Below are 57671 nucleotides of genomic sequence, written 5' to 3' on the forward strand. Positions count from 1 at the left end.
GATCAATCGGCCGATGACCTAGTGAAATTGTTGGCGTATCCTGATATGCGTATTCGTCAAAAGGCCCAATTTGAATTGGTGAATCGAGGCCGTAAAGGTTTTACTTCCTTCAAAGAAACATTGGAAACATCCAGCGATCAATTTGCAAAGATTCACAGTATTTGGGGCATAGGCCAGCTCGCAAGTAAAGATTTGAATCGTGCCGAAGCATTGATTGGTTATCTGAAGGATACTGATTCTGAAATCATCGCTCAATCGGCTAAGATTATAGGCGATGTAAAATTTGTCGATGCAGCCGCTGAGCTCATTCCCTTGTTGAAAAACAACAATCCACGTGTGAAATTTTTTGCCGCACAAGCCTTGGGAAGAATTCAATATAAAGAAGCCGTACAACCCTTATTGGACATGATTGCCGCCAATAGTGATACCGATGTCTATTTGAGACATGCTGCGGTATTGGCCCTTTCAAGAATTGGTGAGGAGGCCCCCATAGTAGCTTTAGAGGGTAACCCGAATCGCAGCCTTCGCATTGCGGCCGTTTTGGTACTTAGAAGAATGCAGAGCCCCGAAGTGGGCCGGTTCTTAAAGGATGAGGATGAATATATCGTTACCGAGGCTGCTCGTGCTATCAATGATGATTGGTCGATTGAGGCAGCTTTACCGGCACTCGCCTCGTTATTGAACGAAGAACGTTTTTCTTCTGAGCCGCTATTGCGAAGAAGCATCAATGCCGCCCTTCGCGTGGGTGGTGAAGAGGAATTGAACAACCTGATCGCCTTTGCCAAACGGCAAGATGTTCCTTCAAATTTAAAAGGGGAAGCTTTGGCCGCTATCGGCACATGGGCGTCACCATCGGTCTTAGATCGTGTTGATGGTCGATATCGTGGGGAAATAAAAAGAGACGCGGCACCGATAAAACAAAAGATTGAAGGATTGATTCCCGAATTTTTACTAGAGTCTGATGAAAACATATTGGTTGCAGTTTCCAAGACGCTAAGTGCCTTGGGTGTTGACTCACAAAATGATAAATTGCGCAAGATCATGGAAACGCATAAATCACCCAGTGTTCGTTCTGCCATGTTGGATGCATTGGGGAAATTGAATTACGAGAACATCGAATCGGCTATGCAGGCGGGAATGAAAGATTCCGATTTTGAAGTGCGTACTACGGCTCTTGGTCTACTTCCTGAATTGGAGCTGGATGCGAAAGACCTTCCGGCCATTGTGAATCCGGTTTTTGTAAAAGGCTCGATTCGTGAGCAGCAAAAAATGATGGGCGTTCTTGGTGAAATGCCTTTGGACAAGACAGAATCGGTACTCGGTCAAATGATAGTGAAGGCCAAATCGAAAAAACTTCCGTCGGCGGTAATTTTAGACCTGATCGAGGCCGTCGAGGCATCAGGGTCGGAAAAGTTGGCCGCGGAACTGGCCCCCTTAAAAGCTACGGGAAATACTTTCGAGGCATTTAAAGAAACCTTGGAAGGCGGTAATTTGCGACAAGGCTGGCGGTTCTTCAATAATAATTCGACAGGTCAGTGCGTACGCTGCCATTCCGTCGGAGGTTCCGGGGGCATAGTCGGTCCAGAATTGGACAATATCGGAAATGTTCTGAGCAGGGAACAACTACTGGAGGCGTTGATAGATCCAAGTAAAAGATTGGCGCCTGGCTACGGTACCGTTACGGTGACTTTTAAAGACGGGCAGGTTGCTACCGGCGTACTTATGGAGGAAACATATCGTGAATTGATTCTGCGCACCACCGATGCCGAACCCATGGAAATTGCAAAGGAGCGAATCAAGAATGTAGAAAATTCAATGTCAAGCATGCCACCGATGGGGAGTGCAATGTCAAAGCGTGAGATTAGGGATGTCATCGAATTTCTGGCCAATCTTAAGAGAAAAGATAGTTGATGAGTATAAAAAAAGTCGTTATTCAAGCGTTGGTGGCTGTTACCTTATTCATAATTATCGCCTTGATTATAGAGGGGGATTTCAGCCAAAAAATGATTCTGGAAAAAACCCGGAACGGGGTCGTTTTCGGTTTGCTATATGCAGTATATATTGTTGTGAGGGATAAATTCATCAAAAGGTAAGAAATAATGAAATACCGAAGATTCGGAAGAACAAATTGGAAGGTCAGTGAGGTAGGTTATGGAATGTGGGGTATGGCCGGGTGGACGGAATCTGATGATGCCCAGTCAGCAAAGTCGTTAGATCTGGCGGTTGAAAACGGGGTGAATTTTTTCGATACCGCTTGGGGATATGGTGAGGGTCATAGCGAAGAATTATTGGGGCAACTGGTGCGAAGACATCCTGATAAAAAATTATATACGGCTAGTAAGATTCCTCCTAAAAATTTTCAATGGCCTGCAAAACCTGATTATACCTTCGAGGATTCGTACCCTACTTCACATGTGATGGAATACACCGAAAAGACCTTGAAAAATTTAGGCTTGGAACAAATCGATTTGATGCAGTTCCATACTTGGGACGATGGTTGGAGCGATCGTGAGGAATGGCAGCGTGCCATCGAAGATTTAAAGCGGTCGGGAAAGGTTGCCGCAATGGGCATCAGCGTCAATCGCTGGGAGCCCGAAAACGGAATCAAAGCCTTGAAGACCGGAAAATTGGATGCCGTTCAGGTCATATATAATATTTTCGACCAGAATCCCGAAGATGAACTTTTTCCTTTGTGTGATGAAATGGATATTGGGGTAATTGCACGGGTACCTTTTGATGAAGGCACCCTGACCGGTACAATAACTAAGGAAACCACTTTTCCGGAAGGGGATTGGCGAGGCACCTATTTTGTCCCCGAGAACCTGAATTCAAGTGTCGAGCATGCCGATGCCTTGCGACCCTTGATTCCCGAGGGGATGACCATGGCCGAAATGGCACTGCGATTTATAACCATGAACAAATCTGTCGCTACAATGATTCCCGGTATGCGAAAAGCGCGGAATGTGTTGGTCAATACCGCCATCAGTGATGGCAAAGGGCTTTCCCCAGCATTACATCAAGAACTGAAAAATCATCGTTGGGATCGGAAGCCTACGTCTTGGTCGCAGTAAGTCATATAATAATGAACATTTTTCTTAATGTTCTAGTTTTTTACCTCGATTGATCCATTATGTTTTTAAAAATAATGGCTGTCATTTTATACATCTATACCTTCACTGCCTAAATTTCAAATTGTGTTAACGAGTCATCCGGAAATTAGGACAGGTTCATTTAGTGTATTACAGCGATGTTTTTTGTGTTTTGTCTAAAAAAGGCATAATGGCGCCAAAAAAGTACTGAAAATGATAAAAGTCATTTTGAATCTTTCGAGATGAAGGTAATTTTGGGGGCTGAAGCTTAGATATAAGCTATATAATCTTTTTAAATCGAACTGATGAGAAAAAGTAAACCCCACCTTATACGGCTTTTCATTTTTGGTATAGCTGTAGCTCTTCTATCCTTTATCCCATTTTTTGCCGGTCCCGGCTTAACATCTCCTGAGCCGATTGGCAAGTTCGTGAATGGGATATTTCCAAGTCAAACCCCGACTCAGAAGCCTTATAGAATTGCGTTTCCGAACCTCAGTTTCGATTCACCACTAACATTTACTCCGATACCTAACACCAATGTATTGGTCGTAGGGCAACGCAATGGGATTGTCTATTCATTTCAAAATGATGACGCGGTAAACGGTAAGAACCTATTGGCTGATCTTTCTGAAGATGTTGGCATCGTATGGGACGGCGGTTTTTTAGGGCTGGCCTTACATCCTGATTTTGGTCAGCAGGGTAAAAACTATATGTATGTATGGTATACCTCTAAAGATGCACAGGGAAGGCATTACCCCGATTCGTTTCTGAGTGGCTTCGGGTGTAATCTTGAAGATTATTGGGGCAGTTTTCTCTATTTGAAAAGAATAGAAGTAGACCCAACCACCTATGTCATGGTGCCGGGTTCGGAATTTACCATGATAAAGATGAGAATGTATGGATCTACACATAGGGGCGGCGGAATGGTCTTTGGCGATGACGGATTTTTGTATGTGGCTACCGCCGACCAATGTGCGTACAGTAAGCCCCAAGATATTGTAGGTAATCTAGATGGGGGCGTGCTACGAATCGATGTAGATATGGATGTAACAAGGAGCCATGCGCCTATACGAAGAATGCCGGAAGATACACGTTTTGCCGATGAGATTTCCGGGGAAGGGTATTTCATCCCGAATGACAACCCATTTTTGAGTGCAACAGGGGATAATTTTGAGGAGTATTACACGCTAGGTCATAGAAATCCCCATAGAATGACCAAAGACCGGTCGACTGGCACGATGTATATCGGTGAAATCGGCGAGAATACCCATGAAGAAATCAATGTGGTCTCAAGAGGGAAGAATTACGGATGGCCTATATTCGAAGGTAACATAGCAGGCGGTTCTAGTCAGTGCACTGAAATGTACAATAATATGGCCCATGAACATCCCTTGGTCGCTTTCCCTCGTACCGATGCTAATGCGATTATTGGTGGTTTTGTGTATAGGGGTAATGAAATGCCAGATTTTTATGGTAAATATATATGTGCTGATTATGGTGTAGGCGAAGAAATATGGGCGGTCGATACTACCACGGGCGAGTATGAATTTTTGACCCAATTTTCTCCGACCGATATAATATCATTTGGAGAGGATCATAATGGGGAATTGTATTTATTGAGTGAGGGTGATGGAGTCTTCTTATATAGACTTACCCAAAATTCAGGTAGTTTTGGCGAGGTTCCCCAGCTTTTGTCCCAAACTGGGATTTTTCAAAATTTAGAGACCTTGACACCCAATGATGGGGTAATACCTTATGACATGACCGAGGCCTTTTGGTCGGATGGCGCATTGAAAAATCGTTGGATGGCGGTACCTAATGATGGCACGCATGATACCCCGGAGGAACAAATTGAGTTTTCCGAGAACGGTGATTGGAAGTTTCCGGTCGGGTCAGTACTAGTAAAACATTTGGAACTACCCATAGATGAGAACGATCCTTCAGTTGTAAAACGATTGGAAACCAGATTCGTCATCAAGGGGGATGATGGGTCTTACTATTATCTGGTATACAAGTGGAATGAAGAGGGTACCGATGCAGTTCTTTTAGAAGGTAGCCTGGATGAACAGGTAACGGTAACCCAGGCTGACGGAAGTACCCGGGTTCAAACATGGCACTACCCGAATAGCCCGGAGTGTTTTGCCTGTCATGACACTGGCGGTACTCTGGGTCCCAGAACCCGGTATCTTAATAAAGATTTCACCTATGATAAAACAGGTATCAACGCAAACCAATTGGTCACCTTGAGCTATTTGGGTATTTTGGATGAAAGTATCGATGATACCAAAGCTACTCAATATCAAACCCATAAGGCAATGGACGATTTGAATGCGACCCTCGATGAGAGGGCCCGTTCCTATTTGGACCTTAACTGCGCATATTGTCATCGACCAGGTAGATCCGGTGAAAGGGCACAGTTCGACCTAAGGTTGTTCAACACTCTGGAACAAACAGGTCTTTTGACAGCTGGCACCAATACTCCTATAGGTATACCAGGAGAGAAAATAATAGTACCTGGTGATGCATCCCAATCTATTTTATACCATAGGACAAATTCAGTGAATACTACGATAATGATGCCTCCTTGGCTAAAAATTTAGTGGATGAAAAGGCCGTTATTCTAATTAGGGAATGGATCAATCAATTGGATACCAATGTACCATCAACTAGTATTCAGCCCGGAATTTATCAAGTGACCAACGTAGGAAGCGGAAAAGTAATGGATGTTTACAATTCTTCAATAGAACCTTTGGCCGATATCGTACAGTCTGATTTAAGTGCTGCTACAAGCCAACAATTTATGTTCGAGTCCACAGATATCAGTTTCTTTACAATCAAGGCCGAAAGCGGTAATTATTTGGATGTAGAGGGCGATGGGCAAAGTTCGGGCACAAATGTCTTGCAGTATCCTTACCATGGTAATGCGAATCAACAATGGGCTATCGAATATTTGGGCAATGATGAGTATGCCATTAAAAGTAAGTCCAATGGTTTGTATTTAGGGGTGGAGAATAACTCAGTACAGAACGGTGCCAGCATAAAGACCTATTTGAACGATGGCTCGGATTTTATGAAGTGGAGATTTGCGAGTTTGGGTAGTATTGCGGTTTCAGGTGTTGCCCTTTCGGCCGGTGAGCTAATATTGAACGTAGGTGAAAGTGCAGATTTGGTAGCGTTGATAAGTCCAACTAATGCGAGTAATACCGCGGTAACTTGGAGCACCACTGACGAGAATATAGCCACGGTCGATGCGAATGGCCATGTAATTGCCGTATCTGAAGGTACGGCCACAATAACGGTTATTACCGATGATGGCGGTTTCGCGGCAACGCGCGAGGTAAATGTGCAAAATGCAATAGTGCATGTAAGTGGTGTTAGCCTTTCTCATGCCACGGCAACACTCTCAGAGGGCGAGACCACAAATTTATCTGTTACGATAGCCCCTTCAAATGCTGAAGACGATTCCGTGGTATGGTCTTCCAGTGATGAAAGTGTGGCCACGGTTGATAACAACGGACATGTTATAGCCGTATCTGAAGGTACAGCTTCGATAACAGTGACAACAAATGATGGTGGCTTCAGTGCTACAGCGACGATTATAGTAGATAATAGTAGGGTTCATGTAAGCGGGGTAAGTATTTCTCTTGCTACAGCTACGTTGTATGAGGGGGAAACCATAACCTTGAACGCCACGATATCTCCTGTCAATGCCAACAATACTCAAGTAGTTTGGTCCACTAGCGACCAAAGCATAGCTACAGTGGATACTGACGGAAATGTAACTGCCGTTTCTGAAGGCACGGTCTCAATCACTGTCACGACGATTGACGGTAGTTTTACCGATACTACATTGGTAACCGTTGAAAAATTGGAGAATGCCGACCTAACTTCGATTATCTATCCAAACCCAACACAGGGCCAACTAAATATTGAATTGACTGCATATCAATCAAATGAAGTAAGGGTCATGCTTTTTAACAGTCTGCGCCAGAAATTGGCAGAACGGGTCTTTAATGAAGAACATGGAGAGTTTGAGGTGATAGATGTTGCATCATTGTCCAATGGGGTTTATTATATCACCTTTGAATCGGGTGGTAATAGAGAGGCTAAGGCCTTTATCGTTAATAAATAATTGACAGCTCTCCCTTGTCATAAAAGGAATGTTCTTTAAGAAATATAAGAGAACATCTAGCACCAAATAAATGAAGGCAATTGCATTACTTTGCGAATAATTGCCCCATATCCTTGAACGCCTTGAATTCCAGAGCATTTCCGGCCGGGTCTAAAAAAAACATTGTGGCCTGTTCGCCTACCTGACCTTCGAAACGGATATAGGGCTCGATGATGAACTTAATGCCTTTTGATTTAAGCTCTTCTGAAAACGATTGGAATGTTTCCCAAGGTAAGACCACACCGTAATGGGGTACCGGAACATCGTGCCCGTCAACAGGGTTGTGATGCAGACCTTCGCTTTCTACCTTTGGTTTATAATGTATGACCAATTGATGACCAAAGAGATTGAAATCGACCCAATGGTCGCTACTTCGACCTTCTTCACAATTCAACACTTCGCGATAGAATGTTCTGCATTCGGCCAAATTGTGAACGGGAATGGCAATATGGAAAGGCGTTACGTTTTGCATGATATTCTTATTAATTTTAATTGTCACCCTGAGCCCAGTCGAAGGGCTTTTAGCCTTACAGGCATTTCGACATTAGTATATCTTGGGCGAAGTCGAAAGGCTCAACATGACAGTCTTTAAAAATACTTCTTTACTATGACTCTAAAAAATCAACAATTTCATCGTTCACCTCGTCTTGGTGCATAGAGTGCCCGAAACCTTCGGTGCTGATAAGTGTACTTCCCTTCCAATTGGCCTGTACTTTAACCGAAGCGTGATAGGGTGTAATTTTGTCCAATCTGTCGTGAAAGAGTAGTCCTTTTTTGGTATTTGTCTTTGCGTACTCCGAGGTTGAAAATTCACGGATACGGAATCCGAAACGTTCCAGAACGTAATCGTCCAAGGCACGCATGACGCGACCGTTGAATTTCAAGATGTTCTGAAAATGTTCCATGATTTCGTGAAACTCGGAGGGGGAGGCGACCGTCACGATTTTTTGAATATCGCGATTTTGATTACGATGCTCATTATAATGCATGGTCATTCCTGCGACCGAATGGCCCACTAAAAAATCGGGTCGGTATTCCTTTATGAGATGTTGTAAGATTTCCGCATATAACGGAACGTAAAGATATTTTCCTGATGAATACCCATGACCAGGCGCATCGAAGGCAAGGATGTTAAAATTTTTTCCTTGAATTTTTCTATTAAATTCCGCCAACGGAAGGTATTGCTTTCCCATCCATGAACCAAGAGTACGGTTTTTCCCTTTCCCGGCCAAGAATACGTTTGGATGTGATGTTCTCCGATATGAAGCATTTCATGTTTGACCGCATCCAAATATTCTTTTTGTTGCGGCAAAACTTTTCCTTTTCGAATCGTACAGAAAAGATAGAAGGCCCTTTCAGCGGTTTTTTTCGGTGCGAATAGCGAAAGCACATTGTAGTAATGACCATAACCGAGAGGAATCAATTTTGCGATTGCTTTTTTCATCAGGTTACTTTTTGTAACTTACTCTTTAATTAATACCAAAATTAAGAATTTATTTATAATTCGAGCAGGGTTTCAAAAGTCGCACAAGGTATGGAAATAGAAACTATTACTGAGCATCAAAGGCTTAACGCCAAGAAAAAATTAAATAAAATGTTTGGTCATGTCAACCTTAAAGATATGACATTGGCATGCCCCATTCGAGACGTTATGGCTATGGCTTCCGACAAATGGAGCATCTTGATTATCATGCATCTGGGTTATTATCCGATTTTACGTTTTAATGAACTTAAAAAAAAGGTGTACGGAATATCCAATAAGGTATTGAGCGAAAGATTAAAGCAACTGGAAGGTGATGGGTATTTAATACGGACCATGTACCCCGAAGTACCCATACGAGTAGAATATGGACTTTCCGATTTCGGGCATTCTTATCTACAAAAGCTGATCGAACTCACTGAATGGGCTCAAACGTACAAGGATTGTGTGCTGGCCAATCGCGCCCAGTATAAAACCAAAAAACGGAGTTAAGTCTTTCCAAAGTAAATATTGCCACACTTATTCTTTCAAAGGCTTTTTTTGATCATGCCCCCTTTGATATCTTTCACAACGTTCATTACGATAAAGGCCTTTTTATCTATTTTGTCTATTTCCGTACTCAATTTGGCAATTTCTAATCTTGTTATTACGGTATAAATGATATCATTGGAAATTCCTTCTACCCCATTTTTGGCATAACCTCCACGCCCTTGATAAATGGTACAGGCCCGACCTAGTTTTGTGGTCAGCATTACCCGTATTTCCTCACTCTTGTTTGAGATGATGGTAATACCCATATATTCTTCGACACCATCTACGACATAATCCACTGTTTTTGCCGCTACCAAGTAGGTAAGAATAGCATAGAGCGCCGTTTCTATGGATAGTAAATAAGCACCTGCCGAGAAAATTACGATATTTATCAATAGCAGCACATCGCCAACCGTCATGTGCCATTTTCGACTAAGGTAGATGGCTAGCACTTCCGTTCCGTCTATAACACCGCCGCCCCGCATTGCCATACCGATGCCTAAACCGAGAAAAAAACCGCCGAATACCGCAATTAATAGCTTGTCATCGGTAATGGTCGGATAGTGCACAAAGTGAACTACAAGAGCAAGAATAATAATGGCGATAATACTTTTGATGGCGAACTTCTTGCCAATGGTTCTTGCACCAAGTAATATAAAGGGAGTGTTTACCAGAATAAGTAATATGCCTAACGGAATACTTGAAGTAACCCTTATCAATAATGATACTCCCGTTGCGCCTCCATCTATGAAATTATTGGGAAGTAAAAAGCCCTTCAATCCGAAGCCCGCAGCAAAGATTCCGATGGTAATGAAAAGAATTTCTTTTATTGCATGAGCGAACTCAACCTGTCCAGTCCTGATTTCTTTAACAAGCTGTTTTTTACTGATTTTTTCACTTCCCTTCTCGGTCTTTAGTTTTTCTTTGGCGCGCTGTACAAGTAAATATTGTAGTAGTGGGTTCATAACTTTTACTTGTTATCGATATGGAAATAAGAAACGAAAAGGTAAGCATAAATGATGGAATGTAGTTTTTGGGCTATTCCCCCCAACCAACCATTAAGTACTTGATTTTGGCCTTATCTGGAATCTGGACCGCCTCAATGTTTCGACTTGAGCCATATTGTAGGCTCGATGGCAGTTCTTTCTTATCGATGGTAAAGTACATATCGCTATCCTTGAGTAAAATTACCACATTGTTCATTGAGGTAATTATTTTGCGGATGGCATAATTGTCTTTGATATCCTTAAAAGTGCTGTTCAAGCCGACCCCTTTTTCAGTGACGAAGCGGATATCCTCTATTTTCACGTTTTCAATGGTGGGAATACTGTCTGAACTAGGTGTTAGGGTCAACAAATGTTTTCCTCCCTTTTCATAGACCCTCACTTTTTTCGCATTGTTCGATAGATTGATGACCGTTGTGTCCTTTACAATGGAATCTTCGGCATAGATAATTTCTAGATCGCGTGCCAAACTTATTTTATCCAATTTTCCGATACTAGTATTGGTAATTAAAAAGGTAGTGTCCACCTCTTCCTTACAACCAAAGAACAGTAGTATCGTAAAACTTAAAATCAGAATTTTTCTCATAGCTTTTAGCGCATCACTTTTTTCAGAACACCCAAGACCCCTCTAATAAAAGTGGCACTGGTCAACACTTTTATCACGGGATTTTGTCGTGTACTTCTACGACTGGACGTTCTTCGCGTTGTTGATTTCGATTTTTCTTTTTCGGCTTCTTTTTCGGCTTTCTCGATTTTTTCGTTGAGCATTTCATAGGCACTTTCCCTATCGATGACCTCACCGTATTTTTTGACCAGTTTTGAGTTGTCGATGACTTCTTTTAGTTCGCTGTCGGTCAGCACGTCCATACGACTCATGGGCGCCCTCAGTAAGGTAGCCGCAAGGGGAGTCGGTCTTCCTTTTTCATCCAAGGCGGAAACTAGTGCCTCTCCGATACCCAATGAAGTGAGCACTTCTTTAGTATCATAGTATTCAGAAATCGGATAGTTTTCGGCCGTTAATTTAATGGCTTTTCTGTCTCGTGCGGTAAAAGCGCGTAAGGCATGCTGCACTTTTAGTCCTAATTGAGATAAAACGGCATTTGGCACATCGGTAGGGTTTTGAGTTACAAAATACAGTCCGATACCTTTGGAACGGATCAACTTCACAATACTCTCGATTTGCTCTAATAAAGCCTTTGACGCCTGGTTGAATATAAGGTGTGCCTCGTCTATGAAAAGAATTAGCTCGGGTTTATCACTATCCCCCTGCTCAGGAAAAGTGGAATAAATCTCTGCCAGAAGACTCAACATGAACGTAGAGAATAATTTTGGCCTATCTTGTATATCGGTCAATCGGATAATATTGATGTAGCCCCGACCATTCTCATCGATTCGCGTGAGGTCATCTACTTCGAAGGATTTTTCGCCAAAAAACAGGTCGGCACCCTGTTGTTCCAATTCAATGATTTTTCGGAGGATGGTTCCCGTAGAACTTGTTGAAATTCTACCATAATCTTTGGTGAACTCTTCTTTTCCAGCTCCTGTGGCATACTGTAACACTTTTTTAAAATCCTTAAGGTCCAACAAGGGGAGTTTGTTGTCGTCACAATATTTGAAAACAACTGCGACAATACCTTCTTGGGTTTCTGAAAGATCTAAGATTCGTGACAATAGAATGGGCCCGAATTCAGAAACTGTGGCCCGCAATTTGACACCATCTTGTTCGGATAGGGAAAGAATTTCTACCGGAAAACTTTTGGCTTCGAAAGGTAGTCCGATTTTGGCATGACGCTCATCGATTTTCGGATGTCCGGGACTTAGTTCGGCAATACCGCTCAAATCTCCTTTTAAATCCATGAGTAATACGGGAATGCCCTTATCCGATAAATTTTCGGCGAGTACCTGCAAGGTCTTTGTTTTTCCTGTTCCGGTAGCACCTGCGATCAGGCCGTGGCGGTTCAAGGTTTTTAGGGGAATCTTTACGAAGGCATTCGTAATTGCCTCTTCATTCAGCATGGCCGCTCCAAGCGTGATAAAATCACCTTTGGTGGTATAACCCTTCTCGATATGGGCAAAAAAATCTTCTTGGGTACTCATTTTGGATAGTTTTGATAAAAATAGGGGATTTTTGGCAATAGAAAAGGAGATGCTCGGCAGTATTTTCGAATAAAAGAAATACTTCTAAGTTGTATTTTGAATTGTCAAAAATTAACGATGCTATAAACTTAACCGTCCTATTAGGTAAAAATATGGACTTAGGCTTCCCGGTCTTGTCCAAGGCGGAGGTCGACTTGACTCTTATTCGCGATTTTTCTTCCACATATCAAACTCGCTTCGGATTTTCTCATCCGTAAGAGGATATAACCCCACAATCGATTTTCCCGTCTGAACTTGTTCCATCGCAAATTCCTCGAACAAGGTCATCGCGGTGCATTCGTCGGCAACTTCATCGGCTAAATGAGCAGGAATGACCATTATTCCGTCATCGTCTCCAAGAATAATATCTCCAGGAAAAACAGCAACATCACCACATGCAATGGGTTCATTGATGGCAATGGCTTGATGCAAGGTCAAATTGGTAGGTGCAGAAGGTCTGTTATGATATGATGGAAAACCTAAGGTGGCTATCTCTGCCGAATCACGGAATCCACCGTCAGTCACAATGCCAGCGGCCCCTCTAACCATTAATCGTGTCGCCAATATAGAGCCTGCAGAGGCGGCCCGGGCATCTTTTCTGCTATCCATGACGAGTACTGAACCTTCGGGACAGGTTTCGACCGCCACCCGTTGCGGATGGTTTTTATCTTTGAAAACCGTAATCGGATTCAAATCTTCGCGTGCAGGAATATATCGAAGCGTAAAAGCTTCCCCAACCATGGTTGGTTTGCCTTTTTTAAGAGGAATAACTCCCTGTATAAATTGATTTTTCAATCCCTTTTTGAACAGGCAAGTTGCCACGGTAGCGGTACTTATTGCTTTGAGCTTTGCTCTAGTGCTTTCTGATAGTGAAGACATAAGTTTTTTTTGTAATGTTATTCCGCTCTTTGCCAAGCATCTCTTAGGAAATTCAAGTCCTTTTTCATTTGATTGAAAACTTCCTTTTTATCGATTGTTATTTCCGAGTCTCCATGTTCCGCACCGCCCAATTCATATTCCAAATGCAAGGAAAAAGGCACATTAATTTCGTATTTTTTCAATAAGGAAAAGTAGCGGTTAAAATCTACCATTCCTTCCCCTAATGGCGTGTTGACAGGTTTCCATTGTCCATCGACCTGTCCCCATTTGAAGTCTTTGATTACTATAGATTTTATGAAAGGTTTTATATGTCGTAAACCCAATTCCCAGCTGTTTCCTCCTTCAACAACTGCGTGTCTGATATCATATTGTGCGCCGATATGTTCATTGTTGGTGGCTTCTAAAATGGGAGGCAGATCCCAAATAGGGGCACCTACATGGTTTCCGGCGTGGTTTTGATAGCATCCAATGATTCCTAAATCTTTATTTAGTGTTTCCAACGCTGCAGCCTGTTGCCCGTAAATAGCTTGACTTTCTGCTATCGTTCTATCTTCCGGATATTTTAGCCATCCGGTACGATAATGTGTAAATCCCGACATACTTGCCGTTTGTAGAACCGTTTTTTGTTCCGTATCGTTCACATCCCAAACGTTCGTTGTCATCAATCCCGGGGTGATGCCATATTTCTTCATCGCGGCAACCGCTTTAGGTAAATCATCGACCACCCTTTCGGGCAAAACATGTCCTTCAGGCCTAACCGTCAAATCCAACCCGTCGAACCCTATTTCTGCCGCCGCTGCCGCCATTTCATTATAATCAAGAAATTGCAGGTGTTTCGAGAACAAGCTTACCGAAATAGCATCATTCGGTGTTGTAACTGCATTGAATAGCGAGTTGCTAAATCCCATTAAAGGGACACTTCCGATAGCTGCGGCGGATAACTTCGTAAAGTTTCTCCTTGTTATCATTTTTTTGGTTTCTTTCATAGTATTATGCTGATCTATGATTAGTAAGTGGATTATATGTTAAAAACTTGTGGGTCTCACAAATATATGTATTTTTGGTAAACCAAACTGGTTAACCAATTTTAATATTGTATGAAAAGCTATAATCATATAGTAGTTCTAGTGGGCGTGTGCGGTACGGGAAAGAGTGCCGTAGGGCAAAAAGTCGCCCAAAAACTTGAAATTCCCTTCTACGATGTAGATAAGTTTTTTGCATCCGAAGACCTTCCCAAAGGTAAACTTCCACAAGATGTGAACCTGGAAAAATGGTTGACTTCCGTTGAAGACTTGATCTTGGACCAATCGACTCAAAAAGGTTGTGTAATTTCCTGTTCGATATTGAAGAAAGAACATCGCACAAGGTTGACCGCCCGTATCGATCATCTATTGGATTGGGTCTTTATGAACGACTCCTATGAAAATGCCGCCCTGCGTGTCGAAAAGATTGGAGTTATTGACCGACGAGCTTCATTACTTAAATCAGACTTTGAGACCCTCGAGGTTCCTAAACGGGCTTTGACAATCGATATGAGCCATTCAGAACAGGAAATTGTAGATACCATATTAAAATACTTGGCCCGCAAATACGGATGATGGAAAAGAGTTCAATTATTGATTATTCTTAATTGCCGTTATAAAATATTGAAATGAAAAAAAAGGTTTCTTACTTACAATTGCGGTTCTGTTACTGCTTTCCTGCGGAGAAAATACGACTAAAACAGGCATCTTTGTCAAAGACATCGCCGAATTGAATGAAGCTATTACAAAGGCAACTCCCGGAGATGAAATCGTCATGGCGAATGGCGATTGGACAGACGTTCAAATCCGATTCGTCGGTTATGGAACCGAAAATCAGCCCATCACCCTAAAATCAGAAACTGCTGGTGAAGTAGTAGTTAAAGGAAATTCTGATTTAAAACTTGGAGGAGAATACCTAGTTGTTGACGGCTTATTTTTTACCGAGGGCGCATCTCCTTCCGAATCGGTCGTTGAGTTTGCAATTAACGAAGATACGGTCGCCAACCATTCCAGAATCATTAACAGCGTAATTATAGATTTTAACAAAGCCCAAAGAAACCAATCGGATCTCTGGGTACTTTTTAAGGGGCGATATAATGAATTAGATCATTGTTATATCGCTGGAAAATCCAATCGAGGTCCTACCATCAGGGTCGATTTGGCAGGAAATAAAAGCATAAAGAATTACCATAAAATCACGAATAACTATTTTGGGCCAAGACCTCCCAAAGGCGGACCTAGTGCCGAAACTATCCAACTTGGTAATAGTTTTACTTCCATGGCGCCTAGCTATACCCTCGTGGCCAACAATTTCTTTGATCGCTGTAACGGGGAAGTTGAAGTTATTTCAAGTAAAACGAATTTCAATGAGTTCAGGAATAATGTCTTTTATAAAAGCGAAGGTTCCTTAGTAACGAGGCACGGAAACTATTGTATCATAGATGGGAATTATTTTATCGGGGATACAAATTCCGAACAAATTGGGGGCGTACGATTGATAGGTACAGGCCACTGGGTAACGAATAATTATTTTTATAACCTAAGGGGAAAGGTTTTTAGAAGTCCACTTGCCGTTATGAACGGTATTCCAAAATCGCCGCTGAATCGATATATACAGGTTACGGATGTTGTAGTGGCACACAACTCTTGGATCAATTGTACTTCGCCTTTGCAATTTGGCGTGGGGTCTAATATAGACCAAAAGGATGTGCTGCCCGCTTCCGAAATCAGGTCAGAAACACCGATTCGTACTATTGTCGCGAACAACCTAATCTACAATGAAAAGGGTGATGAACAGCCCATAGTTGCCCACGATTCCTTAGATGGAATCAACTTCAAAAGTAATTTGATAAACAATCAAGGCGGCTCATTTAGCCATGATTCAGGATTTAAACAAGAGGATTTTTCACTTTCAGAACTGGAGGAAAACATTTTTGTTCCATCGAATGAACTACCTGATATTGACCTATATAATGGTTTCGAGTTTGACTTAATTACAGAAGATTTGTTCGGCCATGCACGGGCAAACAAGAATGCAGTTGGAGCAATCTCCGTCGCATCAGTTGAGAAGCCAAATCTGATGGACTTGTCCCGATACGGTCCAGATTGGTATGCTGTAAAATCTACGAACGCAGATAGTGCCGCAACCTATAATGTAGACTCTATTGCCGAATTGGAGGCTGCTATTCATAACACAAAAAACGGCGACACGATTGTATTAACAGCCGACAATTACGATTTAAAATCCCCATTAAAAATTAATAAAAACCTCACTATAAAGTCCGCTGATTCAAATAAAAAGGCTGTCATAAGTTATGATGGAGCAGCGAAAACTCCAGCTTTTGAAATGAACCCCAAAGGACAGCTCACTTTAGAAGGTGTTAACCTTAAAGGAGCACAAAATCAATATGCCTTTGCGAGTTTACAGGCTAATATGTCAAGCCTATATAATCTGACGGTCATAGATTCTGAAATAAGTGATTTTGATTATGTGTTGAAAGGCTATAAATATTCGTTCTCAGAGTATATTAAATTTACTGCTACAACCATTAAAAACTGTGCAAATGGTTTGGAATTCGCAGCAGAAGATGATGACAAGGGTGAGTATAACGCAGAAAACATTTTCATTGATAATTGCAAATTTGAAGGCGTTGCTAAAAACGTAATCAACTACTACAGGGGGGCTATGATGAATCTACCGTAGGTGGGAATCTGAAAGTAACAAATAGTAGTTTTACTCGATGTGGGGCCAAAGAAGAAAACGGAATTTTAATCAATACCTATGGTATCATCAATGTTGACCTTGCAAATAATACGTTCTCGGATAACAGGGTGAAAATGGTGGCGCGACTATGGGGTGCCAAGAACAATTCACATTCCGATAATGTCATAGAAAACTCTGGAGAATTGATTGTTGAACAAAATCTTCCTCTTAAGTTAATGTACTAGAAATTATGCTCGGATCCGCTGACGACGAAAGGGGAGTCCTCAACACCGAGATGTTAACCTTTAACCGAGGTAAGTTCATCAATGTTAAGCAGATCGCAATCTATTTCAACCGGGGCGGATATGATGAATCGACCAATGGTGGGATTTTAACCCTGCCCGACAACACTTTTACAAATCGGATGAATGAAAATCCAATAATACACATCATGAATATACCGCAGTTAATACAAAAGAAATTCGTTGGCATGTATTTCGCCATGGCAATAATCACAATGTCATGTTCAAGTCCGCGCAAAATTGTTGTTCAGGATTTACAGATGCAAATACCATCGGGCATGAATATATTCACCGAAGAATTACTTACAGGTGAAATTGCCGACACAAAAATCGAGCACATAGGCTACATGGGACCGACCGAACAAACCATCTCGCTGTCCGATGGGAATGTCAGTATGTTCTTGTTCGTTAGTGGAAAAGGAACGATTCATGCCGATTCAATAATGCGCAGTCTTGGGCCGGAATCGATTGCGATTCCGATGAACAAAATTCGCCAAGTTCAGTTTAAGGTTTCCGAAGGCGAGCAATTACATTTCTTACAGTTTATCAAAAAAATGTCGCTGCAGGAAATCGAGGACCTGAAGAATTTCCCGGAAGAAAATAAATACGATCTCTTTTTTACCCGGTTCGTCGATAGTGAACCCTATACCGAAAAAATTAAGAGTCCGAATACCGTCAGTCGAACGGTACTGCCTGCCGATATTGTTCCTCGCGTATCTCTTGGAACGGTTGAGGTAATGGGCCCAGACGAGGTCGGGGCACATGAACACCCTATGCTCGATCAACTTTTCTTAGGCCTTACGGATAATGACATTACGGTACATGCCGACGATGCTTCGACCGAACTTAAAGCGTATTCCTTATTACATATTCCAATTGGTTCAAGTCATTGGGTAACTGTCGATGAAAACAAAAAAATGAATTATATGTGGATGGATTTTTTCCTCACTAAAGAAGGACAAGAATGGCTAAAAACGCACAAACCAACAAGCACCGATAAAAATAAGTAACGGTGAGATGGGGCCTGCTACCCATCTTAAAATAAGACCTAAACCATGCCTAAAAAAGTAATAACATTTGGTGAAGTAATGATGCGTTTGTCCCCACCGGGCTATGAAAAATTTTCACAGGCTTCTTCCTTCGAACTCGTCTACGGAGGTGGTGAGGCGAACGTAGCCATTTCATGTGCTTATTTGGGCATGAAAGCCGCCCACGTGACCCGTTTTCCTGATAATGCTCTTGGAAAAGCGGCCACACAATTTTTACGGAAGCATTGGTTAAGTACCGAACATGTTGTTTATGGCGATGACATGATGGGCAAGTACTTTCTTGAAAAAGGAGCAGTGCATAGACCAAGTGAAGTAATTTACGAAAGGGAAGGTTCTTCTTTCTCCTTAATCGAGCCTTCAATGGTGAATTGGAAAGAGGTGCTCAAAGACGCCGATTGGTTCCATTGGACAGGGATTACCCCGGCTATTTCGGAAGGCGCCTACCAATGCTGTTTAGATGCCGTTAAAACAGCGAATGAATTAGGAATACCGGTTTCAGGAGACATTAATTCCCGCAGCAACATGTGGAAGTATGGGAAAACCATGCAGGAGGTTATACCCGATTTGGTAGAACATTGCGACGTAGTGATTACCAGTAGCCGAAGTATTCGCGAAATGTTCGCATTGGGAAAACCGGAAGATAACTTCCAGGATTTAGCCAAACAATTGATAGCTCTTTTTCCCAATATCAAGAAAGTGGTCAAAAAAACCAGAAGAACCCTAAGTGCTTCCCATAACCAAATTCAGGGTAAAATGTGGAACGGACAGGAGTATATTAAAACTGATATGTTGAACATTACCCACATTATTGACCGCGTTGGTACAGGAGATGCTTTTGCCGCTGGCCTTATTTATGGGCTATTGCATTATGATGATGAACAGGCTTTGGATTTTGCTTCCGCTGCCTGTGCCTTAAAGCATACCGTTCCGGGGGATGTAAATATGGTGTCTTTAGAGAACGTGCAAAGTTTAATGGAAGGCGATACTTCGGGCGCGATAAGAAGATAGGTTTTGATGACTAAAAAATCAATATGATATCCAACTACGATTATTTAGTAGTTATTACGTATTTCGTTTTAATGATTACCGTAGGTGTGGTATTCAAGCGAATGAACAAAAATACTAGTGACTATTTTCGAGGGGGCGGCAGTATGCTGTGGTGGTTGGTAGGCGCAACAACTTTTATGTCATTTATTAGCGCGGTAACGTATACTGGTGCCGCAGGAAAGGCCTATGAAACAGGTACCTTCGTTTTCGTAGTTTACATGGCTAACGGCGTGGGCTTCTTCATTAGCTTTCTTTATTTTTCCAAACGCTTTCGACAAACCAGAGTGGTCACGGCAATTGAAGTAGTTCGAGAACGTTTTGGCAAGGCCAATGAACAGTTTTTTACATGGATGGTGGTTCCTTTCGGGGTAATCCATGGCGGCGTATGGTTGTATAGTTTAGGCATCATAATTTCCACAGTTTTTGGGGTCAGTATGGAGATGACCGTACTTTCCGTTGGCATAACCGTTTTGGTCATATCGCTGTTAGGTGGTTCGTGGGCCGTAGTTGCAAGTGATTTTATGCAGTTGATGATTATGGTGCCAGTGGCTGTTGTAATGGCATTCTTGTCTTTACGAGAATTGGGTGGTGTTGGTAGTTTTATAGAGCAATTGCCCACTTCGCAATATAACTGGTCAGAACTGGCCGATAGCAAAGTCGTTTGGCTTTGGTTTATCGCATCGTTTTGCAAACAGTTTTTTTCCGTAAATAACACGAATGACGGATATCGGTTTTTGGCCGTAAAAGATTCAGACCAAGCACGAAAAGCTTCTTTAATGGCATCAATTCTATTTTTTACGGTAACCATCATTTGGTTCATCCCTCCGATGGCGGCATCAATTCTGTTTCCAGATTTATCCGCTGTAGAATCGCTAAAGCCTTTGGGCGAAAAAGCGGTTGATGGTATTTATTTGGCAATGGGTATCGAATTGCTTCCTGTTGGGATGATCGGAGTAATGATCTGTGCCATATTTGCGGCCACCATGTCCTCCATGGATAGCACGTTAAATCGAAACGCCGGAATTTTTGTGCGGAATTTTTATAAACCCATCCTAAGAAAATCGGCTGATGAGAAAGAGTTGTTTCGGGTTTCGCTTATCACAACGGTAGTACTTGGTGCCTTCGTTATTCTTTCAGCCATTTTTTTTAGTGAACTGGAAGGAATAAATCTTTTCGATATCAACATGCGACTTGGCGCGATGATTTCACTTCCTTTTATGATACCGCTAACCTGGGGTATCATTTTTCAGGATACGCCTCGATGGGCAGGATGGTCAACGGTATTACTTGGCATGTTGATTTCTTATGTTATCCAAACGCACGTAGGTCCCGAAGTATTGTTGCAGTTTATTGGCGTCGATACACCATGGTCAAGCCGTGAACTAATCGATGTGATGTTCTTTTCCAATGTGTTTGCAGTAATTATTTTATGCAGCATCTGGTTTTTGGGGGCACGGCTTTTTAGAAATACTTCCCCAGAGACCTATCATGAAGAGGTCGAACGGTTTTTTGTAAAAATGAATACGCCCATAGACTATGAAAAGGAACATGGACACAAAGGGAACGACGCACAGCAGTTTAAGATTTTAGGCAATATGTGCCTGGTTTATGGTACTTTTCTATCTTCATTGGTGTTAATTCCCAACGACCTAACGGGAAGACTTTGTTTTGTCTTTATAGGGGGAATAATGCTTACCGTTGGATTTATTTTTAAGAAGAAATACAAAAAGAGTAAAATTGGTATAGTATGAAAATTAAGGATATAAAAGTTTTTGTTTGCTGCCCAGGGCGGAATTTCGTTACGGTAAAGATAATAACGGAAGATGGCACGTACGGACTAGGAGATGCCACCCTGAACGGAAGGGAAATGGCCGTAGTGGCCTATTTAGAAGAACATGCCGTTCCCTGTCTTATTGGAAGAGATGCCCATCAAATCGAGGATATTTGGCAGTATCTGTACAAAGGGGCCTATTGGCAAAATGGTGCCGTGAGCATTGCCGCAATTGGTGCGATAGATATGGCGCTTTGGGATATCAAGGGAAAACTTGCCAATATGCCGGTTTACCAACTACTCGGCGGAAAAAGCAGAAAAGGAGTTACGGTGTACGGTCATGCCAATGGGGAAACTATAGAAGAAGTCCTGAAGAACTTGGGCACTTTTATAAAAGAGGGATACAAAGTGGTGCGCTTGCAATGTGCCCTACCGAATACAAAAGGGACCTACGGAACCATGGAGGGTAAAAAAAACTACTACGAATTACAAGGGAATCGGCCTTTACCGCCAGAACAAGAATGGTCGACAAACAAATACATGAATTTCATTCCCGAACTGTTTAAACAGGCACGGGATAAATTCGGATATGACATTCATCTTTGCCATGATGTACATAGCCGATTGACCCCTATCGAGGCATCTCGTTTGTGCAAACTCTTAGAACCTTATAAGCTGTTTTTTATAGAGGATGCCGTGACCACTGAAAACCAAGAAGGATATAAAGTCATTCGAGAACATACCGATACCCCTTTGGCTACCGGAGAAAAGTTCAATACGATTTGGGATGCCAAAGAAATGATACAAAACCAATGGATAGATTATGTGCGAACTGCTTTATCTCATGGTGGTGGATTAACTCCCCTAAAAAAATTAGCCGACTTTGCAGCATTATATCATGTGCGTACAGCTCCACACGGAGCTCCCGACCTTTCACCCGTAAGTTTTATGGGGCATATGCATTTTAATCTTTGGGCGCCAAATTTCGGGGTTCAAGAATTTGTTGGTTTCGGCACCCCTGAAATAAACGAGGTTTTTAAGTACAATGTTGAATTGAAAGAGGGCTTACTTTATATGGATGATAAACCTGGTTGGGGTATTGAGTTCGACGAGGAAGCCGCAAAAAAGTATCTCTACAAGCGGTCGTATCTTCCTGTAAATCGTTTGGAAGATGGCACCTTATGGAATTGGTAAAATAGAATAGAAAGAAGAAACACAGATTCATGGATAAAAAATTAAAAGTATTGATATCAGGAACCGGATTTGCCGGCCAAGGTCATGCAGATGCCTTTCGCGCTGTAGGAGCAGAGGTAGTTGGCATGGTAGGAAGAACACCAAGTGTGGTAAAAGAGGTGGCGGAGAAAATGAATATTCCCTATTCTGGTACCAATTGGCAACAAGCATTACTAGATTGTCAACCTGATATTGTTTCAATCGCCACTCCAGGTGGTGCTCACTACGAACCCATTAAACAGGCCATCGCATTTGGATGTCATGTGTATAGCGATAAACCCCTGACAGATAGCGCCGAGACTGCCATGGAATTATATGAACTTGCCAAAGCGAAAAATGTAAAAACAGCCTTCGCTTCAAGCTTTCGTTATATGCCCTGTGTTATTCATGCGAAGCAATTAGTGGCTAGTGGTGCAATCGGAGAACCTGTAGAAGCTGAGTTTATATCGCACTTCAATCTGGAACGCGATATTCCCTTCGGATGGTCGCATCGAAAAAGAAGATGGTGGCGGTCGTTTGAACAACAATTTTACCCACATGATGTCCATTGCCACCTCGGTTATTGGCGAAAAAATACTCTCGATAATCGGAGAGGTACGTGATGATTTGGGCAAGGCACCCATCGTTGAAGGGGTGCATAATTTTAAGACGCGAAGAGACCATATTCCTGAAAATCTTAATGACCCCAATCTTAAATGGGGAGAAAGTAATGTTGAATGGTCGTATACCGTTTTGGCAAAACTAGAAAGTGAAATGGCTACCAAACCGGTTTCCATCTTGTTTAAACACGGGGGACTAAACCCCAGGTTTAATGAAGACCATATCGTGTTTTACGGCACAAAGGGAGCTATTTACATTAAAGGCCACTATGGCATGGGTCCGCTGTATGTGTGGGATGAAAATAAAACGTGGCAAGAACTTCCTTTACCTCAAGACATTGTCGATGACCAACCAAAAGTAGCCGGCGATACGGAGAGAAATTGGCAATACCTAGCGCGTGAATTCGTAAAAGATATTAAAGGGGAGAACGCTTCTTATTACCAGTCTTTCAAAGAAGGAAGTCTGTACCAGCAACTCATCGAATTAATCAGAAAGAATGACAACTGCACGGACGTTCGTCATCTGCAGTAAAAAACCTTGAGGAAAGCCCCGAGGAATTTAAAAGAGAAGAACACTTTTGATTTTGAGGCAACCCTCATAATAGTATTAATCTCGATTATCGAGTAAACAACCAAAACTATGTTCTACGACTATATCGTAATTGCGATTTACTTTGTTTTAATTCTTGCAATTGGCGTGGTGTTTTCGCGAATGGCGAGTAAATCTACGAGCGATTACTTTCGTGGCGGTGGAAGAATGTTATGGTGGATGGTTGGCTCAACCGCTTTTATGGCGCAATTTTCAGCCGTGACCTTTACAGGCGCGGCAGGTAAAGCTTTCGCTGATGGATTTGCGATTGTCGCGGTCTATATAGGCAATACTTTTGCCTTCTTTGTTGGGTATGCTTTTTTCGTACATCGCTTCAGACAAATGAGGGTTGATACTCCCACAGAGGGAATAAAAAGACGATTTGGCCCTCAAAATGAGACGTTTTTTGCGTGGGCTCTGATTGCATTCTCTTTTCTAAATGCGGGGGTTTGGTTAAACGCTCTTGGTGTTTTTACGAGTGCTGTTTTTGATGCGGACATCTCATATACCATTGTGGGTATTGGTTTTACCGTACTTTTTGTATCGGTACTTTCCGGCGCTTGGGGCGTGGTTGCCTCTGACTTTGTGCAGACTTTGGTAGTGGCCGTTGTTTCAATTGCCTGTGCGGTGGTCGCATTGGTCATGGTGGATGGGCCGGTTAATATGATTAAAAATTTTCCGGGTGGATTTCTTATCGGTCCGAATATGAACTATCCTTTAATATTATTCGGAACATTCATATTCTTTTTACCCAAACAGATAATAACAATGATGAATCTTCATGATTCCTTTCGATGGCTCAATGCAAAGGATTCCTTCAATGCTCGCAAAGCTGCTTTGTTGGCCATGACATTAATGGGAGTAGGAAGTATTATATGGTTCATTCCACCCTGGGCTGCTGCAACCCTATATCCGGATGCAGCAGCAGACTATGCGCAACTAGGCAATAAGGCAGGCGATGCGGTATATCTGGTATTCGCCAAAAATGCCATGCCTATAGGAACCGTTGGGTTGTTGATGGCCGGACTTTTCGCAGCTTCTATGTCTTCCATGGATTCCGCATTGAATAAAAACGCAGGCATCTTTATTCGAAGTATCTACCAACCTTTTCTCGCTAAAAGGAAGAAACATAAAGAAGACAAGAAGTTATTGCGCATCAGCCAACTAGTCAGTTTTATAAGTGGATTGGGAGTTATTACCGCCGCGCTATTTTTCGCATCCCTTAAAAAACTAAGTTTATTTGAATTGATGATGTCCGTCTCAACGATGGTGCAAGTACCAATGATGGTACCGTTAGTAGTTGGAATTGTGGTAAAAAAGACTCCGAAATGGGCACCTTGGGCAACTATTGCAGTAGGATTTTTTGTTTCCTGGTTGGTTATGAATGTGTTCACCGCAGAAGTATGTGCAGGATTGTTCGGTATAGAATCGCTTACTGAACGTGAAATTATAGACATGAATATCATTTTAACGGTTGCGGGCCATGTGTTCATTACCGCTGGTTTTTTCTGGGCCACTTCCTTGTTCTACAATGAGGGAAAAGACGAAAACAAACTAGAAACCGACCGCTTTTTCGAGGACCTACAAAGACCCGTTATTGCAGATGGTTTACAAGACGAAGTCGATCGTCAGCAAAGGCGTAAATTGGGCAATATGGTAATGGTGATGAGTGCAGGTATTTTGCTAATGGGGCTCATTCCCAATCCGCTCTGGGGCAGAATGATGTTCGTGATTTGCGCGCTGATTATTTCCAGTATTGGCTTTTTATTGAAGCGTAGTGCGAAAATCAAAAGCTTTTCAAGCTAACCACATCCCAGCACTAGGTTTCTGAAAAAAATCACGGCGTTTGGGCTAGTCCTATTTGGTGTTTTCGGGAACGGCACTCCGCCATCCGCTCGCCAATCGCGCGGAGAGTTTTTTGATGGTTTCCTTTTGAGCGGGAGCTTCGGCGATATTAATGGTTTCGTCAGGGTCGTTCAGGCTATCGTACAGTTCCGCACTTTTAAAATCGCCCTTTACACCTTCTTTCTCATCCCAAGCATACCATTCGATGTAGTGGTAGTCTTTTGTATTTATCGAGTATCCCATATACCGCTTCCCGTCCACTGAAACTCTAGGCCTTCGATGAAACTGACTAAAGGCAGCTGTTTTCCAGGGCTGTTGGGGTTCGGTAAGCAAGGGAACGAAACTGGTGCCTTGGGCATATTCAGGAGTTTCAATACCGACAAGTTCACATAATGAAGGAAACATATCCACCAATTCGGTCAGTGCAAAAGTTTCTGCACCCCTCAATTTTTGGTCGGGATATCTGATGATCATCGGTACTTTTAAATCGATGTTATAGTTGGTCATTTTGCCCCAGCTGTTCAAATCGCCCAGTTTCCATCCATGATCTCCCCAAACGATGATAATCGTATTGTTATATATGTCTATTTTTTTCATGTGGGCAATCAAATTTCCAAGAAGCGCATCCACGTAACTAACACTGGCATAGTATCCCTGCCTAAGAGTACGAACAGTGTCTTCTGCCATTCGGTAGTCCGACGTTGGGTGGCCGATATGGTTAAAACCATCATAATGTCTCAGTTCATACATCGAATTCATGGAGTACAAGGGTGCATTTTCCGAAACATTCGGGTTGTTGGGTAACTGAATCTTTTCTTTATCATAGAGATCCCAATATTTTTTGGGCACGGTAAACGGAAGATGTGGCCTAAAATATCCCAGTCCCATATAAAAGGGTTTGTCCATTTTTGATAAACGGGTCAGTGTTCTTTTCGCCAGCTCGTTTTGTGCACCGTCGTAGTATAGTGTGTCGTGAACATCGGCTGCTTCCCAGGCAGGTCCTGTATTCCATCCATCGGCATATCTAATCGGACGTAATTTCAATAGGGAATCCCTTTTTACCTCCTGGGATCTATTGACTTCCTCACTGATGTAAAAAGTTTCGCCGTCCCTTCCAAGCCATTCGGGTCGTAGATATTCCGAAGGTCGTAAATCCGGCTCATCCCATGAAATAGAATCGGGCATGTAATTATGGAAAATTTTACCAATATTAACGGTATGATAACCGAACTTTGAAAAGTACTGTGGCATGGTCACTGCATCAGGTTCCAATTCACGAAACTTATCCCCCAAATGCCAAACTCTGGTGGAATCAGGTCGCAGCCCGGTCATTAAACTTGCGCGAGACGGGGCGCATACCGCCGCCTGGCAGAAGGTTTGTCTAAAGGTCATTCCCTCGCTCGCCAATTGGTCAATATTCGGACTAATGGCAATCGAATCTCCATAAACCCCCAATGTTGGCCTAAGGTCATCTATGGAGATAAAAAGTATGTTCGGTTTTCTATCGCTCTGGACAGTTTCTTTACAGCTAAGGAAAAGTAGAAAACTGAATATGAAAATTCCACTGGAAAATACAATCCTTAAAGACATAAAAGTAATTTGTTAAAAGATAATGTATTATCGGTTTTCTCCAAACCTATAACAAAGAGTTTTAATTACTAGTTTTATAGGTGTCATTATGTATAAACATCTGTCCGCATTACTCCTAGCCCTATTAATGCTTACTTCTTGTAGGGAAGCTAAAGTTCAACTCACACATGGTATAGATGAATCTGCTGGGGGAGGTTCCGTATATATTATCACTTCACCTTCGGCAACATATTATCTGGAAAAGACCGGCGGCGGTTTGTCAAGTATGATTGACAAGGATGGTGTGGATTGGATAGGCTTTCACAATAAAAAAGGTTCCGCCCATAAAGGCGAATACCGAGGTTTTCCAAATGCTGTTCATAAACAAGATGGTAGTTACTTTCACGCTATGAATGTGGGAACCGACCCATCAGGTTCGGCAGTAGACATTGAGTCCGAAAATCATGTTCGCATTACCTTTACATCGGACAATGAACTATGGCAAGGACAATGGGATTTTTACCCCAACCGCTGCGACTTCACAATGACAAAAATCAGCTCAGGTTATAACTATTGGGTACAATATGAAGGAGTACCTGGCGGCGAAATGAACAGGACTGATTTTTGGTATGCCTCCGCCGATACAAAACAGCATCCTATTGACGAGCCCTTTGAAGACGACTTACCATCTCCTGAGTGGATGGCCTTCGGCGACACCAACTCACCCCGTGTACTTTATTTGCTGCATCATGAAGATGATGAACTCCCTGATAACTATGTATATAGACCCGATATGACCGTGCTGGGTTTTGGCCGGCAAAATGGAGATAAGACCACCAAGCATTTAACTACCGTACAAACTTTTTCTATTGGCTTTGTCGAGTCCACAGAGCGTTCGGCTATAGATTTCGCTATCAGAAAGCTACTTGAATAACTACCTTCCAGCTAATTTACTATATCGTTGATTTCACTTTTGATAAATTGACAATTCGGGATTAAAATCGCCGATTTAATGTTAAATATTTGGTAGTCTTACAAATATCCTTATTTTTGGTAAACCAAAGTGGTTAACCAATTTGAAATAGTAAGAGTTCTTCAATTGATGTGGCTTTATTTTTATTACAAGTAAGTCTAATTTTAAACTTTGAAGAATTAAATGGGCTGTCGCAAAAGCTAATCCAGGTACTGATATTCCGTTAATTGTAACCAACATAAAAAATAACATGAACTTAAAAATAACCAAATCCAATTTTGTTCATTATCCATTAATGGTAATTGCTGTGGTACTACTGAATAGTTGTGGAGATATGAATAAAAAGCAAAACGACACAAAGGAGTTTGAGAAGTTAGCTCTGGGGACTACTGCAAACGACATCATACCATTTTTTCAACATTGGAACTTAATCTTAGGTGATGGTTCTAATGTAGGTCAGGCAACTGACTATGAGAACAAGGATTTCTTTTATACTGCAAGCGATGACAATGGAGATTGGGTAGTATTTAAGTCCCCGAATGCAGGTAGTACTCATGGTTCTTCCAACAATACAAGAACCGAGCTGGCCCAATTAAAAAAGTGGACACCAATGACGGAAGCCAAAATGAACGCCACGCTTAAGGTAATGAATGTGTCAACTACTGGGGATGCCCGCGTTGCTGCCACGTACTCCGTAGTGGTTGGTCAGATTCATAGCGCTGACGGTCATGAGAACGAACCCTTAAAAATATTTTACAAAAAATTCCCTGGTCATACGAAAGGTTCGGTCTTTTGGCATTATGAAATCAATACAGCAGGCGATGATAACTCACGTAGATGGGATTATTCCTATCCTATCTGGGGTTATGACTTTTCTGTTGTTGGAACTGATGCAAACACCTATCCGCCAGAACCACAAGATGGAATTGCTTTAGGTGAAGAGTTCAGTTATGAAGTAGATATTAAGGATGGAATGATGCATCTAACATTTACTAGTGAAGGGCATGAGACCAAAACATTTACTAAAAATCTAATTTCCTCTGAATATACAGAACGCTCAAATATACCAGAACAAGTCAAAAAATTATTCGTACCCATAGGTCAAGATGGTTTAGAGCGTAAAGATGCGTACACAGGCGAGGGCCTCTTTTTTAAATTGGGAACGTACAACCAAACGAACGGAAAAGACCCTAAAGTCAACAAGGTATGGTGCTCAGGAGCTGAAACCCATGGTGGTGATCTTCAAAAGCAATATGCAGATGGTAATTATGCTGAAGTTTGGTTCAAATCAGCAAATATCACAATCAGTGATGATGCCATATCCAATGCAGGGTATTTCGAAGCTAATGATGGCTTAAGTACAAAAACAGTTTATCCAAGTGAAATAATTCCCTTTATGGATAAATTTAAAATATTGCTGGGCAATGGAACGACTGTAGAGGATCTCACAGCGTTCGAACATAAAGATTTTTTCTATACTGTAATTGATGGTACGAGGCGCTGGGTGGTCTATAAAACACCAAATTCTGGCGTCACTTCAAAAAACTCCAGCAATACCAGAACGGAGTTGCACGAAAAAAGAGAATGGACACCTGAAGAAGGGGGTAAACTAACCGGCACCTGTAAGGTCATGCAAGTTTCTACTTCTGGCCATGCCAGAGTTGCAGCCTCTTACGCAACAGTGGTGGGGCAAATTCATAGTGGTGAAGGACATGAAAATGAACCTTTGAAAATATTTTATAAGAAATTCCCAGGCCATACCAAAGGCTCCGTATTTTGGAATTATGAAATCAATACAGCTGGCGATGATAATTCTGGAAGGTGGGATTATTCCACCGCGGTATGGGGAAATGATATGTCCGTGGTTGGAACAAGCAAAAATGAGTATCCCGCTGAACCAGAAGATGGAATAGAATTAGGAGAAGAATTCAGTTATGAAGTAAATGTGTATAAGGGCATCATGTATCTCACATTCAAAAGTGACAAACATGAAACCAAAACATTTACTAAAAACTTGATTTCATCAGATTATACTGAAAAATCAGACTTGCCAACACAGACGCAGAAAATGTTCGTTCCAATGGGTCAAGACGGTACTGAAAGAGCCACTGCTTATAAAGGCGAGTTAAATTATTTCAAGCAAGGTGTTTATAACCAAACCAATGGTAAAAGTCCTGAGACAAATATGGTTTGGTCTACAGGTGCTGAAACCTATGGCGGTGATATCACAAAGCAATATGAAAACGGCTGCTATTCCGAAGTATGGTTTGTAGATGCAACAGTGGGGCCGGGTGTGCCAAATAAGTAAATCAGCACTACATTTATAACGAATCAAAACCAATAAAAAAATGAAACGATTTAGTGAGAAATATATCATAACCAAGGAAATGGAATGGGAAGAACTTGGTGGAGGTGTATCAAGAAAGTTCTTAGGTTACGACAACCAAATCATGATGGTAAAAGTGAAATTTGACAAAGGAGCATTAGGTGCCCCACATCAACATTTTCACACACAAGCTACCTATTGTGTTTCAGGTAAATTTGAATTTGAAATTGATGGAGAAAAGAAAATTGTAGAAGCAGGAGATGGAGTTTATATAGAACCTAATTTATTACATAGTGCAGTTTGTTTGGAAGAAGGAGTGCTAATTGACACATTTAGCCCTGTAAGAGAAGATTTCTTAAGTGGTGGTGGGGTATCTTATTTTGGAGATAAACAGTAATAATAAAAAAACCGCTAGTCCTATTCGAGAGGACTTTATGTCATAAAAAAATACCTATGGATTTAAAAGGAAAAGTAGCCATCGTAACCGGTGGAACAAGGGATATCGGAAGAGCCATAAGTGTAAGATTGGCAAAGGAAGGTGCAAAAGTTGTTGCCAACTACTTCAATAACGAAGAAAATGCCTATGAAACCCTCAAAGAGATCGAGTCGGCAGGAGGAACGGCAATTATCGTCAAAGGCGATATGACCAAAAAGGAAGATGTAGACAATTTAGTAAAAGAAACAACTGCAGCGTTCGGAGATTCAATTGATATTGTAGTTAACAATGCCGGAGGATTAGTTGCCAGAAAAACCATAGCAGAAATGGACGAGGCCTTTTTTAATAAGGTTATGTTCTTAAACCTCAACTCCACATTTTTAGTATCAAAAGCAACTTTGCCACATATGGGGTCCGGTGGTTCAATAGTGAACATTGCTTCCCAGGCGGGAAGAGATGGCGGCGGCGGCGGTTCTTTGGCCTATGCAACATCAAAAGGAGCAGTGATGACCTTCACAAGAGGATTGGCAAAAGAAGTGGGCCCAAAAGGTATTCGGGTAAATTCACTATGCCCTGGAATGATCGCAACCAAATTTCATGATGATTTCACCAAAGATGAGGTGCGTAAAAAAGTGGAAGGTATGACACCGCTTCGTAGACAGGGCTCTGCAGAAGAAATTGCGAATACGGTGGCTTGTTTGGCTTCCTCTGAAACCTCTTTTATGACGGGTGCGAATGTAGATATTAACGGGGGGCTGGCCTTTTCTTAGTAAAAATCTACTGAATTTTACCAGTTTGATAAGTTAGAAAGCGATTAATTGCGGACTTCCCAAAAACAGAAATCATAAAATTTGAATTTAATTTTTATTTAACAAAGTAATAACATATATTTGGTAAACCAAATTGGTTAACCAGTATGGGAAACCAATTAAAAAACACTCAAAAGCTTAACTACTAACGAACTATAACTAACAAAATGAGAAAATAAAAATCTAAGGAAAGAAAAAAGGACGGGTGCACGCCCATCCTTTTAAAATCAATTACTTCATTTTGAAGGGAAGTAATACTTACATGATACCATCGATATCATATTCTACAAAATTACAATAAACATTTGATCTTTTAGAATACGAGTCTTCGGTAAATCTTATTTAACAAGCGAGAAACTTGTTAAATACAAAAAGTGATATTGACTAACTTATTTTAACTAAAATTTGAACTTTATGAAGATTACGTTATTAAAAAGGCTGTTATTGTTTGGAGCATTTATTTGTTTCTCAGCGGTATCGGCACAGACGGTAACAGGTACGGTAACTGATTCCAGTGGCCCGTTACCTGGAGCAAGTATTGTGGTAAAAGGAACCACAAATGGTACACAGACTGATTTCGATGGCAATTATTCAATAGACAATGTAGATAGTTCTGCTACCTTGGTATTTAGCTACATTGGTTTTGCTACCCAAGAAATTGCAGTTAATGGTCAGAGTGCCATAAATGTAGTTCTCGCAGAAGACGCTAGCCAACTTGAAGAAGTTGTAGTAGTAGGTTATGGTACGCAAAAGAGAGCAAATATTACCGGTGCTGTCGCTAAAGTAGGAGGAGCTGAAGTTGCGGGTATTCAAGCGGCGCGTGTTGATGATGCATTGGCAGGTAAGTTGCCAGGGGTTTTGATTCAAAACCAAAGCGGTGAGCCGGGTGCTGATCCAAAGATTCAAGTAAGGGCAGCTTCATCACTATCAGGTGATTCAAATCCATTGATTGTTGTGGATGGGTATCCTATTTCAGGAAGTTTAGCAACGGTGAACCCAAACGATATTCAAAGTTTAGAGGTTTTAAAAGATGCTGCTTCCGCCGCCATTTATGGTTCTAGGGGAGCAAATGGTGTTATTTTGGTTACAACCAAAAAAGGTAGAGCAGGTAAAGCTAACTTTAGCTATAACAGTTATACCAGCTTCTCACAAAAATATGTGAAAGACATTGAAATGCTCAAAACGGCTTCAGAATGGGCTGATGAATTGCAAACAAGCGCTTATGATCTTTCTGAAGTTGATCCCGGTCTATTGAATTATAGATTAAATGCCCTTAGTAATGCCCCTGATGTAGTAAGTATGGAAGATTGGCTTTTCCAAAATGGTACTACACAAAGTCATGACCTCAGCGTTAGCGGAGGTAGTGAAGACTTAAGAGCCTTCGGTTCTCTTGGTTACTTGAACACTGAGGGTATCGTAAGGGGGCAAGGTTTTGAAAGAATGAACGCACGTTTGAATGTCGATGCTAATTTGGGAGAAAGAATTCAGGCCGGAGTAAGTTTTAATGGATTCTATGGAAAGCAAGATATTGTACCTCATGACATGCGAGATCTGTTACGATCGTACAGTATTCACCCTATTTACCATACACAAGCGTCTATTGATTTCGTCCAACAATTGGATGCTCAAAGACAGGCATTGTTCGATGCGACCGGTGGAGCGAATATTCCAGGAGCATTTGCTAACCCATTTGATAATGGATATAGGGGTACCGGTAATATTAACTCAAGTATCTACACGTTACAGCCAGGTGATATTGCACACGAATGGCATTATGGTAGAGAGCAAAACGGTATTGGTGGATCAGGAGATTCAGGTCCAGCAGCAAAATTTGACAATGCACGGAATTATCAAAAAACCTATTTTGGTAATGTGAGCTCTTATCTACAATTCGAACTTTTTGATGGACTAAATATTAAAACCGTTCTGGGTGGAGATTTTAGGGATGTCGAGAACTATTATTATCAAGGAACTTTGGCGGATGCTCGTGAGCGTACCAATCAATCTGACTTGGATATCTCGAATATAAGAACATCTTCCGTATTAAGTGAAACTACATTGAACTATGCTAAAGTAATTGGCAAACACGATATAGCTGCGGTAGCAGGCTTTGAAGTACAAAATAACTATATCAAGGGATTTAGCTCAAATGCAACGAATGTACCAATTGGTCTGCCTCTAAATTATGGTCTATTTGACCCCGCAGACGTGATTACAACGGAGATAGATGAAACTAGGTCAAGAAGGAGTGTTTTTGGAAGAATTCAATATGCGTTTGACGATCGTTATTTGGTAACCGCTTCGCTTAGAAGGGACGGTGATTCTCGTTTCGGGGCTAATAAGAGATTCGCAACGTTCCCAGCACTTTCTTTAGGTTGGAACATACATAATGAATCATTTTTAAAGGATAGCGATAAGTTGAGCCAGTTTAAACTTAGGTTTAGTACAGGTTCTTTAGGTACCACTTCTTTCTTAGGGTCGTACGACGCGTTGAGTTTACTGAGTGCTGCGCCAACTGCTACCGGGACTGGATTTCTTATACCTAGTAATATAGCAAACCCTGATTTAACTTGGCAGACCAATACGGAGACAAACTACGGTGTTGATTTAGGATTTTTTAATAACCGCTTAAGATTGGGTGTAGATTATTATACCTCTGATATTGAAGACATGTTGATTAACCAAAGTGTTTCAGAAGTGTTCGGTGTACCCTCTGTTGTACTAAATCGTGGTAATATAACAAGTTCCGGTTTGGAGTTGGAACTAAATGCAAGCATAATACAAGCCGAAGAATTGTCTTGGAGCGTTGGCGCCAACTTATCTACCGTTAATCAAGAAATCACTAGTCTTGGTGATTTGGACGAACTGCCTCGGGTAGTTTATGGTGGACCGAGTGGTAGAGGTCCTGAATTTCGGAATTATGTAGGTGGAGAACTTGGTGAAATGTGGGGATATGAAGTGACCGGAGAAGTTGAAACGATCCATATAGCTGATCCAACAAGAAATATCGGATTCGGCAGCTCAGAATGGTATGTTGTAGACCAAAACGGTGATGGTGAAATTACGTATGAAGGTGATTATGTCAAGTTAGGGTCAGCTACTCCTGATTTTTATTGGGGACTGTCAAGTAATTTAAACTATAAGGCTTTTGATTTAGCACTTCAGTTCCAAGGGTCTCAAGGAGCGGAGGTTTACAATATCGATCCGATTTACTGGAAATCACAATTTGGTGGTAGAGTGCGCGATAGTTTTGACGCCAATGACGATGGCATTGCCGATGCTACTGGCCAGTTTTATCAGGAAACCAGAAATGCTCATGGTTCAGGGGTTCAGGATGCTTCTTATTTAGCCTTGAGAAACTTAACTATAGGGTATACCCTTAGTTCGGATGTGACTAGCAAAATAGGTTTAAGTTCTGTGAGAATCTACGGGGCAGCAACCAATTTGTTGTACCTGTTCGGAGATAATTATACCTCTTTTAACCCTGAAGGTGTAGAGACTACCAATGGTGGCTATCTCGGCCCAACAACCTACGGGTACCAAGAAGGTGCTAGCCCGATAGTAAGAAGCTTTACGCTTGGTTTGAATGTTAATTTCTAAATTAAAAAAAATGAAAAATATATATTTAATATTGGGATTGTTGCTGTTAATTACGGCATGTGACAATGATTTGGATCAATTGCCTCCTAAACAATTAGAATCAAGTTCTTTGACAGATTACAACGGTGTTTTGAATGCGGCGTATCATTATCAGACTGGTACACCAACTCCATTGGCGATAATGGGCGATTTTAGGGCTGACAATATGTTGATGGACGAAGAACCCTATCCTGCATTTGACAGATTCAATGCGGATCTCGCAGGAGGAGATTTGGTAGAACAATTTTTTCGTCCCTTCTACAGCAATTTGTACAAGTCGATCTTAAGTGCGAATAACGTAATTGATAATTCGACGAATGGTACTGAGGTTGCTGAAGCTAGATTTTTAAGAGGGTTGTCTTACTTGAAGCTTGTGATGGTTTTTGGTGATGTGACTGTAAATTTATCGCCGGCACCAGACGTAACGGATCAGTCTATTTTGACAAGACGGCCAGCTGCTGAAGTTTACGATAACGTGATTATTCCGGACTTTCAAGCTGCAATATCCGGTTTAGATAATTCTGGATTAGCTAGTGGACGCGCGTCTCAAATCGCAGCTCGGGGATTTCTCGGAAAAGTATATATGCACAGAAGTAATTTTAGCGCTGCGGCAACAGAACTTGCGGCTGTAATAAGCAGCGCTGCCGGGGAAGGGATTAGTTTAGAACCCGACTTTGCCAACGTGGTAATCGATGAGAGTTCAGAGATAATTTTTGCGACCCAGGTATCAACTTCTGTTCCTGACGTATATACTGTAGGTACAGAGTATCCAGGATGGTTTAGTGGAGGTGACACAAAATCTCTTACACCATTGGACCCAGACTTGACTGCTGCTTTTGATGCGGTTGCGAATGATACACTTGTTGGAGGGGATTTAAGAAGAGCGCTAACTATTGATGAGGCAACAAGCGCAGGAGTGAAATATACTGGTGGTCAGGAGCAGGACTTTATAGAACTGAGATTGTCCGATGTTATTCTGATGTACGCTGAAGCGTTGAACGAAACGGGTTCATCAGCAGCGGAGGTTTTAGGCCTTTTAGATGATATTAGAACTAGAGCGGGGTTAACTGTTTTGGATCCTTTGACTATCAATACAACTACTTTGGTTAGACAAGCCATTGCCGACGAAAGAAGATTGGAGTTGGCCTTTGAAGGCCATAGATGGTTTGACTTGGTCAGAACGGGTACCGTCGATGCTGAAATGGGAGAAACAATTAATAGTAATTATCATCTGTTTCCAATTCCAAACTCAGAAATTCTTGCGAGCGGCGGAGTAATTACTCAAAACCCTGGATATTAATTTGTAATTAATATTCATGTAGTAAAATTATAAAGACAATGCCATTCAACTTCAACCATTTCAGTAAGGATTAAAGTACTTAAGTTGCTTTGGGCGCGGTGACAGTGGCATTGTTTTTATAAAATATAGGAGTTTTGAAGTAAACCTATGTGTTGGGCTACTTATGTGAAAGAGGTGGGAGTTCATAAATTCACACTTGAATTAATCACAACGAGGGAAAGTCCAAAGTGATTCTAGGTAAATCAAGATTCGATTGATTCTGAAAACTTTCATTTACAAAAGTGGGACATCTTGGAAAATAGCGTTAATGCTGATAATTATCAGCAGACCAGTGATGAAGGTGCGTTTGCCAAAGTAAAGTTTTTTTAATTAGAAGTTGCCCATTAAAACGATATAAAGAATTGAACCAAGTGGGAGTTTCCCCTTGTTTCATCAAGGAAGTTGTTTGAGTTAGTTTTTTATTGTTTTACTGGTCTTTCATAGGGCCAGTAAAACTACTCAAACTTAATTGTTGAACAGTAGTTCTTTTGGGTCGAACAACGTTGGAAGATTTTTTTTGGTTGAAGTTAATTTCATAAATTTAACAAACCAATCTGGTTAACCAATTCAAAGTTAAATATGAAATTAGAAATCCTCACTAAAAACGAAAATCAAGAAATCCAAAATAGTATAATCTCCAAAATTAGGGATTTGATTAACTATAAAAATCTTGAACCTGGCGACAAACTTCCTTCAGAGCGGATGCTATCGGAGAAGTTCGAAGTAAGCAGAAGCAATGTTCGGGAAGCCATTCAAAAGCTTGAGTTCTATGGAATATTGAAATCAAAGCCCCAAAGCGGAACCTTCATCGCGGACATCGGCCAAGTGGCCATGAACGGAATGATAGAAGATATTCTGAGACTTGAGGAACCCGATTTCAAATCTTTGGTAGAGACCAGAATTTTATTAGAGCTAAAGACCGTAAGACTGGCAGCTCAGAGAAGAACGAAAGAAGATTTAAACCGAATGCAGTATGCTTTAGAGGCGTATAGCGATAAAGTACTTAAAGGAGAAGATGCGGTTCAAGAAGATTTGTTATTCCATTTAGCAATAGCCAAGGCGAGTGGCAATAGCACCATGGACACGTTCATGCTTATCATTACGCCTGAGATTATTACGAATTTTGAAAAATATCATGTTTGTGACAAGGATCAGGCATTTAAAGGTATTCAGGAGCATAAAGATATTTATGACGCTATAAAAGCTCAGGATCCTCAACTGGCCAAAGAAAAAATGAAGGTACATTTTAAAGTACTATACCAGTATTGTTATAATATATAGAGGTTAAATGAAGCACAGATGAAGGATGAAATTGCACGCTTTTATCTTTCATGAGAATATTAGAAGGGAAGTAATACCTAGAATAATACTACAAAATTCTACCGATTTGAATATCCGTTCAAGTTGTACCGGAAATTTTTTAGCAATAGTTCGAGGTATGTCGATAGAGGAAAGCATTTTGCTTGCTGAACTTTATTGATCGAATTAGGAATATAAATATCAAAATAACTGGGATTACCAACCAAAGCAAACTAGTATGAAAGTCAAAGGATTAAGATGGTGGATTATCGCATTGATTTGCTTGGCCACCGTAATCAATTATATAGACCGTACAGCATTTGGAGTCATGTGGCCTGAAATGGGCAAAGACCTTGGCATGGACGAATCAGATTATGCCATCATGCTGAATATATTTATGATTACCTATGCCGCCGGTAAATTTCTCTCAGGAAAACTGTATGACATGATCGGTACGCGTATGGGTTTCGTTGTATCAATCGTAGTGTGGTCGTTGGCAGCTGTATTTCATGCCTTTGCAAGGGGTCTGGTTTCCTAAGTGTTGTACGGGCACTACTAGGACTGGGCGAGGCCGGTAACTGGCCAGGGGCCGTAAAAAGTAATGGAGAGTGGTTTCCGATAAAAGAGCGTGCGATCGCACAAGGTATTTTTAATGCAGGAGCTTCTTTAGGGAGTGTCATCGCGCCGGCGCTGATCGCTGTTTTATATTCCCAATTCGGTTGGCGAACCACCTTTATCATTTTAGGACTAGCAGGGCTACTTTGGGTAATACCGTGGTTGTTCATCAACAAGGCAAAACCTGATAAGCACTCATGGATAACGGAGGAAGAAAAGAAACTGATCATGATCGATCAAATCAAGCCAGTCAAAGAAGACGAGAAGGAAAAAGGCTTGTCACTTATCCAGATATTAAGTTATAAAGAATCTTGGGGAGTACTCATGTCCCGTTTTTTCATCGAACCCATCTGGTGGTTGTTTGTTGGATGGATGCCACTTTATTTGAACTCAAAATTTGGTTTCAGTATCGAAGAAATAGGTTCCACTATCTGGATATCCTATTTGGGAGGTATGGCCGGAAGTATAATAGGTGGTTGGTATTGCGGTAAACTCATGGAAACGAAATCAGTAGATGCCGCCAGAAAAATTACGATAACGATTGGAGGGGCATTGATTTTCTTGGGCTTGTTAGGAATAATATTATTGGTTACCGAGAACAACCCCATGACATTCATCTATATCGTGGCTGTCGTATTGTTCGGATTCCAGTTTGCCATCGGTAACATTCAAACCATTTCGAGTGACCTTTTCCGTGGCCCTTCTGTAGGAACTTTAGCAGGATTGGCTGGCACTGTTGCCGCGGTGTCCGTAATTATCATGAACTCTTTAATACCAATGATAGCACAGGTGTCCTATACTCCTGCGTTTATTGTAATAGCGGTACTTGCTCCATTGGCGGTTTTATCGATATACGTACTAATAAAAAGAATCAGACCAGTAGAAATAGAAACAATATAATAAGCTTAAATATTTATAAAAAATGAATTTAAAAGGAAAAGTAGCAGTAGTAACCGGAGCAACAGGTGGTATTGGTTTTGAAGTAGCAAAGCGATTAGGTAAAGACGGATATACTGTGGTTTTAAATGGTATAGAAGATGAGGTCGGAACCAAAAGGATAGAAGAGCTGACTGCCGAAGGCATTACTGCTGAATATCGCGGTTTCGATGTTACGAGCGAAGAAGCGGTAACTTCAAATATTAAAGCAATAGGAGAAAAGTACGGTAGAATCGACGTCCTTGTGAATAATGCAGGTGGTTTGGGTGGAAGATCACGGTTTGAAGAAATGACAACTGAATTTTACCGAAAAGTGATGGCGTTAAACTTAGATTCGGTGTTCTTCGCTTCAAGAGCCGCAATACCGTTTCTTAAAAAAGGAGAGTACCCATCGATAATTAATTATACATCAAATGCAGGGTGGACCGCTGGTGGTCCAGGCGCAGGAATCTACGGAACATCTAAAGCGGGAGTTCATGCGATAACTAGAGCATTGGCAAAAGATTTGGCTGAATACGGTATTCGTGTAAATGCAGTATCTCCCGGTACAATTGACACGCCATTTCACGCACAAATTAAAGCAACGAAACCAGAAGTTTTTGCTTCATGGGCGAATAACATTATGCTAGGCAGATTAGGTCAACCAGAAGACGTAGCAGGTGTTATTTCCTTCTTAGCAAGTAAGGATGCATCGTTCATTACCGCTGAAACTATCCAAATTGGCGGTGGTCAAGCATTAGGAATTTAAAAACAGTCCAAGTAAAATAACCGTTAACGATTTTACTATTTTTAAAACCGCTTAATCCGGTATGATGTTCCCCCAATACCGGTTAAGTCGTTTTTAAAACAATACCTAATTTAATACGATTATTAGATGAAGAAAGTAGTGACGTTCGGAGAAATTATGCTCCGTCTAGCACCTCCAGGATTTTTAAGGTTTTCGCAAGCCAATAGCTTCGATGTAGTTTATGGCGGTGGAGAATCCAACGTGGCCGTTTCATTGGCCAATTATGGTGTTCCAGTTGATTTTGTAACCCGCTTGCCTAAAAACGATATAGGCGAATGTGCGTTGATGGAAATGCGAAAAAGAGGCGTCGGTACCAGCAAAATTATTTTTGGTGGCGACCGTTTAGGAATATACTTTTTAGAAACCGGTGCGGTATCACGAGGGTCTAAGGTAGTCTACGACCGTGCACATTCCGCTATTGCGGAAATAGAATCGGGTATGATTGATTGGGATGCTGTTTTTGATGGCGTAGAGTGGTTTCACTGGACGGGTATTACCCCGGCCATTTCGCAAGGAGCCGCCGATGTTTGTTTAGAAGCGGTCAAAGTAGCCGACAAAAAAGGCATAACCATTTCAACAGATTTAAACTATAGGGCAAAATTGTGGAACTATGGCGGCGACCGCGAAAAAATCATGACCGAATTAACTTCGTACTGTGATATTATTCTCGGGAACGAAGAAGATGCGGAAAAGCATTTCGGAATTCACCCAGAAGGTTTAGATGTGCATAAAGATGGTCATGATGTAAAGGCGGAAGCTTTTTTATCGGTCTGTAAACAGATGATGCAAAAATTCCCGAAAGCCAAAAAAGTCATTACGACTTTGAGAGGTTCTATTTCTGCTTCACATAATACGTGGGCAGGTGTTTTATGGGATGGTGCTAAAATGTACGAAACCAGACAATACCAAATCACCGATATCGTAGACCGTGTAGGTGGTGGCGACTCTTTTATGGGCGGTTTGATCTACGGATTGTTGAAATATCCTGAAGATGACCAAAATGCATTGGATTTTGCCGTGGCCGCTTCTTGTTTGAAGCATACCATCAAAGGAGATGCAAACTTGGTGACCGTATCGGAAGTAGAAAAGTTAATGGGTGGCGACGCTTCGGGTCGCGTAGCAAGATAAATATGGCACAATATTCAAGAATAGAAGTAGCAACGGTAATGAAGGAATCAGGAATGGTTCCTTTATTCTACCATCCCGATATCGAATTGGGAAAAAAAGTATTAAAAGCCTGTTATGACGGTGGCGCTAGGCTGATGGAATTTACAGCTAGAGGCGATTTCGCCTTTGAAGTATTTTCCGAGTTGAACAAATTTGCAATCAAAGAACTTCCCGGAATGATAATGGGCGTCGGTTCGATTACAGATGCGGGAGCGGCCAGTATGTTCATGCAAATGGGAGCCAACTTTGTTGTAACTCCCTCTTTAAGAGAGGATATCGCAATGGTTTGTAACCGCAGGAAAGTTTTGTGGTCTCCTGGTTGTGGTTCTTTAACGGAAATAAATAGAGCCGAAGAATTAGGATGTGAAATCGTAAAGCTCTTTCCAGGTGATATTTATGGTCCAGGTTTCGTAAAAGGAATAAAAGGCCCACAACCTTGGACAAGTGTTATGCCTACGGGTGGGGTAAGTACAGATGAAGCAAATTTAAAGGCTTGGTTCGATGCCGGGGTTATCTGTGTCGGAATGGGTTCCAAACTGATCAGTAAAGAAATATTGGCCAACAAAGATTTCGCAGAATTGGAAAATACGGTTAGAAAAACCTTGGAAACTATTTCAAAATTGAAAAACTAAAACCATGGACAAACCAACTGCGAGCCCATCCTTCTTAAAAAAATTACTTGCAGTGGTTTTGGCTTTTGGCCCCGGTTTTTTTGCTATAGGTTATACCATAGGTACAGGCAGCGTTACTTCAATGATCGTTGCAGGTAGTACGTACGGAATGCAGTTATTATGGGTGTTATTGATCAGTTGTGTTTTTTCAGGCTTATTGATGTACGCATATGGCAATTATGCTTTGATATCCGGAGAAACAGCACTCTTTGGATTCAAGAAAAACATCAAGGGTGGAAAGATAATCGCCATTCTCATCATTATAGGAATTTCCTTCGGACAATGGAATTCTTTGATGGGTATTTTGGGTATCTCGGCCAATATTATTTATGAAATTTTCCTAATCTATTTTCCGCAATTGGAAGGTTTCAGATATGAAACAGTACTGATTGTCGCCATTGTGGTTATTGCCATCATGTATGCTCTATTGTGGGTCGGAAAGTATACCTTTTTTGAAAAAATCCTGGTCATTTTCGTCACTATCATGGGACTGTCGTTCATCATTTCCCTTTTTATGGTCTACCCATTACCCATAGAGGTCGTCAAGGGTTTGATTCCCTCAGTTCCCCAAGTGGAAGGAGGTAAAATGATGGTAGCTGCCTTTGTTGGTACGACCATGGCAGCGGCAACCTTCTTGTCGCGCCCCCTATTTATACAAGGAAAAGGATGGACCATTGAAAATCGAAGTCAACAAAAAAAGGATGCCATAACAGCTGCGATTTTGGTGTTCATTATCAGTGCCTCCATTATGGCCGTTGCAAGTGGCGCGCTCTTTCATCAAGGTCAACCGGTGACCAAAGTATTGGATATGGTAAACACTTTGGAACCAGTAGCTGGTAAATTTGCTTTGACGTTATTTTTCTTTGGGACACTGAGCGCTGGACTTTCGTCTATTTTCCCCTGTTTGTTGATTGCACCTATATTACTCGCCGACTACCAATCAGGTGAATTGGATACCAGTTCAAAACAGTTTCGCATCATAACCGCGATTGCCTGTCTGTTCGCATTGATCGTTCCCATTTTCGGTGCGAATCCTATTGAAATGCAGATCATGTCCCAAGTTTTTAATGTATTCGTTTTGCCCATTGTGATTGTCGGAATACTGCTGCTGATAAACAACAAGAAAATCATGAAAGGCCACAAGACCAGTATATGGATAAATATTGGCTTAATGGGAGCCCTTCTTTTCGCTTGTGTAATTTCTTATAACGGGGTTTTGGCGTTGTTTGATTTCTTTTAGCGAAGTTGCCTTCTATAAATGTTGTTTATACTGGATTTCATCCTAGTCCGGCTTTAGATAGGTATTACCTTGGACTCTAGTCCATTTTACAAAAACCTATTTTCTATCTTTGTCGAATGGTCAAAAAAGACATTTTAGAGCAGGTTGACAAGGGGCTTATGCTTCCCTTGATGGAAGAATTCTACACCATTCAAGGAGAAGGATTCCACAAAGGTACGGCAGCATACTTTATTCGGGTAGGTGGGTGCGACGTAGGCTGTCACTGGTGCGATGTCAAGGAAAGTTGGAATGCCGATACCCATCCTCCAACGTCCATAGACCATATTGTCGAGAATGCCGCAAAATATTCAAAGACGATTGTCGTGACCGGTGGAGAACCCCTGACTTGGGATATGGGACCATTAACAGACTCCCTGAAGGCCGAAGGACTACAGACCCATATCGAAACGTCTGGCGCATACCCTCTGACAGGTACTTGGGACTGGATATGTTTATCCCCAAAAAAAAACAAGCTGCCAGAAAAGAAGATTTACGACGAAGCACATGAACTGAAAGTCATTGTCTATAATAAGCATGACCTGATTTTTGCCGAAACCGAAGCTTCAAAAGTCAACAATGATTGTATGCTGTATCTACAGCCAGAATGGAGCGTACGCGAGAAGGTTACTCCACTAATAGTGGATTATGTGATGCAGAACCCCAAATGGAAAGTTTCGTTACAGACCCATAAATATTTGAACATCCCCTAGGAAGAAGAGTTGATTGTAATTTGTAGTATTTAAGTAAGAAGAAGACAAAAAGACCGAAGTTTCTTAATTATTTTATGTTTTTTTCGAACGTCTTAATCTGTCAAACTGAGTTTGTCGAAGTGCTAAACGTCACTCCTCAATTCCCTCCGTTCGCCTGAAGATCTAAAATACACTCTGAACTTATTTGGGGTACGGCGGCATTTCCTTTCGCCACATTCTGTTTTAGCATGTTAAGAACGCTCTGCCCTGTCAATGAACATGCAGAAGAAAGTTCGCCGTTATTGTTGTTTTTCGCAAATTTTTGGCTTTTGTTCGAAAACCCGGTAAACTGAAGTTCGGCGCGCATAAGACAACCTTCTTGGTTACAATGGTTCTTGGCATCTACATCTTCATGGTCGTTGACCATAGGGCTGCCCAAATTGACAAGTCCGAAAAGGTGGCCGAATTCATGGTTGAGGGTCGCCGTCTCCACATCTGAATTTGTTATAAGTGGGCTTTGTCCTGCCAATCTACGAACGGTAATCTCATGAATGACCATTGAAGTATTTCGATAGACTGCACCAAGTGTTACTAAACCTTCATCCTCATCATCCTCGCTTGAAGGTGCGTCGGCGAAATAAATATATACGGCCAATGCATTTCCTTTATTATATGCGGTACGGTTTTCACTTTCGAGATCAGCAATTTTCTGAAGCTCAAGACTTTCAAGGTTGGGGGACTCCAGTTCCGTGTATACCATCTCGATTTGATCCTTGAATGTATGTTGCTTTAAAAAACCGACAAAAGCGTCCATTGAGGCTTGTGTGGGCCTAAAACCGGTTACGTATGCAATCTCAACGAGCATTTTGTCAAATTCATCATTTGAAAGTATATCGTTGGCCGAATCGCCCGTTCCCAATAAATTGGCAGTCTTGTCTATGATGACTTCTTTTTCAGGTTCTTGGACATTATCATTTTTGGAGCATCCAAGAAGTACACTAAAAAATAAGATCAAGGCAATAATGGAAGAATAGTTTCGCATTGGAGCTATTTTTTTATTAGGTAACGCAAAAAACGTGCCTAGTAGTATTACATACGTGTCAATCTTGCTAAATAGTCGTAATGTTCACCGGTCATTACAAGTTCACAGTGAAGATTATTTGCTTCCGCCGCACGCCGTAAGGTATTGAAATCACAATACAACCACCAAAACCGCTCACTTTTCTGGTTTTTGTATTCCATGGTGAATTCCACTTCACCGTAATAATCGCTGTTGTCGGGTAGCCATCGGCCACCTTCTTCATCTTCATCAAACATATAAATTATATCACTTGAATCGACTAGAATTTGTCCCTCAGGACTTAGAATGGATTTCAAGTGGGTCAGAAAAGGGTCGAGTTCAGATAGTTTTCCGGCCAGACCCAAACCGTTCATCAACAATAATAAGGTATCGTGTTTTGCATCATTGTACTCATAGAGACCACTATGTGCTGTGTTGGTTATACCTCTTGCCTTGCAGGTATCAATAGCACCTTTTGATGAATCCAGGGCCGTCACATCAAAACCCTTTTTTTCTAGGTATAAAGAATGACTTCCCGATCCGGCACCAATGTCCAAGATGCTTCCTTGGCATAGTTCTAAAGCTTTTTTCTCAAGTGTCGGCATATCTTGAAAATCCCTAAAAAGATAGGGTAGAGGTACAATATCCTGCTCGCCGAATGATGAATAGGTGGTGATATCTTCGGAATATGCTCCATTTTTATAATCCCACAAGGCCTTGCCAATAATATCCATAAAGGGCACTTTATGATTTGCATTGCAAAAATGCCTTTTTTGTCGATTTCTTGGTTAGTTTTGATAGGATAAAATTCGAAAATGGATGAAGTTTTAAGACAGCTTCCGGGCAGTGCTAAGGAAAGACATGCGGAGAATAAAAAATTCTTTGGGAAACTTCGGAAGAAACCGCCCAAGAATTTGGATTATTTGATGCAGGAACTGCATACGGCAGAATTTCAAAAAACCGATTGCCTGCAATGTGCCAATTGTTGTAAAACCACGGGCCCACTTTTTACAAATGCCGATGTGGAGCGTATTTCCAAGCACTTTCGAAAGAAACCCCAACAATTCATTGAGGCCTACCTACAAATCGATGAAGACAACGACTATGTATTGCAACAAGTTCCGTGCACTTTCTTGGGAAGCGATAACTATTGCACGATTTATGACGTGCGCCCGAAGGCCTGTCGTGAATTTCCGCATACCGACCGGAAGAAGTTCCAACAAACAAAAAATCTGACATTAAAGAATGTAGCTATTTGTCCTGCTGCCTTCAATATTGTGGAGGAGATGAAGCGAAGATTGGATAGTAAACAGTGAGCAGCTACCAGATAATAGTAAACAATTAGGTAGTAAAAGGTATAGTCAAAAAAGTTCTGTGCTTGCACTTGAGCTTGTACTTGCACTTGAATTTGTATTTTTAAGCTATGGAATCAATTATACAATATTTTGAAACAATTCCTTCCTGGCACCGCTCTTTGATACTTGTCGGGGGAATCACTTTTTTCTGGTTGTTGGAAGGAGCGTTGCCACTTTTCGCATTTAAATACAAAAAATGGAGACATGCCCTGCCAAACTTCTTTTTCACCCTGACCACCATTATTGTCAATTTTGCCTTGGCATTTTTGCTTCTTAAAACTTCGGATTGGACGGTCAAGAATGATTTTGGAATTATCAATTGGCTGCCCGAAATACCTCTATGGGCATACATAGTGCTTGGTGTATTATTGCTGGATTTAATCGGTGCCTATCTCGCACATCTGGTCGAACATAAAGTCAAGCCTCTTTGGATGATTCATTTGGTGCATCATACGGATCACCATGTCGATACCACCACAGCAAACCGGCACCATCCGTTGGAGAGCGTCATCCGATTTGTTTTTACGCTCTTCGGAGTCTTTCTCATCGGAATCCCTATCGGTATTGTCATGTTATATCAATCCCTCTCTTTGGTGGCTACCCAATTTGGCCACGCCAACATCAAATTGCCCAAAAAAGTGGATAATATATTAAGTTGGGTAATCGTTTCGCCCGATATGCACAAAGTCCATCATCACTATGTGTTGCCTTATACCGACTCCAACTATGGCAATATTTTTTCTATATGGGACCGCATTTTTGGCACATTTATGAAATTAGACCGTGAAACCATTGTTTACGGGGTAGATACCTTTCCTGATGAAGTCGAGAACGGAAGTATCAAAGGACTTCTAAAACAGCCTTTTCATAAATACAGGAAGCCGACCAATGTGTCCCTGGATAAGTAGCGAGAACCGACCAATAATGATTATTATCAATCTTGTTATTAGTCTTAGACCGATAGCTTTACTGAGCTCTGGTTGTTTTTACCCTCACTTTTAAAAGAAAAATAATTCCCTCCGAATAGTTCACCTTTTCCTTAAGGCGTTTCACTAGCCAATTTGGTCGTTTCACTTAAAATCTGACTTTTTTGGCTTGGTTTGCGCCCTACATTTGTTCAAGAAATCAGGCAATAATTTTAAAACGGATCATAATTTAAAAATCAATTATCATGAAAAAAGCAAGTGTATTATTAGGGACCGGAGTACTAGCTCTTTTGTTATTATCCTTTGCAGGAAAAGACAGATGTGAAAAATCAAAAGAGAACCATGAGGCAAAAATTGCCCTGAACGGACTACAACAACCTTTCGCAGATGAAGCGCTTTTGTCACTGAATACCGAACCATTGAGCCTCAATGAAATTACGGTTATCGAATTTGAGGAAGAAATCGATTTAGGTTTTGACACGGCTGAATATTTGCCCGAAGGCTTCAACCCATATGAAGGTATGGTCTTGAATATTGATGACATCGAATTGGTGGAATTCGAAGAAGAAATCGACCTCGGTTTTGACACGGCCGACTATCTTCCAAAAGGTTTTAATGCCTATGCGGGAATGGATCTTGATTTCGAAGAAGTATTTTCAGACTTAGATCTAGACGACATATTGTATTTTATCGAGGAAGAAGAAATCGATCTCGGATTTGACACTTCAAAATATCTTCCAGAAGGTTTTGATCCATATGCCAAATAAAAAACTCATGGTCAAAATGGGCAAGCCTTTAGTTTACACTAGGGGCTTTCCTTTTAAAAATGCCTTACTGATTCGAAAATCGTGTCTGTTCAACAACACAAAACTATAGCAAAGCAGTATATTTAAACAATACTATCATGAACGTCACTTCTATTTCAAGGGTCAAACAATCGCAGCTCATTAAGATATCGCTGTTGGTCTCACTTCTGTTGTCGCTGCCCAAAACGATATTCATCTACAGAATGATCGAGCATGGAAAAATGGACTTTTCAGAGGTCGCACCGTCCGAGTTCATACTTCAATTTTTGTTTTTCTTTCTTTTCTCATGGGTCGTATTGCAAATAAGCGCCAATTGGGCGTATCAATTTATTCAGACTCATGCAATACGAATATTAACTAACATAGCAATCGGGATTGTTGTTTTAGTCTTGTTTCTGCAATTGCTTGTCTATATCTATCCATTTTTTACAGATCAAGCCATATCCAAGGAAGAGCGAGGTTTTTTGTCTTTCAACTACGCCACTATTTTGATTATTTTATTTTTTGTGGCAAGAATTCTGAGGCTTCAGATAATACAGAAAGAAAACCTGTTGGAAAACGAACAATTAAAACAACAGAACCTTCAGAACGAACTTACCGCACTGAAAAACCAGGTCGATCCCCATTTTTTGTTCAATTCCTTAAATTCATTGAATTCCCTGATTCGTGATAATAAGGAGGCTACGGCCTTTGTAACCAAACTATCGTTTATGTACCGTTACATTTTACAAAGCGGTGATCGAGATCTAGTTTCGGTCGAAGAAGAATTGAAGTTTTTGGAAAGCTATATTTTTTTGATAAAAACGCGGTACCGAAATCGTTTTTCCATTGAAATGGATATCGATGCAGCGGATCTTGAAAAAGAAGTCCCACCATTGGCGCTGCAACTTTTAGTTGAAAACGCGGTAAAACACAACGAGATTTCGGAGTCTCATCCGTTACAGGTTAAAATCTACTCTAAGGATAATGCGATCTTTGTGGAAAATACAATTCGGCCAAGAACGACCTTGGCCGAAGGTACGGGCAACGGACTTACAAATTTGGATAAACGTTATTATTTATTGGGAAAACAAAAAATGAACGTTACCACCGAGAATAATATCTTTTGTGTAAAAATCCCTTTATTGAAAACTTCATGAAAGTACTGATCATAGAGGATGAAATTTCAGCCAGCGAAAATTTGGCCTATCTCCTCGGGAATATTGACGAGACCATTGAGGTAGTAGAAGTGCTGGACTCCGTAAAGGCATCGGTGGCATACTTTGGCCAACCTAGGGATATCGATCTCGTTTTTTCGGATATACATTTGGCTGACGGACTTTCTTTCGAAATATTCGACCAAGTAAAAATCGACTCGCCAATTATTTTTACTACTGCCTATGATCAATATACACTCAAAGCATTCAAATTAAACAGCATCGACTATTTGTTAAAACCCATCGACGAAGAAGAACTTTCCGCAAGTCTAAAACAGTTCAAGGGGCAAGTCAAAAGGGAAGGGTTGGTCGATGACCAAGTCACGGGTTTGCTCAACTTGATAAAAACCCAAAATAAAACTTATAAAACTACTTTTTTGGTCAGCCTTAGAGATGAGTTGATTCCCTTGCCCATCGATCAGTTGGCCTATTGCTATATTGACACGGGCGTAGTCAAGGCGAAGACACGGAATAATCAAATATATTCGTTAGACAAAAAGTTGGAGGATGTAGAAAACGAATTGAATCCCGAAATTTTCTGTCGCGTCAACCGGCAATTCATCATCTGTAAAAATGCCATTTCGAATATCAAATACTATTTTGGCGGAAAGCTAATTGTGAACGTGCTGCCTCCTTTTGAAGAACGCATCATAATCAGCAAGGCAAAGGCCCCTGAATTTAAGAAATGGATGGATTCTTGATTGGTTTTTATAGCGAATTCAATTCAACGTCCGAAACTCACTCGGCGAATGCCCTACCCTTTGTTTAAAGAGTCTAGTAAAATGCTGTGGATATTTAAAGCCAAGTTCATACGCTATCTCACTGACCGATTTATTGGCGTCGAATACCCTTTCTTTGGCTACTTCAATAAGTTTGTTCTGGATATTCTCCTGAGCCGATTTTCCGGTTTCCTTTTTCACAAGGTCCCCAAAATAGTTGGGTGAAAGGTGCAATCGCTCCGCAAAATAGCTTACTGAGGGCGTGCCATGTTTTTGCGGTTTATCGGATGCGAAGTATTGGGTCAGCAAATCCTTAAATTTCTCCAAGGAACCTATATTTTCAATTTCCCGTGTCAAGAATTGGCGATCGTAGAAACGTGTACAATAATCTAAAAAAAGTTCAATATTGGCCACTATCAGTTTTTTACTGTGCTTGTCAATGGTCTGTTCCAACTCGAACTGTATTTTTTCCAACAGGCTCAGGATTACCTTGCGCTCTTTGGCGGATAAGTGCAGTGCCTCATTACTTGAATAAGAGAAAAAGCTGTACCCTTCAATTTTCCGGCCCAACTCCGTACCCAACAACAAATCGGGATGAAAAAGCAATGCATACCCTTTCGGAACAAAATCGGGATCATAACCACCGAATTCTAGAGTTTGGCTCGGGCCAACGAAGACCAGGGTTCCCTTATCGTAGTCGTAGGGTTTTCCTCCATACCTTATCTTACATCCCTTGGCATCCTTTAAAAAAATAGCATAACAGTTAAAACGAATGCCATCGTATCCAATAATACTCTTTCCTTTCTCATCTACCTCTTTAAAATCGACGATACCCACCAAAGGATGCAAAATCTCCTTTTTTCTCAGCGCGAGGTAATTCCCCACTGTATTTATATCTAGAATGTTCTTCATGGGTTATTCTAATTTTTCGTTAAAGATAAGCCATTGATTATCGGTAAATCAAGCAGCTTTTCTGAATTCAGTAATAATGGTTGGTAAATCCGTAATCCGGGTAGGTGCATTGCAAATAATGGTTCATATTTTTGAAAAACCGGAACTGAAATACTAATTATCATCCAATAAATAATAATCGAAATGAGAACATTGCTAATCGGAATCTTTTTAATCGCACTAGGCACCAGATCCTTCGCTCAAGATGCCACTATCGAACAAGAAATCAAGGAACTTTCCAAAGCGAAATGGCAATGGATGGCAGACAAGGATGTGGACAAACTTGCAGACCTATTTCATGACAAGTCCCGATTCGTACACATGAGCGGGTCTTGGAAAAAAGACAGGGAATTGGAAATCATTGAAACAGGAAGTATTTGGTACAAAAAGGCCGATGTACAAGATGTTGTTGTAGAAGTTTTTAGCGATGATACTGTTGTCCTTTGGAACCGAATTACGTTAATGGCCCATGTTCGTGGCAATGATGTATCCAATGAATTTACGGTAACCGAATTCTATAAAAAAGAAGGGGATTATTGGAAATTGTTAAACCTAACGTTCAGCAGCGTTCGCGACACCCATGAAATTGCTCATTAATTCATCAATATATTATACCATGCACAAAAGAATAATTATTGTCTCTTTATTTTTTCTTTTCATCGGGCAAGTTGTCTTGGCTCAATCCGCGGACATAGAAAATGAAATTACCGAACTCTCCAAGCAAAAATGGCAGTGGATGGCCGATAAAAATACGGATAAGCTAGCCGAACTTTTTCATGACAAGGCCAAATTCGTCCACATGGGTGGTACTTGGGGCAAAGACCGTGAGGTCGATATCATCAGAAGCGGTGGTATCCATTATAAAAAAGCCGATGTTCATGAAATCATGGTGGAAGTTTTAAATGAAAACACCGTTATTCTTTGGAACCGGATTACCTTGCTTGCCGCCGTTGGACCTAATGAAGTGACCAACCCTTTTATGGTAACCGAGGTCTATGTAAAAGAGGAGAATAATTGGAAATTGGCCGATTTGACATTTAGTAAATTATTGACAAGGGAATAAAAAAATCTCGGAACTATGCCCAAATGGGTAACACATGTTCTTTTGATTTTAGCCTGTCTGTTCGGTCACAATACCAATGGTCAGGTGGAACAGCATGCCGCTTTGGTTTCTGAAAAAACCTTGATCATCTATCTCTCCCGAACAAACAACACAAAAGTCATTGCAGAAATAATCCAAACAGAAGTAGGCGGCGATTTGGTAGCCCTGGAACTGGAAACCCCCTATCCAGAAGATTATGATGCCATCGTAAAGCAAGTGGCCGAGGAAAATGAAACGGGATTCTTACCACCGCTGAAAACTAGTATTGACATTTCGAGATATGATACGATTTTCTTGGGATTCCCGACTTGGGGCATGCAGTTGCCCCCACCTTTGAAAAGTTTTTTGTCAGCTCATGATTTGAGCGGTAAAACTATCATTCCGTTCAACACCCATGCGGGATACGGAGTTGGAAGTGGATTCAAAACTACCGAAGAACTATGTAAAGGTTGTTCAATTTTAAAAGGTTTTTCCATAAGGGGAGGTATTGAACGTGATGGTATTTATTTGGTCATAAAAGGAGAAAAGAAAATGGAGGCCACGTTGGCAATAAAGTCTTGGTTGAAGCAAGTCAACATCCAAACCCTCAATTAATAAAACGCAAAACTTTAACACAATTTGTGAAAAATTGTTTGAATTGTGTCTTTTTAGGCATATGAAAATTCAGTAACTTCATCACAATCATTTATATACACTATAATCATGGCAACATTCAATCTAAAAATCAACGGAAAAACCCAGGAAGTCGATGTCAACCCGAACACACCCATGCTCTGGGTATTGCGGGATCATCTGAAACTGGTTGGAACAAAATACGGCTGTGGCATCGCACAGTGCGGCGCGTGTACGGTGCATTTGGACGGTGTGGCTGTTCGGGCATGTATGACGACCATATCGGCCGTTGGCAATCAAGAAGTCACCACGATTGAGGGACTTTCGGAGAACGCCGACCACCCGGTGCAAAAAGCATGGTTGGAGGTCGATGTACCCCAATGTGGCTATTGCCAAGCAGGGCAAATTATGACCGCGGCGGCTTTTTTGGAAAAGAACTCGAATCCTTCCGATTCGGAAATCGAGATGGCGATGAACGGCAATATCTGCCGATGTGGTACGTATACACGTATCAAAAAAGCGGTGAAAATCGCCGCTAAAACGGCCAATGTGTGATTGAAGTAGTGGATAATTGTTCCTGCTTTATGAATACTGAAAAAACTACAAAAGACTACAATGACCCTGATTAAAACATCCATAGGTAGACGTTCCTTTTTAAAGTCAACGGCATTGGCGGGTGGGGGCATGATGCTCGGTTTTAATTGGCTCGCTTCGTGCAAGGGCAAAACAGAGGAAGAAATCTTGGCAATGCCCAAAGAGTGGTTCGAAATCAATTCCTATTTGAAAATCGGAGATAACGGTGTGGTTACCATTTATACTCCAAATCCCGAATTCGGACAAAACATCCGAACTTCAATGCCCATGTTGGTTGCGGAGGAGTTGGATGTGGATTGGGAAAACGTCATAGTTGAACAAGCGCCCTATCACGCAGAAAAGTATGGCTTTCAATTTACGGGCGGAAGTCAAGGAATTAGAGCCAGATGGGAACCCCTTCGTATGGCAGGAGCATCCGCCAGACAGATGTTGCGGGAAGCAGCTGCACAAACATGGCAAGTGCCTTTAGAAGAAATTACCACAGTAGATGGGGTGTTGCATCATAAGACCACTAAAAATTCAGCGGGATATGGTGAAATGGCCTCAGCAGCAGCAAAGTTGACCGTTCCTGAAGAAGTGCAACTTAAAGAAGTCAAAGACTTTAAAATAATTGGTAAGTCCCGAAAGAATGTAGATGCAAAGGATATCGTGAGAGGTAAACCCATGTTCGGATCTGATTATCGTACAGAAGGCATGCTGATCGCCATGATCGAACACCCACCTGCCTTCGGAATGACCTTGGAATCCGTCGATGATGCGGAAGCCAAAGCAATGCCCGGTATAAAAGATGTTGTTACGATAAAAAGTTTTAAGGAAGGATTCGAAAAAGGAGGTTTTGATACGAATGCCTTTCCTGAATTGGTAGCGATAGTTGGCAATTCCTCTTGGGAGGTAATGCAGGCCAAAAAGAAGTTAAAAGTAGCGTGGAAACCCATCACCGGCTATTCCGAGACGATTGCCGGTTTTAGGGGGAAAGAAACAAAGAATATTCCCGCAGGTTTGGAGTCTACAACCACCCACCAAACTAAAATGGCGGAACTTGCCGGTAAACCGGGAAAAATTGTTCGTAAGGACGGTACCCCCGAAGCAGCTTTCAAGAATGCCGCAAAAATTATCGAAAGTAGCTATTCCGCACCTTTCCTAGCGCACAACTCCATGGAGCCGTTAAACGCGTTTGCCCATGTAGAAGGCGATAAGGTTAAGATTGCGGCACCGATACAGATACCTTCTTTAATTATACCGACCCTGGCCAGCAGCCTTGGAATTCCTGCAGAAAATATTGATATGGAATTACCCCGAATGGGCGGTGGTTTCGGTCGTAAGGCATACGCCCACTATGTGGTGGAAGCTGCATTGATCTCTCAAAAAGTGAATGCTCCCATTAAGTTGATGTATACTCGTGAGGACGATATGACCAACGGTATTTATCGTCCGACCTATCAAGCTACCTATCGGGCTGCTTTAGATGAGCATAACAATTTGACGGCACTTCATATTAAAGCGGGAGGTATCCCTGAAAGTCCTTTGTTCGCCAATCGTTTTCCGGCCGGGGCTTTGGATAACTATATGGCCCAAGAATGGTCCATTGATTCGAATATTACGATTGGTGCATTCCGTGCACCCCGCTCCAATTTTATGGCCGGGGCGGAACAATCTTTTCTGGATGAAGTTGCTGAGGCGGCAGGGAGGATCCTATTCAATTTCGATTGGACTTATTGAAAAGGGCAAAAGATAATCCCGTTGGAGAACAGAACGATTACGATGCAGAAAGGTATGCCGGAGTTTTGGAATTGCTTCAAGAAAAAGCAGTTACGGGGCAAAACGATTCTAATGTACATAGGGGAATTTCTGCATATTTCTGTCATAATTCGTATGCTGCCCATGCCTTGGATCTGACAATTGAAGATGGCAAACCAGTTGTACAAAAAGTGGTTTGTGCCATTGATTGCGGGGTTGTCGTGAATCCTGATGCGGCAAAAAATATGGCAGAAGGAGCAATTATCGATGGTATTGGTAATGCCTTTTATGGGGAATTGACTTTTGAGGATGGTATGCCCCAAAAAAATAATTTCCATCAATATCGAATGATTCGAATGAGCGAAGCCCCTAAAGAGATCGATGTGCACTTTGTGCAAAATGAGATCGATCCGACCGGAATGGGAGAACCTCCATTTCCTCCAATTTTCGGTGCGGTGGCGAATGCGATGTTCAAAGCTACGGGAAAACGACATTATCATCAACCGTTCGTTTCCGTGAAACAAATAATAGGATAATTGAAAAAAAACAGGTCTAACCTTTAAATAGTATTCCAATGACACTCATAAGAACAAAAATAGGAAGACGCTCCTTCATTAGAACATCAACCCTCGCCGGTGGCGGTATGATGCTCGGCTTTAGCTGGCTGGCCTCATGCAAGGGCAAGACGGAAGAACAAGTGATGCAAATGCCGAAGGAATGGTTCGATATCAACGGTTTTTTAAAGGTCGGAGACAACGGCATGGTCACTATCATGTCGCCCAACCCTGAAATCGGACAGAATGTAAAAACGGCTATGCCCATGATCGTGGCCGAAGAATTGGATGTCGCTTGGAAAGATGTCCTCGTAGAACAGGCACCATTGAACACCGATATCTTCACAAGACAATTGGCGGGGGAAGCCAATCCATCCGTCAGGGGTGGGAAGGCCTTCGCATGGCCGGAGCTACGGCACGGCATATGTTGATTGCGGCTGCTGCCGAGGCTTGGCAAGTACCTGCTTCGGAGATTACGACGGAGTCCGGCATGTTGTACCATAAGGCGACCGATAAGTCCGCCGGTTACGGTGAAATGGCATCGGCCGCTGCAAAGATGTCCGTTCCTGAAGAGGTTGAGTTAAAGGAAACAAAAGATTTCAAAATCATAGGTACCGATCAATTGAACGTAGACGGACCGAAAATAGTAACGGGAAAACCTTTGTTCGGTTTGGATATACAGGAGGAAGGGATGCTCACCGCGATGATTGTTCATCCAACGGCATTTGGTATGAAATACAATTCGATGGATGCCGAATCGGTCAAATCTATGCCCGGAATTAAGGATGTATTTCCTATTGATGTTTATCCTGAAGGGGTTGAAAAGCAATGGTCCGATGGAGGCGGAATTCCAAAGTTGGTAGCCATAGTCGGCGAAAGCACTTGGCAATGTATGCAGGCGAAAAAAGCTTTAAAGGTAACATGGGAAGAAGATTCGATGCTCGAAAGTAGTGCATACCATGAGGAGGCTTTAGAGAAGTTGTTGAGTACTGCTCCTAAAGAAGCCGCTCGAAAGGATGGTGATGTGAATGCAGCTTTTAAAAAAGCGGCAAAGGTCGTAGAAAGTACGTACAGTGCTCCGTTCTTGGCCCATAATACGATGGAGCCGATGAATTTTTTCGCGAATGTAACCTCCGAAAAAGCGGAACTTAAAGGACCAGTTCAAACTCCGGAGTTTCTTGAAAAATCGTTGGCATCAAGATTGGACATGCCCGTTGAAAAAATCGATATCATGATGACCCGTATGGGTGGAGGATTTGGTCGTCGTCTTTATGGACATTTTGGCGTAGAGGCAGCCGTGATTTCCCAAAAAATGCAAGCTCCGATAAAATTGGTCTATACCCGCGAAGATGATATGACCCAAGGTACCTATCGCCCAGCGTATAAAGTTCACTACAAAGCAGGTCTGGATGAAAAAGGTAATTTGATAGCTTGGCACGTAAGAGGCGCGGGAACGAATGATGATCTAGTATTTGAAAACCGTTTTCCTGCGGGTGCTGTTGACAATTACTTGGCCGAAAAACATGCATTGCAAACCAATGTTACCACAGGTGCTTGGCGCGCTCCGCGGTCAAATTTCATTGCTGGTGCCGAGCAATCCTTTATGGATGAGGTCGCTGAGGCAGCTGGAAAAGATCCAATTGAATTCCGATTAGAGCTGTTTGAACGTGCTATCAATAATCCGGTAGGCGATCCAGAGAAAAACGATTACGATCCAGAGCGTTATGCGGGCGTATTGAAGCTGGTGAAAGAAAAATCCGGTTGGGCCACTGGAAATAACGAAAACCGGGGTGTATCGGCATACTATTGTCACAACTCATATGTAGCCCAGGTTCTTGATTTGAAAATGGACGGTAACAAACCCATGGTTCAAAAGGTATGGTGCGCGGTGGACTGCGGCATTGTTATAAACCCCTTAAGTGCCAAAAACCAAATCGAAGGAGGTATTATTGATGGGGTAGGTCACACGACATATAGCCAATTGACATTTAAGGACGGTGTACCGGAGCAAACGAATTTCGATACCTATCATTTAATTCGTAACAATGAGGCGCCCAAAGAAATCGAATCCTTC

At 41.6% G+C, this 57671-nt stretch carries 50 protein-coding genes and 3 pseudogenes (2 of these 53 only partly in view); 41 read left to right on the top strand and 12 right to left on the bottom strand.

Translation table 11 applies throughout. The annotated features are described in order from the left end of the window. The 5 genes from N8A86_RS14205 to N8A86_RS14225 form a co-directional block, all read left to right on the top strand. Window positions 1-1911: the 3' portion of a HEAT repeat domain-containing protein gene (locus tag N8A86_RS14205; protein WP_273565993.1), read on the top strand. It extends 1500 nt beyond the left edge of the window; 1911 of the gene's 3411 nt are visible here — the last part of the coding sequence; its start codon lies off the left edge, out of view; it ends in the stop codon at window positions 1909-1911. Then, window positions 1911-2093, top strand: a complete 183-nt coding sequence (locus N8A86_RS14210; RefSeq protein ID WP_273565994.1) for a hypothetical protein — start codon at window positions 1911-1913, stop codon at window positions 2091-2093. Before N8A86_RS14205 ends, N8A86_RS14210 begins: the two co-directional genes overlap by 1 nt. A gap of 6 nt (window positions 2094-2099) precedes the next feature. After that, window positions 2100-3071, top strand: a complete 972-nt coding sequence (locus N8A86_RS14215) for an aldo/keto reductase (protein ID WP_273565995.1) — start codon at window positions 2100-2102, stop codon at window positions 3069-3071. Between the two features lie 323 nt (window positions 3072-3394). Then, window positions 3395-5689 (top strand): PQQ-dependent sugar dehydrogenase, encoded by a 2295-nt coding sequence (locus N8A86_RS14220; protein WP_273565996.1) that lies wholly within the window; start codon window positions 3395-3397, stop codon window positions 5687-5689. Further along, window positions 5674-7221: an Ig-like domain-containing protein gene (locus N8A86_RS14225; protein WP_273565997.1), complete on the top strand. Its 1548-nt coding sequence runs from the start codon at window positions 5674-5676 to the stop codon at window positions 7219-7221. Before N8A86_RS14220 ends, N8A86_RS14225 begins: the two co-directional genes overlap by 16 nt. Window positions 7222-7306: 85 nt before the next feature. Here the strand turns inward: N8A86_RS14225 and N8A86_RS14230 are convergent, their stop codons facing one another. The 3 genes from N8A86_RS14230 to N8A86_RS21640 form a co-directional block, all read right to left on the bottom strand. Continuing rightward, entirely contained in the window at window positions 7307-7732 is a 426-nt protein-coding gene (locus tag N8A86_RS14230) for a VOC family protein (RefSeq protein ID WP_273565998.1), read from the bottom strand. A gap of 133 nt (window positions 7733-7865) precedes the next feature. Then, window positions 7866-8276, bottom strand: a complete 411-nt coding sequence (locus tag N8A86_RS14235) for an alpha/beta fold hydrolase (RefSeq protein ID WP_337251618.1) — start codon at window positions 8274-8276, stop codon at window positions 7866-7868. Window positions 8277-8299: 23 nt separating this feature from the next. After that, window positions 8300-8704: a hypothetical protein gene (locus tag N8A86_RS21640; protein WP_337251619.1), complete on the bottom strand. Its 405-nt coding sequence runs from the start codon at window positions 8702-8704 to the stop codon at window positions 8300-8302. Window positions 8705-8794: 90 nt separating this feature from the next. Between N8A86_RS21640 and N8A86_RS14240 the strand changes: the two genes are divergently transcribed. Beyond that, window positions 8795-9232 carry a winged helix-turn-helix transcriptional regulator gene (locus N8A86_RS14240; protein WP_273566000.1) on the top strand — a complete coding sequence of 146 codons (438 nt, stop codon included), beginning with the start codon at window positions 8795-8797 and terminating at the stop codon, window positions 9230-9232. A 35-nt stretch (window positions 9233-9267) separates the two neighbouring features. Here the strand turns inward: N8A86_RS14240 and N8A86_RS14245 are convergent, their stop codons facing one another. The 5 genes from N8A86_RS14245 to N8A86_RS14265 all read right to left on the bottom strand — a co-directional run bounded on the left by N8A86_RS14245 (window position 9268) and on the right by N8A86_RS14265 (window position 14276). Next, window positions 9268-10236: a YitT family protein gene (locus tag N8A86_RS14245; RefSeq protein WP_273566001.1), complete on the bottom strand. Its 969-nt coding sequence runs from the start codon at window positions 10234-10236 to the stop codon at window positions 9268-9270. Window positions 10237-10309: 73 nt separating this feature from the next. After that, window positions 10310-10861 carry a hypothetical protein gene (locus N8A86_RS14250; protein WP_273566002.1) on the bottom strand — a complete coding sequence of 184 codons (552 nt, stop codon included), beginning with the start codon at window positions 10859-10861 and terminating at the stop codon, window positions 10310-10312. Window positions 10862-10866: 5 nt separating this feature from the next. Next, on the bottom strand, window positions 10867-12372 hold the full coding sequence (locus N8A86_RS14255) for a helicase HerA-like domain-containing protein (RefSeq protein WP_273566003.1): 1506 nt from the start codon (window positions 12370-12372) through the stop codon (window positions 10867-10869). Window positions 12373-12573: 201 nt separating this feature from the next. Continuing rightward, window positions 12574-13290, bottom strand: coding sequence for a ribonuclease activity regulator RraA (locus N8A86_RS14260; protein WP_273566004.1), 717 nt, complete (start codon window positions 13288-13290; stop codon window positions 12574-12576). Between the two features lie 17 nt (window positions 13291-13307). After that, window positions 13308-14276, bottom strand: a complete 969-nt coding sequence (locus N8A86_RS14265; protein WP_273566005.1) for a sugar phosphate isomerase/epimerase family protein — start codon at window positions 14274-14276, stop codon at window positions 13308-13310. 111 nt (window positions 14277-14387) lie between these two features. On the opposite strand from N8A86_RS14265, the gene N8A86_RS14270 reads away from it, so the two are divergent. The 9 genes from N8A86_RS14270 (at window position 14388) to N8A86_RS14310 (ending at window position 25412) form a co-directional block, all read left to right on the top strand. Then, window positions 14388-14888: a shikimate kinase gene (locus N8A86_RS14270; protein WP_273566006.1), complete on the top strand. Its 501-nt coding sequence runs from the start codon at window positions 14388-14390 to the stop codon at window positions 14886-14888. Window positions 14889-15042: 154 nt separating this feature from the next. Continuing rightward, complete coding sequence (locus N8A86_RS14275) at window positions 15043-17016, top strand: chondroitinase-B domain-containing protein (protein WP_273566007.1); 1974 nt, start codon at window positions 15043-15045, stop codon at window positions 17014-17016. A 250-nt stretch (window positions 17017-17266) separates the two neighbouring features. Then, window positions 17267-18328, top strand: a complete 1062-nt coding sequence (locus N8A86_RS14280; RefSeq protein ID WP_273566008.1) for a cupin domain-containing protein — start codon at window positions 17267-17269, stop codon at window positions 18326-18328. A 45-nt stretch (window positions 18329-18373) separates the two neighbouring features. Continuing rightward, the gene (locus N8A86_RS14285; RefSeq protein WP_273566009.1) at window positions 18374-19375 is read left to right on the top strand and encodes a sugar kinase; all 1002 of its coding nucleotides are present in this window, start codon (window positions 18374-18376) and stop codon (window positions 19373-19375) included. Between the two features lie 23 nt (window positions 19376-19398). Then, window positions 19399-21165: a sodium:solute symporter family transporter gene (locus N8A86_RS14290; RefSeq protein ID WP_273566010.1), complete on the top strand. Its 1767-nt coding sequence runs from the start codon at window positions 19399-19401 to the stop codon at window positions 21163-21165. Beyond that, complete coding sequence (gene manD, locus N8A86_RS14295; protein ID WP_273566011.1) at window positions 21162-22379, top strand: D-mannonate dehydratase ManD; 1218 nt, start codon at window positions 21162-21164, stop codon at window positions 22377-22379. Before N8A86_RS14290 ends, manD begins: the two co-directional genes overlap by 4 nt. 50 nt (window positions 22380-22429) lie before the next feature. Continuing rightward, entirely contained in the window at window positions 22430-23020 is a 591-nt protein-coding gene (locus N8A86_RS14300; protein WP_273566012.1) for a Gfo/Idh/MocA family protein, read from the top strand. After that, window positions 22956-23549: a hypothetical protein gene (locus tag N8A86_RS14305; RefSeq protein WP_273566013.1), complete on the top strand. Its 594-nt coding sequence runs from the start codon at window positions 22956-22958 to the stop codon at window positions 23547-23549. The genes N8A86_RS14300 and N8A86_RS14305 overlap by 65 nt, the downstream gene beginning before the upstream one ends. A 108-nt stretch (window positions 23550-23657) precedes the next feature. Continuing rightward, entirely contained in the window at window positions 23658-25412 is a 1755-nt protein-coding gene (locus N8A86_RS14310; protein WP_273566014.1) for a sodium:solute symporter family transporter, read from the top strand. Window positions 25413-25463: 51 nt separating this feature from the next. Here the strand turns inward: N8A86_RS14310 and N8A86_RS14315 are convergent, their stop codons facing one another. Further along, the gene (locus tag N8A86_RS14315; protein WP_273566015.1) at window positions 25464-27041 is read right to left on the bottom strand and encodes a sulfatase; all 1578 of its coding nucleotides are present in this window, start codon (window positions 27039-27041) and stop codon (window positions 25464-25466) included. An 88-nt stretch (window positions 27042-27129) separates the two neighbouring features. Here N8A86_RS14315 and N8A86_RS14320 point away from each other — a divergent pair, with 88 nt between their 5' ends. From N8A86_RS14320 to N8A86_RS14385, 15 genes and pseudogenes are all read left to right on the top strand, one after another. Beyond that, on the top strand, window positions 27130-27954 hold the full coding sequence (locus N8A86_RS14320) for a hypothetical protein (protein WP_273566016.1): 825 nt from the start codon (window positions 27130-27132) through the stop codon (window positions 27952-27954). 373 nt (window positions 27955-28327) lie between these two features. Continuing rightward, window positions 28328-28624, top strand: a pseudogene (locus N8A86_RS22040) (polysaccharide lyase family 7 protein); the annotation flags it as partial. Between the two features lie 687 nt (window positions 28625-29311). Then, window positions 29312-30301, top strand: a complete 990-nt coding sequence (locus N8A86_RS22045; protein ID WP_430682202.1) for a polysaccharide lyase family 7 protein — start codon at window positions 29312-29314, stop codon at window positions 30299-30301. Window positions 30302-30341: 40 nt separating this feature from the next. Beyond that, complete coding sequence (locus N8A86_RS14335; protein ID WP_273566017.1) at window positions 30342-30716, top strand: cupin domain-containing protein; 375 nt, start codon at window positions 30342-30344, stop codon at window positions 30714-30716. 56 nt (window positions 30717-30772) lie between these two features. Beyond that, window positions 30773-31525, top strand: coding sequence for an SDR family NAD(P)-dependent oxidoreductase (locus N8A86_RS14340; protein WP_273566018.1), 753 nt, complete (start codon window positions 30773-30775; stop codon window positions 31523-31525). A 453-nt stretch (window positions 31526-31978) separates the two neighbouring features. Continuing rightward, window positions 31979-35164: a SusC/RagA family TonB-linked outer membrane protein gene (locus tag N8A86_RS14345; protein WP_273566019.1), complete on the top strand. Its 3186-nt coding sequence runs from the start codon at window positions 31979-31981 to the stop codon at window positions 35162-35164. A 10-nt stretch (window positions 35165-35174) separates the two neighbouring features. Beyond that, on the top strand, window positions 35175-36503 hold the full coding sequence (locus tag N8A86_RS14350; protein WP_273566020.1) for a RagB/SusD family nutrient uptake outer membrane protein: 1329 nt from the start codon (window positions 35175-35177) through the stop codon (window positions 36501-36503). 618 nt (window positions 36504-37121) lie between these two features. Beyond that, the gene (locus N8A86_RS14355) at window positions 37122-37823 is read left to right on the top strand and encodes a FadR/GntR family transcriptional regulator (RefSeq protein WP_273566021.1); all 702 of its coding nucleotides are present in this window, start codon (window positions 37122-37124) and stop codon (window positions 37821-37823) included. A 256-nt stretch (window positions 37824-38079) separates the two neighbouring features. After that, window positions 38080-38379, top strand: a complete 300-nt coding sequence (locus N8A86_RS21650; RefSeq protein WP_337251621.1) for an MFS transporter — start codon at window positions 38080-38082, stop codon at window positions 38377-38379. Next, window positions 38328-39356: an MFS transporter gene (locus N8A86_RS14360; RefSeq protein WP_337251622.1), complete on the top strand. Its 1029-nt coding sequence runs from the start codon at window positions 38328-38330 to the stop codon at window positions 39354-39356. Before N8A86_RS21650 ends, N8A86_RS14360 begins: the two co-directional genes overlap by 52 nt. Window positions 39357-39378: 22 nt before the next feature. Beyond that, complete coding sequence (locus tag N8A86_RS14365; RefSeq protein WP_273566022.1) at window positions 39379-40140, top strand: SDR family NAD(P)-dependent oxidoreductase; 762 nt, start codon at window positions 39379-39381, stop codon at window positions 40138-40140. Between the two features lie 126 nt (window positions 40141-40266). Continuing rightward, window positions 40267-41307 (top strand): sugar kinase, encoded by a 1041-nt coding sequence (locus tag N8A86_RS14370; RefSeq protein ID WP_273566023.1) that lies wholly within the window; start codon window positions 40267-40269, stop codon window positions 41305-41307. A gap of 2 nt (window positions 41308-41309) precedes the next feature. After that, window positions 41310-41978, top strand: a complete 669-nt coding sequence (locus tag N8A86_RS14375; protein WP_273566024.1) for a bifunctional 4-hydroxy-2-oxoglutarate aldolase/2-dehydro-3-deoxy-phosphogluconate aldolase — start codon at window positions 41310-41312, stop codon at window positions 41976-41978. 4 nt (window positions 41979-41982) lie between these two features. After that, entirely contained in the window at window positions 41983-43257 is a 1275-nt protein-coding gene (locus N8A86_RS14380; protein ID WP_273566025.1) for an Nramp family divalent metal transporter, read from the top strand. 116 nt (window positions 43258-43373) lie between these two features. Then, on the top strand, window positions 43374-44006 hold the full coding sequence (locus tag N8A86_RS14385; RefSeq protein WP_273566026.1) for a 7-carboxy-7-deazaguanine synthase QueE: 633 nt from the start codon (window positions 43374-43376) through the stop codon (window positions 44004-44006). A 136-nt stretch (window positions 44007-44142) separates the two neighbouring features. Here the strand turns inward: N8A86_RS14385 and N8A86_RS14390 are convergent, their stop codons facing one another. Together N8A86_RS14390 and N8A86_RS14395 are read right to left on the bottom strand one after the other, a co-directional pair. After that, window positions 44143-45027, bottom strand: coding sequence for a hypothetical protein (locus N8A86_RS14390; RefSeq protein ID WP_273566027.1), 885 nt, complete (start codon window positions 45025-45027; stop codon window positions 44143-44145). 47 nt (window positions 45028-45074) lie between these two features. Next, window positions 45075-45779 (bottom strand): methyltransferase domain-containing protein, encoded by a 705-nt coding sequence (locus N8A86_RS14395; protein ID WP_273566028.1) that lies wholly within the window; start codon window positions 45777-45779, stop codon window positions 45075-45077. Between the two features lie 81 nt (window positions 45780-45860). Between N8A86_RS14395 and N8A86_RS14400 the strand changes: the two genes are divergently transcribed. From N8A86_RS14400 to N8A86_RS14420, 5 genes are all read left to right on the top strand, one after another. After that, window positions 45861-46361, top strand: coding sequence for a YkgJ family cysteine cluster protein (locus N8A86_RS14400; RefSeq protein WP_273566029.1), 501 nt, complete (start codon window positions 45861-45863; stop codon window positions 46359-46361). Window positions 46362-46468: 107 nt separating this feature from the next. Then, window positions 46469-47308, top strand: a complete 840-nt coding sequence (locus N8A86_RS14405) for a sterol desaturase family protein (RefSeq protein WP_273566030.1) — start codon at window positions 46469-46471, stop codon at window positions 47306-47308. A 263-nt stretch (window positions 47309-47571) separates the two neighbouring features. Next, entirely contained in the window at window positions 47572-48093 is a 522-nt protein-coding gene (locus N8A86_RS14410; RefSeq protein WP_273566031.1) for a hypothetical protein, read from the top strand. A 137-nt stretch (window positions 48094-48230) separates the two neighbouring features. Next, window positions 48231-49271: a sensor histidine kinase gene (locus N8A86_RS14415; protein ID WP_273566032.1), complete on the top strand. Its 1041-nt coding sequence runs from the start codon at window positions 48231-48233 to the stop codon at window positions 49269-49271. Then, a complete protein-coding gene (locus N8A86_RS14420; protein ID WP_273566033.1) occupies window positions 49268-50029 on the top strand; it encodes a LytR/AlgR family response regulator transcription factor in 762 nt (253 codons plus the stop codon). The genes N8A86_RS14415 and N8A86_RS14420 overlap by 4 nt, the downstream gene beginning before the upstream one ends. Before the next feature lie 18 nt (window positions 50030-50047). On the opposite strand, the gene N8A86_RS14425 is transcribed toward N8A86_RS14420, so the two are convergent. After that, window positions 50048-50959: a helix-turn-helix domain-containing protein gene (locus N8A86_RS14425; protein WP_273566034.1), complete on the bottom strand. Its 912-nt coding sequence runs from the start codon at window positions 50957-50959 to the stop codon at window positions 50048-50050. A 183-nt stretch (window positions 50960-51142) separates the two neighbouring features. Here N8A86_RS14425 and N8A86_RS14430 point away from each other — a divergent pair, with 183 nt between their 5' ends. The 6 genes and pseudogenes from N8A86_RS14430 to N8A86_RS14455 all read left to right on the top strand — a co-directional run. After that, on the top strand, window positions 51143-51595 hold the full coding sequence (locus N8A86_RS14430) for a nuclear transport factor 2 family protein (protein ID WP_273566035.1): 453 nt from the start codon (window positions 51143-51145) through the stop codon (window positions 51593-51595). A 19-nt stretch (window positions 51596-51614) separates the two neighbouring features. After that, window positions 51615-52061 (top strand): nuclear transport factor 2 family protein, encoded by a 447-nt coding sequence (locus N8A86_RS14435; protein ID WP_273566036.1) that lies wholly within the window; start codon window positions 51615-51617, stop codon window positions 52059-52061. A 15-nt stretch (window positions 52062-52076) separates the two neighbouring features. Continuing rightward, the gene (locus N8A86_RS14440; RefSeq protein WP_273566037.1) at window positions 52077-52694 is read left to right on the top strand and encodes a flavodoxin family protein; all 618 of its coding nucleotides are present in this window, start codon (window positions 52077-52079) and stop codon (window positions 52692-52694) included. 108 nt (window positions 52695-52802) lie between these two features. Next, window positions 52803-53267 carry a (2Fe-2S)-binding protein gene (locus N8A86_RS14445; RefSeq protein WP_273566038.1) on the top strand — a complete coding sequence of 155 codons (465 nt, stop codon included), beginning with the start codon at window positions 52803-52805 and terminating at the stop codon, window positions 53265-53267. A 60-nt stretch (window positions 53268-53327) separates the two neighbouring features. Further along, window positions 53328-55579 (top strand): annotated as a pseudogene (locus N8A86_RS14450) (xanthine dehydrogenase family protein molybdopterin-binding subunit). A 38-nt stretch (window positions 55580-55617) separates the two neighbouring features. Continuing rightward, window positions 55618-57671 (top strand): annotated as a pseudogene (locus tag N8A86_RS14455) (xanthine dehydrogenase family protein molybdopterin-binding subunit) (it continues 147 nt past the right edge of the window).

Source organism: Maribacter halichondriae, from assembly GCF_027474825.1.
In the GTDB taxonomy this organism is placed as follows: Bacteria; Bacteroidota; Bacteroidia; order Flavobacteriales; family Flavobacteriaceae; genus Meishania; species Meishania halichondriae.

What these genes read in the sequence shown, in the direction of transcription:
- N8A86_RS14210 (WP_273565994.1), top strand. Translation starts at nt 1,911, where the DNA reads ATGAGTATAAAAAAAGTCGTTATTCAAGCGTTGGTGGCTGTTACCTTA.
- N8A86_RS14215 (WP_273565995.1), top strand. Translation starts at nt 2,100, where the DNA reads ATGAAATACCGAAGATTCGGAAGAACAAATTGGAAGGTCAGTGAGGTA.
- N8A86_RS14220 (WP_273565996.1), top strand. Translation starts at nt 3,395, where the DNA reads ATGAGAAAAAGTAAACCCCACCTTATACGGCTTTTCATTTTTGGTATA.
- N8A86_RS14230 (WP_273565998.1), bottom strand. Translation starts at nt 7,732, where the DNA reads ATGCAAAACGTAACGCCTTTCCATATTGCCATTCCCGTTCACAATTTG.
- N8A86_RS21640 (WP_337251619.1), bottom strand. Translation starts at nt 8,704, where the DNA reads ATGAAAAAAGCAATCGCAAAATTGATTCCTCTCGGTTATGGTCATTAC.
- N8A86_RS14240 (WP_273566000.1), top strand. Translation starts at nt 8,795, where the DNA reads ATGGAAATAGAAACTATTACTGAGCATCAAAGGCTTAACGCCAAGAAA.
- N8A86_RS14245 (WP_273566001.1), bottom strand. Translation starts at nt 10,236, where the DNA reads ATGAACCCACTACTACAATATTTACTTGTACAGCGCGCCAAAGAAAAA.
- N8A86_RS14250 (WP_273566002.1), bottom strand. Translation starts at nt 10,861, where the DNA reads ATGAGAAAAATTCTGATTTTAAGTTTTACGATACTACTGTTCTTTGGT.
- N8A86_RS14255 (WP_273566003.1), bottom strand. Translation starts at nt 12,372, where the DNA reads ATGAGTACCCAAGAAGATTTTTTTGCCCATATCGAGAAGGGTTATACC.
- N8A86_RS14260 (WP_273566004.1), bottom strand. Translation starts at nt 13,290, where the DNA reads ATGTCTTCACTATCAGAAAGCACTAGAGCAAAGCTCAAAGCAATAAGT.
- N8A86_RS14265 (WP_273566005.1), bottom strand. Translation starts at nt 14,276, where the DNA reads ATGAAAGAAACCAAAAAAATGATAACAAGGAGAAACTTTACGAAGTTA.
- N8A86_RS14270 (WP_273566006.1), top strand. Translation starts at nt 14,388, where the DNA reads ATGAAAAGCTATAATCATATAGTAGTTCTAGTGGGCGTGTGCGGTACG.
- N8A86_RS14280 (WP_273566008.1), top strand. Translation starts at nt 17,267, where the DNA reads ATGCTCGGATCCGCTGACGACGAAAGGGGAGTCCTCAACACCGAGATG.
- N8A86_RS14285 (WP_273566009.1), top strand. Translation starts at nt 18,374, where the DNA reads ATGCCTAAAAAAGTAATAACATTTGGTGAAGTAATGATGCGTTTGTCC.
- N8A86_RS14290 (WP_273566010.1), top strand. Translation starts at nt 19,399, where the DNA reads ATGATATCCAACTACGATTATTTAGTAGTTATTACGTATTTCGTTTTA.
- manD (WP_273566011.1), top strand. Translation starts at nt 21,162, where the DNA reads ATGAAAATTAAGGATATAAAAGTTTTTGTTTGCTGCCCAGGGCGGAAT.
- N8A86_RS14305 (WP_273566013.1), top strand. Translation starts at nt 22,956, where the DNA reads ATGATGTCCATTGCCACCTCGGTTATTGGCGAAAAAATACTCTCGATA.
- N8A86_RS14310 (WP_273566014.1), top strand. Translation starts at nt 23,658, where the DNA reads ATGTTCTACGACTATATCGTAATTGCGATTTACTTTGTTTTAATTCTT.
- N8A86_RS14315 (WP_273566015.1), bottom strand. Translation starts at nt 27,041, where the DNA reads ATGTCTTTAAGGATTGTATTTTCCAGTGGAATTTTCATATTCAGTTTT.
- N8A86_RS14320 (WP_273566016.1), top strand. Translation starts at nt 27,130, where the DNA reads ATGTATAAACATCTGTCCGCATTACTCCTAGCCCTATTAATGCTTACT.
- N8A86_RS14335 (WP_273566017.1), top strand. Translation starts at nt 30,342, where the DNA reads ATGAAACGATTTAGTGAGAAATATATCATAACCAAGGAAATGGAATGG.
- N8A86_RS14340 (WP_273566018.1), top strand. Translation starts at nt 30,773, where the DNA reads ATGGATTTAAAAGGAAAAGTAGCCATCGTAACCGGTGGAACAAGGGAT.
- N8A86_RS14345 (WP_273566019.1), top strand. Translation starts at nt 31,979, where the DNA reads ATGAAGATTACGTTATTAAAAAGGCTGTTATTGTTTGGAGCATTTATT.
- N8A86_RS14350 (WP_273566020.1), top strand. Translation starts at nt 35,175, where the DNA reads ATGAAAAATATATATTTAATATTGGGATTGTTGCTGTTAATTACGGCA.
- N8A86_RS14355 (WP_273566021.1), top strand. Translation starts at nt 37,122, where the DNA reads ATGAAATTAGAAATCCTCACTAAAAACGAAAATCAAGAAATCCAAAAT.
- N8A86_RS21650 (WP_337251621.1), top strand. Translation starts at nt 38,080, where the DNA reads ATGAAAGTCAAAGGATTAAGATGGTGGATTATCGCATTGATTTGCTTG.
- N8A86_RS14365 (WP_273566022.1), top strand. Translation starts at nt 39,379, where the DNA reads ATGAATTTAAAAGGAAAAGTAGCAGTAGTAACCGGAGCAACAGGTGGT.
- N8A86_RS14370 (WP_273566023.1), top strand. Translation starts at nt 40,267, where the DNA reads ATGAAGAAAGTAGTGACGTTCGGAGAAATTATGCTCCGTCTAGCACCT.
- N8A86_RS14375 (WP_273566024.1), top strand. Translation starts at nt 41,310, where the DNA reads ATGGCACAATATTCAAGAATAGAAGTAGCAACGGTAATGAAGGAATCA.
- N8A86_RS14380 (WP_273566025.1), top strand. Translation starts at nt 41,983, where the DNA reads ATGGACAAACCAACTGCGAGCCCATCCTTCTTAAAAAAATTACTTGCA.
- N8A86_RS14385 (WP_273566026.1), top strand. Translation starts at nt 43,374, where the DNA reads ATGGTCAAAAAAGACATTTTAGAGCAGGTTGACAAGGGGCTTATGCTT.
- N8A86_RS14390 (WP_273566027.1), bottom strand. Translation starts at nt 45,027, where the DNA reads ATGCGAAACTATTCTTCCATTATTGCCTTGATCTTATTTTTTAGTGTA.
- N8A86_RS14395 (WP_273566028.1), bottom strand. Translation starts at nt 45,779, where the DNA reads ATGGATATTATTGGCAAGGCCTTGTGGGATTATAAAAATGGAGCATAT.
- N8A86_RS14400 (WP_273566029.1), top strand. Translation starts at nt 45,861, where the DNA reads ATGGATGAAGTTTTAAGACAGCTTCCGGGCAGTGCTAAGGAAAGACAT.
- N8A86_RS14405 (WP_273566030.1), top strand. Translation starts at nt 46,469, where the DNA reads ATGGAATCAATTATACAATATTTTGAAACAATTCCTTCCTGGCACCGC.
- N8A86_RS14410 (WP_273566031.1), top strand. Translation starts at nt 47,572, where the DNA reads ATGAAAAAAGCAAGTGTATTATTAGGGACCGGAGTACTAGCTCTTTTG.
- N8A86_RS14415 (WP_273566032.1), top strand. Translation starts at nt 48,231, where the DNA reads ATGAACGTCACTTCTATTTCAAGGGTCAAACAATCGCAGCTCATTAAG.
- N8A86_RS14420 (WP_273566033.1), top strand. Translation starts at nt 49,268, where the DNA reads ATGAAAGTACTGATCATAGAGGATGAAATTTCAGCCAGCGAAAATTTG.
- N8A86_RS14425 (WP_273566034.1), bottom strand. Translation starts at nt 50,959, where the DNA reads ATGAAGAACATTCTAGATATAAATACAGTGGGGAATTACCTCGCGCTG.
- N8A86_RS14430 (WP_273566035.1), top strand. Translation starts at nt 51,143, where the DNA reads ATGAGAACATTGCTAATCGGAATCTTTTTAATCGCACTAGGCACCAGA.
- N8A86_RS14435 (WP_273566036.1), top strand. Translation starts at nt 51,615, where the DNA reads ATGCACAAAAGAATAATTATTGTCTCTTTATTTTTTCTTTTCATCGGG.
- N8A86_RS14440 (WP_273566037.1), top strand. Translation starts at nt 52,077, where the DNA reads ATGCCCAAATGGGTAACACATGTTCTTTTGATTTTAGCCTGTCTGTTC.
- N8A86_RS14445 (WP_273566038.1), top strand. Translation starts at nt 52,803, where the DNA reads ATGGCAACATTCAATCTAAAAATCAACGGAAAAACCCAGGAAGTCGAT.